This is a genomic window from Parvibaculum sp. (genome assembly GCF_030651915.1).
Lineage (GTDB): Bacteria > Pseudomonadota > Alphaproteobacteria > Parvibaculales > Parvibaculaceae > Parvibaculum.
The window spans coordinates 2,501-58,239 of the sequence record NZ_JAUSBV010000011.1; the positions used below are offsets into that span (position 1 = coordinate 2,501).

A 55,739-nucleotide genomic window follows, 5' to 3' on the forward strand; every position below is an offset into this window, starting at 1 on the left:
AGGTCGCGCTGGCCAGCGGCGAAACGCTGACGGAAGTGCTGGCCAAAGCCGGCGCCGACCGCATCGACGCCTATCACGCGGTCGCCGCGATAAGCGCGCATTACAGCCCGCGCAAGCTGCGCGCCGGCCAGGAAATCTCGCTGAGCTTCATGGAGCTCCCGGAAGACGCCGCGGCACTCGACGGCGAGGCGCCCGCAAAATATCTGACCGCGATCACGCTCCAGCCCGACATCGAACGCGCGATCGAGGTAACCCGCGACGCCGATGGCAGCTTCAGCGGCCGCGAGACCATGCGCGAATTCACCGAAGGCTTCGCCCGCGCCGCCGGCACCATCGACAACTCGCTCTTCCTCGATGGCGAGCGCGCCGGCCTGCCGCCCCAGATCATCGTCGAGATGATCCGCATGTATTCCTACAGCGTCGACTTCCAGCGCGAAATCCAGCCCGGCGACAAGTTCGAGGTCTATTTCAGCCGCAAGTTCGACGAAAACAACACCCCCGTGAAAGCCGGCGACGTGCACTTTGCCTCGCTTTCGGTCGGCGGCAAGACGCACAAACTCTGGCGCTTCGATCCGGGCGACGGCGTCTGGGACTATTTCGACGAGAACGGCCAGAGCATGAAGAAGTTCCTGATGAAGACGCCGATCGATGGCGCGCGTCTCTCGTCGGGCTTCGGCATGCGCAAGCATCCGATCCTCGGCTATTCGCGCCTGCATGGCGGCGTCGACTTCGCCGCGCCGACCGGCACGCCGATCTATGCGGCCGGCGACGGCACCGTGACGCGCGCCAACCGCTTCGGCGGATATGGCAACTACATCTCGATTCGTCACGCCAACGGCTACGAAACGGCCTACGCGCATCTCAACGGTTTCGCGCGCGGCGTCCGCGCCGGAACGCGCGTGCGGCAGGGCCAGGTGATCGGCTATGTCGGCTCGACCGGCGCCTCGACCGGCCCGCATCTTCACTACGAAGTGCATCTGAATGGCAAGAAGGCCAATCCGCTGGCGCTGAAGGTGCCGACCGGACGCAAGCTCGAAGGGGCGCAGCTCGCCGCCTTCAAGGCACAGCGCGAGACGCTCGCCACGCAGATGGCCGAAGCCCCGACCACGACCCGCATGGCTCGGGCCGGCGCCGATTCCGACACCGCCAACTGAGCAGACCATCCGGACACGGATGATCCACGGCAGGGCCCTTTTTCCCCGTTTTTGACAGCGGAATCGGCAGCAGACCCCCCTCTGTCACGAAACTGTCATAAAACTGTCACAAAGGTCCGCGCGGCGCATTTATCCCCGCGCGACGGCCGACTTATCCCCGCATCGGCACCGAATTCGGAGACGATCCCGGAGACCTGCGCGTAGATATACGAGGAGACCAATTCGGCGACGCGGAAGGAGACAAATTCGGGGACGGGGACAGAGACAAATTTCGCACGTTTTTTGTCACACCCGCCGCCCTCCCCTCACGCCCGGTTGATCGATACCCCGCCATCGACCGGCATCGCCGCACCGGTGACGAAGCTCGATGCGTCCGAGGCGAGAAAGAGCGCGGCCTGGGCAATCTCCTCCGGCACGGCGATGCGCTTCAGCGCATGCAGGCTCTCGACAAATGCATGGGCTTCCGGCGTCTGAGCGGCCGCGCGTCCCATCGGCGTGTCCGTGCCGCCGACGACCAGCGCATTGGCGCGAATGCGCTGCACGCCATATTCGGCGGCGATGACGCGTGTGAGACCGACCAGACCCGCCTTGCTCGCCGCATAGGCCGCCATGCCGGGAAGCCCGACTTCATGGCCCACGATCGTCGAGGTGAAGACGATCGAGCCGCCGCCGCGCGCCAGCATGGCCGGGAGCTGATATTTGGCGCAGGCGAAAGCCGCGGTCAGGTTGACCTCGACCGTCTCGCGCCAGCCGGCGAGCGAGATGTCGGATGCCGGCGCCGTCTCGCCGAGCTGCCCGGCATTGTTGAGCGCGATATCGAGACCGCCGAAACGCCCGACGGCGGTTTCGGTGAGCGCGCGGGCAAGGCTTTCGTCGGCGATGTCGCCCGGACACGCAACGGCCTGGCCGCCATGCCCTTCTATCTCGGCGACGAGCGCGTCGAGTTCCACCGCGCGCCGCGCGGTGACGACGAGTTTCGCCCCCTGGCATGCAAACAGAAGCGCCGCCGCGCGGCCGATGCCCGAACTTGCACCCGTGACGATGGCAACCTTGCCTTCAAGAGCACTCATGATTTTCTCCTTCGCGTGTCCGTGTGGGGACGGCGAAGGTGAGGCGGCAGCGAGATGTTGTCTGGCCGGAAACGGACGCCGCACCGAACGCAGAAACAAAAAGGCCGCCGGAAATCCGGCGGCCTTTGTTTTGTAGGGGCGTGGGAGCGTCAGTGCACGGCGCGCAATCCCGGTTCGCCGCTGTCGCGCAAGCTGCCGTCGCGGCCGACTTCATGGCCAGCGATGACCAGGCCATCGATACCGGCCGAGACGGTGACGGTCTCGCCATCGGCGATCCGGCCCTGCAGGATCAGCTCGGCGAGCGGGTCCTGCAGCTGACGCTGGATGACGCGCTTCAGCGGCCTAGCGCCATAGACGGGATCGTAGCCGGCATCGGCGAGCCAGGTGCGCGCCTCGGCGTCGAGCCTGACGTCGATCTTGCGATCGGCCAGGAGCTTCCGCAGCCGACCGAGCTGAATGTCGACGATCGCGTCCATCTGTTCGCGCGTCAGGCGGTGGAAGAGCAGGATCTCGTCGAGACGGTTGACGAACTCAGGCCGGAAGCGCGAACGCACCGTATCCATCACCTGTTCGCGCACGGCCTCGACATCGCCGCCCTCGGCCAGATATTCGGCGCCAAGATTGGAGGTCATCACGATCATCACATTCTTGAAATCGACCGTGCGGCCCTGTCCGTCGGTCAGGCGGCCATCGTCGAGCACCTGCAGCAGCACGTTGAAGACATCGGGATGCGCCTTCTCGATCTCGTCGAAAAGAACGACCTGATAGGGCCGCCGCCGGATCGCTTCGGTCAGCGCGCCGCCTTCCTCGTAGCCGACATAACCGGGCGGCGCGCCGATGAGGCGCGCGACCGAGTGCTTTTCCATATATTCCGACATGTCGAGGCGGCAGATCGCCTGATCGTCATCGAAGAGGAAGCCCGCCAGCGCCTTGGTCAGCTCGGTCTTGCCGACGCCGGTGGGCCCCAGAAACAGGAAGGAGCCGATCGGACGGTTGGGATCCTGCAAACCCGCCCGCGCCCGGCGCACCGCGCGCGACACGGCCGAGACCGCTTCTTCCTGCCCGATGACGCGCGCACCCAGCGCCGCTTCCATGTGCAGCAGTTTCTCGCGCTCGCCTTCGAGCATCTTGTCGACCGGAATACCGGTCCAGCGCGACACGACCTGGGCGATATGCGCTTCCGTCACCGCTTCTTCGAGCATCGCGCCCTGCGCCTGCTTTTCGGTTTCGACCAGCTTCTTTTCGAGTTCGGGGATCACGCCATAGGCGAGTTCCGACGCACGCTCGAGACGGCCGGCGCGCTGCGCCTGCGCCAACTCGTGACGCGCGCCCTCCAGCTCTTCCTTGATCTTCTGCGCGCTGGCGAGCTTCGACTTCTCGGCCTGCCATGAAGAAGCGAGATCGGCCGACTTCCCTTCGAGATCGGCAAGTTCGGCTTCGATCTTCGCCAAGCGGTCCTGCGAGGCCGCATCCTTTTCCTTTTTCAGCGCCTCACGCTCGATCTTGAGCTGGATGACGCGGCGATCGATCTCGTCGAGCTCTTCGGGCTTCGAATCGACCTGCATGCGCAGGCGCGACGCCGCTTCGTCCATCAGGTCGATCGCCTTGTCGGGCAGGAAGCGATCGGCGATATAGCGATCCGACAGCGTTGCCGAAGCAACCAGCGCCGCATCGGATATGCGCACGCCGTGATGCAGCTCGTATTTTTCCTTGAGGCCGCGCAGGATCGAGATCGTGTCCTCGACCGTGGGTTCGTCGACGAAGATCGGCTGGAAGCGCCGCGCGAGTGCGGCGTCCTTCTCGACATATTTGCGGTATTCATCGAGCGTGGTGGCGCCGACGCAGTGAAGATCGCCGCGCGCCAGCGCCGGCTTCAACAGGTTCGAGGCATCCATCGCGCCGTCGGTCTTGCCGGCACCGACAAGCTGATGCATTTCGTCGATGAAGAGCACGATGCCGCCGTCGGAGGCCGAGATTTCCTGCAGCACGGCCTTCAGGCGCTCCTCGAACTCGCCACGATATTTGGCGCCGGCGATCAAGGCACCGAGATCGAGCGCCATCAGCTGCTTCTGCTTGAGGCTTTCGGGCACGTCACCATTGACGATGCGCAGCGCCAGGCCCTCGGCAATCGCCGTCTTGCCGACGCCCGGCTCGCCGATCAGCACCGGATTGTTCTTGGTGCGGCGCGACAGCACCTGGATGGTGCGGCGGATTTCCTCATCGCGGCCGATCACCGGATCGAGCTTGCCCGCACGTGCCTCCGCCGTGAGGTCGCGCGCATATTTTTTCAGGGCGTCATAGGAATCCTCGGCCGAGGCGCTGTCGGCGCTGCGGCCCTTGCGCACCTGCTCGATGGCGGCGTTGAGCGCCTGCGCGGTGAGGCCGGCGGTCTTCAGGATTTTCTCGGCTTCCGAGCCGGGCGTCAGCGCGATCGCCAGCAACAGGCGCTCGGCGGTGACGAAACTGTCGCCCGATTTCTTCGCAAGCTGCTCGGCCTGCTCGAAGAGGCGTGCCGTTTCGGGCGCGAGATAGAGCTGGCCGGCGCCCGAGCCTTCAACCTTGGGCATCTTCGCCAGCGCCGTCTCGACGCCGGTCAGCGCCTGGTCGGGGCGGCCGCCAGCGGAACGAATGAGACCGGCCGCAAGGCCCTCCTCGTCGTCGAGCAACACTTTCAGGACATGTTCGGGGGTGAAACGCTGATGGCCCGAGCGCAGCGCGAGCCCTTGTGCGGACTGAATGAAGCCGCGGCTCCGGTCCGTGTATTTTTCGAGATCCATGTGTCGTCCTTTCAAGCACGCCCCGGACGAAATCCGTGCGCCTTATCCCAATCCCGGCCCGGCCCTCGAAAGGCACCGGCCCCAACCGGATATTGGTGTTGCTTATCGGTCACACAAGAGGCAATCTCCTGCCAGTTTGTCGCAGAAACCTGCCGAATTCGTGAACAAAGGCAGCGGAAAAACAGGGCGGGCGAGGCATGGGAGACGGTGCGGCGATCGTGAACCTCTATCGCTACCCGGTCAAAGGGCTTTCGCCGGAGCCGCTCGACCGGGTCCGGCTCGAAAAAGGCGAGACCTTCCCGTTCGACCGCGCCTTCGCCATCGAGAACGGCTCGGCCGACTTCGATCCCGCGGCGCCGAAGCACTTCCCGAAGATCAAGTTCCTGATGCTGATGAAAAACGAGCGGTTGGCGAAGCTGAAGACCCGTTTCGACGACGCCACGACGACGCTGCATGTGACGCTGGAGGGCCGCGAACGCCTGGCCGCCAATCTGATGACGGCGGAGGGCCGCGCGGCGCTGGAGGCTTTCATGGCCGACTATATGGCGGACGAATTGCGCGGACCGCCGCGCCTTGCCCATGCACCGGGTTTTTCGCATTCCGACGCACCGGCGAAACTGGTCTCGATCATCAATCTCGCCAGCGTGCGGGCGCTGGAGGAGAAAATCGGCCGCAAGATCGATCCGCTGCGTTTTCGCGGCAATGTCTATCTGGAGGGGCTCGCCCCCTTCGAGGATCACGACTGGGTGGAGCGGCGCTTCCGGATCGGCGAGGCGGGCTTCAAGGGCGTTCACAAGACGGTGCGCTGCGCGGCGACCAATGTCGATCCGGTGAGCGGCGCCCGCGACATGGAAATCCCGGCCGCGCTGATGCGCCACTGGGGCCATGCCGATCTCGGCCTTTATGCCCATGTGAAATCGCCGGGCACGATCCGGCCCGGCGACAAACTCATGTTGGAAGACGCATAGCCCGAAAGTCAGTCGCCCGGTGCGACCTCGGGCGTCGTGACGGGTGCATCGCTGCCACCGCCTTCGGCCCGCGCTTCGTCGTTGCGGGGCTCGCCCTGCCCTTCGCCACGCGGACGGCGGCGGCGGCCCTGACGGCGGCGCGGCTGCTGGCCTTCGCCCTGCTCGCCTTGCGGCTGCTCGCCCTGCCGGTCCGCCAGCTGACGATCCGGCTGCCGGTCGTCACCCTCGTCGTCATCGCCGATGTCGGGATTCTGCCGGTGCTGACCGCCATTCACCTGACCGCCACCCTGCTGCCCATTGCCGTTGCCAGCCGGCTGGTGCCAAGGCTGGCCCGGATGACGCGGTTGCGGCTGATTGTCGGCCGTGAAATCGGTCTCTTCCTCCTCGTCCTCCGGCGGACGATAGGCCAGACTGCTCGGCGACCGGGTCTGCCCCTCCTGCCCCGTCTGGGCAGCCATCAGCAGCCGGTAATAGTGCTCTGCATGCTGAAAGTAGTTTTCGGCCATCACGCGGTCGCCGGCCGAGATCGCATCGCGCGCAAGCTGCTGATACTTCTCACAGACCGTCGCGGCCGTACCGCGGACCTTCACATCCGGCCCGTTGCTGTCATAGGCGCGGTTGGCCGAATGTTGCGGCCTGCCATTATTGCTGCGTCCACCGCGTCCGCGCGAGCGCTTGGCGTTGTTTTGCCCTTGCCTCATATGATCTGATTTCTCGTCATTGGTTACGCCGGAATCCTGTTCAAAGCCCGTCCGCCACTCCGGCCGCAGGGTCCGTTTCCGAACCGCGCGCCCGCGCGAGTGGACTTCCCCAGCACACACAGACTTCCGGCCTGATCGGCGCGGCCCGTTTGGATGCTAAGAAGTTCTGGCCCGGTATCCTTGCCCAGCCCCTGGGCACCGACGGATACGTTCGGGCGACTACCTTGTCCGGGCCACCTCAAGCGCCACCGAACCCTGCCCGATCAACGGATTTTCCGCCCCGGGCATATCCCTCTTCTCGGAAGACGGTCTTCATATCGGAGGAGGGGGTTCGAAGAGCGAGGCGATACCGGCTCGGCTCATTGTCCCTGTAACAAACCTAGCCGCTGAGACGCCGGATTCCAAACGATTTCTTTCCGTCCCGATAAAGGAAATTTCAGCCTTTGCGCCGTTTTGCGGGCGCCAACCCTGCGACAAGGACGCGCGGCACACCGGCCAGGTCCGCAACGGTGCGCGTTGTCGCGAATCCGGCCGCTTCGAAAAGCGCCGCCACTGCCGCCGCTTGGCCGATGCCGAGCTCGATTACGGCATGACCGCCCGGTTTCAGAACCGGCGGCAGGGCAAGGGCGAGCGCGCGATAGGCATCGAGCCCGTCGGCGCCGCCATCGAGCGCGCGACGCGGATCGTGGTCGCGCACATCCCGGTCGAGCGCGGCGATGTCGGCGCTGGCGATATAAGGCGGATTGGAAATCACCAGATCGAACAGACCCGCGACGCCGGCCGTCCAGTCGGCCTGCAGAAATTCGGCGCGCGGCACCAGACCGAGATCCACCGCATTGCGCTGTGCGACGGCGAGCGCATCGGCCGAAATATCGACGCCGAGACCGCGCGCATCGGCGCGCTCGTGAAGCACGGCCAGCAGCAGGCAACCCGAGCCCGTGCCGAGATCGAGGATGCGCGGCGCCTCGATCCCGCGCAGCAGATCGAGCGCGGCGGCAACCAGCGTTTCGCTGTCGGGGCGCGGATCGAGCACGGCGGGCGTGACCGCAAATTCGAGACCCCAGAATTCGCGCCGGCCCAGAATGCGCGCGACCGGCTCGCCGGCGAGACGCCGCGCCTCGAAGGAGGCAAGTACCGCCTCTTCCGCCGCGGTGATGAAGGCGCCGGGTTCGCGGATCATCTCGATTTCGCTCGCCCCCGTTACGCCGCGCATCAGCAGCCGCGCATCGAGCTCAGGCGTCGGAAGCCCCGCCTGCTTCAACCGCCAACCCAGCATCCGGGCCGCATGGTCGCGCGTATTCACGCCTCGTCACCAAGCGCGGCCAGACGTGCGGCCTGGTCCTCGGCCACCAGCGCCGAGATGAGTTCGTCCAGCGCGTCGCCGGCGACGATCTGGTCGAGCTTGTGCAGCGTCAGATTGATGCGGTGATCGGTGACCCGGCTTTGCGGAAAATTGTAGGTGCGGATGCGCTCCGAGCGGTCGCCGGAACCGACCTGGCCCTTGCGCTGCGCCGCCCGTTCGCGGTCGAGACGTTCGCGCGCGGCATCATAAATACGGGCCCGCAGGATCTGCATCGCCCGCGCCTTGTTCTTGTGCTGCGACTTCTCGTCCTGCTGCGCAACGACAATGCCGGTGGGCAAGTGAGTGATGCGCACGGCGCTTTCGGTCTTGTTGACATGCTGACCGCCGGCTCCGGAAGCGCGGAACACGTCGATGCGCAAATCCTTGTCCTCGATCTCGACATCGACCTCCTCGGCCTCCGGCAGCACCGCAACGGTGGCCGCCGATGTGTGGATGCGTCCGCTACCCTCGGTCGCCGGTACGCGCTGGACGCGGTGAACACCGGATTCGAATTTCAGCTTCGCATAGACGCCACGTCCCGAAATGCCGGCGATGATTTCCTTGTAGCCGCCCATTTCGCCCTCCGAGACTGAAATGATCTCGACCTTCCAGCCCTGCAGCTGCGCATAACGCTCATACATGCGGAAGAGATCGCCGGCGAAAAGCGCCGCCTCATCGCCGCCGGTCCCGGCACGCACTTCGAGAATGACGTTGCGTTCGTCGGCGGCGTCCTTCGGCAGCAGCATCAGATGCAATTCATGCTCCAGGCGCGGCAGCTCCTCATTGAGACGCATGACTTCCTCACGCGCCATCTCGGCCATGTCGCGCACGCGCAGAAGTGCCTCGGCATCTTCATATTCGCGCTGCGCGGCGTTGAGTTTGCCGATCGCCGCCGCGATGGGCGCCAGCTCCGCAAACTCTTTCGACAGCGCGACGAAGCGGTCGCGCGGCAGATCGGAATTCATTTCCGACTGCACCGCCTCGAAACGGGCAATGACGCTCTGGAGTTTTTCTTCGGGAATCATGTCGGACAAGGAACCTGGCGAATGAGGAGGCAAAAGACGGGAACGAAAACCGGCCTCGCTAGGCGCCGGCCAGCGCCTTCGGCTCGGCGGCCGCTTCGGCCGCTTCGCGCTCGGCGTCTATTTCCTTCGCCTTGGCCTCAACCAGTTCGACGAGATGTTCGACGATCTCCTCGTTGCGAATCTTGTGGTCGGTGAGGCCTGCGAGATAGACCATGCCCGCGCCCGCGCCGCCGCCGGTGAAACCGATATCGGTCTGCTCGGCCTCGCCGGGCCCGTTGACGACGCAGCCGATCACCGACAGCGTCATCGGCGTCGCGATATGGGCAAGACGCTCCTCGAGCACCTTGACCGTGCCGATAACGTCGAAGCCCTGCCGCGCGCAGGAGGGGCAGGAAATGATGGTGACGCCGCGATGGCGCAGGCCAAGCGATTTCAGAATGTCGAAGCCGACCTTGACCTCCTCGACCGGATCGGCCGAGAGCGAAACGCGGATCGTGTCGCCGATGCCGCTCCAGAGCAGCATGCCGAGGCCGATGGCGGATTTGACCGTGCCGGTCATCAGCCCGCCCGCCTCGGTGACGCCGATATGGAGCGGGCAGTCGATGGCCTCGGCCAATTGCTGATAGGCGGCGACCGTCAGGAACGGATCGGAGGCTTTGACGCTGATCTTGAATTCGTGGAAATCGTGATCCTGCAGGATGCGCGCGTGGTCGAGCGCGCTTTCGACCATCGCCTCGGGACAAGGCTCGCCATACTTCTCCAGCAGGTCACGTTCCAGCGAACCGGCATTGACGCCGATGCGCATGGAGCAGCCATGATCCTTGGCCGCCTGGATGACATCGCGCACCCGCGCTTCCGAACCGATATTGCCCGGATTGATGCGCAGGCAGGCGGCACCCGCCTGCGCCGCCTCGATGGCGCGGCGGTAGTGGAAATGAATATCGGCGACGATCGGGATTTTGGTGGCGCGGACGATTTCGCCAAGCGCCGCGGTCGAGGCCTCGTCGGGACAGGAAACACGCACGATGTCGCAGCCCGCTTCCTCGATGCGGCGGATCTGTTCGATCGTCGCCTTTGCATCCGAGGTCAGCGTGTTGGTCATGGTCTGGACGGAAATCGGCGCATCGCCCCCCACCGGCACCGATCCCACATGGATCTGCCGGCTGGGACGGCGCGCGATGTCGCGCCAGGGTCTGATGCTGCTCATGACTTCACGATCCGTCCGTTCACTGGACGTTATGCCGAAAAAAACCTGCAAGGCGCCGCGCATGACGCCGCCTTGCTCATCCTCATATCAGAATATCAGAAATGCGGCGTTTCCGTGAAAGCCGTCTATTCGACCGCCGTATCACCCGTAACGGTGTCCGCGACCGCGGGTTTCGGCATCCCCGCCAGCAGATCGGCCACATAGAGCGACTTGCCGGTCAGGACCAGTGTCGGCGGGCCGGCAAGGCCCAGCGACTGGCCATCGACCATCAGTTCGAAGGCGCTGGCATCGCGCGCCACGAGAATGACGCCCGGCTGGCTCGGCGCGCGATAGCTGTCGCCGGCCTGGAAAACCCGCTCGATCAGCACCTTGCCCGCCGCATCCTCGACCCGAATCCACGCGCCGCTGCGCCGCGCACGCACGACGACACGGCCATCGACATTCTCGGCGCCATAAGGCGTGCCGTCCGGCAAGGGCGGCAACACGGTCGAAATTTCCTCGGAAAGCGCCGCCAGTTCCATCTCCTCGACCGCCGCTTCGGCGGCCTCGGCCTCGGCTTCCTCGCCGCTGATGCGCGCCGGCTCGTATACGCTTTCAGGCGCAAGCACCGCATCGGCGGACGGCGCCGGCGCAATGCCTGAAACACGCACCGCCGGCACATCGCCCACGCCCGGCGTCGATGCCGAAGCGCTGTCGCCGCGCGGTGAAACGGCACTGCCCGGACCGGCCGGCACGGTTTCCGCGACCGGGCGCTCAAGCGTCGCCGGTCCACGCACGGCCATCATTTCGTCGGTCGATTTCGTCAACAGCCAGCCGCCATAGGCACCGGCCGTGACGACGGCCAGCACGATCAGGAACATGCCTTTCGGCAGACGCCGCTCTTCGGCCATGTCGGGGAATCCCGGATCGGCGATGATCGCCGCCACATCGTCCAGTTCAGCCTTGTAGCGTTCGACGACAAGGCGGCTGTCGAGACCGAGATATTCCGCATAGGAACGAACGAAGCCGATGGCATAGGCGCGCGCCGGCAAATCCGCGTTGCGGCCTTCCTCGATGGCCTCAAGCTGGCTGCGGCTGATGCGAAGGAATTGTGAGATCGAGCGCAGATCCTCACCGCGGCGCAAGCGCACATTGCGCAGTTCGGCACCCACCGTGTCGGCCGTGTCCGGCAATTCATTGGTGATGTCGCGCAGATGCAATCTGCGTCGTGCGTCCGGCCGCTCTTCGGTGGGCAGCATCGTGACCTTGTTCATCTGTTTAGGCTCTTCTTCCCCGAACGGAGCCATCCCGAACCGCAATTTTCTCGTCAAAGGGTACTGCGAATGACCGTCGGCGCTTGAAAACGACACACCGGCCCCCGAGCCGGTCCGACAACATCCACCCAATGCGTCTGATAGCCCAGAATAGAACAAAACTGTTGACAAACTGCAACCACGGAATGCGCCAAACCCCTTTTCCGGCCTTGGATTTCGGCCTTCGAGCCCGGACCGGGGCGCCCGCGGGCGCCCGCGCGCCTCAGATGGTCACGCCATGCGCTTCGGCAAAGCCGGCAAGCCGCTCGCGGACGCTCCGGTCGGGCAGATCGAAAAGCCCGTCCATAAAGGTCTCGAGCAGGCCGGTATCGAGCGAGCGGACCATCATCTTGACCGGGCCGACGGCGGCCGGCGACATCGAAATACGGCGAAAACCGAGGCCCAGAAGGGCCATGGCCTCGAGCGGCTTGCCGGACATTTCGCCACACAGCGTCAGCGGCGTCCCATGCTGCCGGCATTTGACGACAATGTGCCTGAGGAAGCTCAGCACGGCCGGGCTCAGAAAATCGTACCGGCTGGCAACGCGGGCGTTGCCCCGGTCGGAGGCAAAGAGGAACTGCAGCAGATCGTTCGAGCCGACCGAGACAAAATCGACCAGCGGCAGCAGCGAGTCGAGCTGCCAGGCCAGCGACGGCACTTCAAGCATGGTGCCGATTTCGAGCAGCGCCGGCCTTTCCTTGCCGAATTTGTCGAGCCGGGCCAGCTCCTTGTCGACAAGCGCCCGGGCGCGCTGGAACTCGCCCACCTCGGCGATCATCGGAAACATGATCCGGAGCGAGCGCCCGGCCGCCGCCGTCAGCAGCGCCCTGACCTGATGGCGCAACAGGCCCGGCCGGTCGAGGCTGATGCGGATCGCGCGCCAGCCCAGCGCCGGGTTCTCTTCCTTCAGCGCCGCGAAATTCATGTAAGGCAGCATCTTGTCGCCGCCAATGTCGAGCGTGCGGAAGACGACCGGACTGTCGCCGGCCGTATCGAGCACGGCGCTGTAGAGCTCGATCTGGTCGCGCAGGGAGGGCAGCGTCGAGGCGATCATGAACTGGAGCTCGGTGCGGAAGAGACCGATGCCCTCCGCCCCGGACTCATCGAGATGCGGCAGATCGACCTGCAGGCCGGCATTGACGTAGAGCGCGACATGCGCGCCGTCGCGCGTGATCGCCGGCTCGTTGCGGATCGCCTTGTATTGTTCCTGCTTGCGGGCGCGGAACCGCGCCTTCTCGGAGTAGGAAGCGATGATTTCCTGCGACGGGCGCAGATAGACCTCGCCGGTGTCGCCGTCGACGATGATCGCGTCGCCCGGCTCGATATGATCGAGGATGTCGGCGGCACGGCCGACGGTGGCGATGCCGAAGGCGCGCGCGACGATGGAGACATGGGCATTGGCCGCGCCCTCTTCGAGCACGAGGCCCCGAAGCCGCGTCTTGTCATAGTCGAGAAGCTCGGCCGGGCCCATGTTGCGGGCGATGATGATGGCATCGTTGGGCAGATTGGCCGACAGCGAGGCCAGCGTCACGCCGGTGAGCTGGCGCAGCAGCCGGTTGGCCAGATCGTCGAAATCATGCAGCCGGTCGCGGATGTAGGGATCGGCGGCGCGCTGCAGCCGCGCCCGCGTGTCGTTCTGCACGCGCTCGACCGCGGCCTCGGCCGTCAGGCCCGTGCGCACCGCCTCGAGCATCCGCGTCAGCCAGCCGCGGTCGTTGGCGAACATCCGATAGGCCTGCAGCACCTCGCGATGCTCGCCCGCATGGCTGAGATCGGCCGTTTCAAGCATGTCGTCGATCGAACCGCGCAGCGCATAGACGGCCTGCTCGAGCCGCTTCAATTCGAGCTCGGTGTCTTCGGCGATCAGCTTCGTCACATGGACGCGCGGCTCGTGCAGCACCGCATGGCCGAGCGCGATGCCTTCGCAAAAGGCCGTCGCCTGGATGTGGTACGGCACCTGGCGCGCCTGTTCCGGCGTCTCGAAGGCCTGCGGGTCGACCATTTCGCCGGCCGCGACGACTTCGGCCAGCACCATCGCCACCGTTTGCAGCGCTTCGACTTCTTCTTCGGTGTAGTGACGCTTGGTGCGGTTCTGCACCGCCAGCACGCCGACCACCTTGCCGCTCCTGAGGATCGGCACGCCCATCAGCGACTTGTAGATTTCTTCGCCCGTTTCCGGCCGGTAGGCGAAACCCGGATGCGATTGCGCGTCGGCCAGATTGAGCGGCCGGGCATGCTGGGCAATGTCGCCGATCAGGCCTTCGCCGGATTTCAGCCGCGTGCTGTGAACGGCGGTCGGCTTCAGACCTTCGGTCGCCGACAATTCGAGTTCGCGCGTCTTGTTGACCAGATAGACCGAGCACACCTCGGCGACCATGTTGGAGGCGATCAGGACGACGATCTTGTCCAACCGCTTTTGCGCGCTTTCCGGCTCGGCCATGACTTCACGCAGCCGGCGGAGCAGAATGCGCGGACCGCCGACGGAACCCGGCATCAGTCCGGATCCCGTTCGCTGCGGATGTGAGCGCGCAAAAGCGTCAACTTTCTGGCCTCCGTTAGCCGGCGTCGAGATCATAGGCCGTGTGCAGGGCGCGCACGGCAAGCTCGGTATATTCCGACGAGATCAGCACACTGACCTTGATCTCCGAGGTGGTGATCGCAAGGATGTTGATGCCCTTTTCGGCCAGCGTCTGGAACATCGTCTTGGCAACGCCGGCATGGCTGCGCATGCCGATGCCGATGATCGACACCTTGACGACATTGAGGTCGGTCTTGATTTCCCGGCAGCCGATACCGGCCTGCAGCTTGCGGATCACATCTTCGGCGCGCGTCAACTCGGCCTGCGGCACCGTGAAGGTGATGTCGGTGCTGCGGCCGTCATCCGAGACGTTCTGAATGATCATGTCGACATTGATGGCGGCATCCGCCAGCGGTCCGAACACGCGCGCGGCAACGCCCGGCTTGTCCTCGACCTTGACGAGTGTGACCTTGGCTTCGTCCTTCGAATAGGCGATGCCGCTTACGACCTGCTGTTCCAAGATTTCATCCTCGTCGCAAACAAGAGTCCCCGGTCCGGTGGCCTCGGGCCCATTGCCCTGTGCTGCATCGGGCGCATCGAAGCTCGAGCGAACCTGAAGGCGGACGCGATGGACCATAGCGAGTTCGACGGAGCGGGTCTGGAGAACCTTGGCGCCGAGCGACGCCATCTCCAGCATTTCCTCATAACTGATCTTATCAAGCTTTCGCGCCTTCGCAACGATGCGCGGATCGGTCGTGTAGACACCGTCGACATCGGTGTAGATGTCGCAGCGGTCGGCATGGATCGCCGCCGCAATGGCGACCGCGCTGGTGTCGGAACCGCCGCGCCCGAGCGTCGTGATTCGGTTGTCGGGTGCCAGTCCCTGAAAGCCGGCAATGACCGCGACTTCCTGGCGCGCGAGGCGCTCGATCAGCGCCGTGCCGTCGATTTCCTGAATGCGGGCCGCGCCATGGGCGTTGTCGGTGCGAATCGGAATCTGCCAGCCGAGCCAGGAGCGCGCCGACACACCGATGCGCTGCAGTTCGATCGACAGCAAGCCGACCGTCACCTGCTCGCCGGTTGCAACAATAGCGTCATATTCGCGCGCGTCATGCAGCGGCGCCATCTCGCGCGCCCAGGCAACCAGCTGGTTGGTGGTGCCCGCCATCGCCGAGACGACGACGGCAACCTCGTGGCCGGCATCGATCTCGCGCTTGACGTGTTGCGCCACGTTGCGAATGCGTTCGATATCGCCAACGGACGTGCCGCCGAATTTCATGACCAGTCTGGCCATTTTCGCTTCCATAATTCCGCGCCGCCGAGCCATGCCGGCGGCTGTCACCGTTCGCCGGCCCGACGGTCCACTGGACCGATCCGGCCGGAACGCCCTATATCATATCCAGAGGGAAGGCAGACCCGTGCCCGCCGGGCGCGGCCATACATACAAGCCTCGCCCGAACCCCGCAACCGGCGGAAACGGCCGGAAATGCCACAGCGACGCAAGGGAATGAGCCATATGGCCGAGCCGGCCGCCGACAAGACCCCGAAGGATGCGGCAAGCAGCGTCGATCCGGCGGAGATTGCCCGCTTTTCGGCCATGGCCGCCGAATGGTGGGACCCGGCCGGCAAGTTCCGCCCGCTGCACAAGTTCAATCCGGTGCGCCTCGCCTATATCCGCGCGCAGGTGAGCGCCCATTTCGGCCTCGACGCCCGGGCGCGGCGTCCTTTCGAGGGGTTGCGTTTTCTCGACATCGGCTGCGGCGGCGGCTTGCTCGCCGAGCCGATGGCGCGGCTGGGCGCCGAGGTGACCGCCGCCGACGCCGCGGAGAAGAACATCAAGACGGCGTCTGTCCATGCCCAGGAACAGGGCCTCGCCATCGACTATCGCTGCACCACGGCCGAAGCGCTGGCCGCGCAAGGCGAGAGCTTCGACGTCATCCTCAACATGGAGGTGATCGAGCATGTGGCCGACCGCGACATGTTCCTGAAGGATTGCGGGCGGATGGTGAAACCCGGCGGGCTGATGTTCGTCGCCACGCTCAACCGCACGCTGAAGGCGCATGCCTTCGCCATCATCGGCGCGGAATATGTGCTGGGCTGGCTGCCGCGCGGCACCCATGACTGGAAGAAATTCGTGACCGTCAATGAAATGGAAGCGGGCCTCGCCGCCGCCGGGCTCGATGTCAGGGAAATTGCCGGCGTCAGCTACAACCCGCTCTTCGACAGCTGGTCGCTGTCGGAAGACACCGATGTCAACTACATGGTGCTGGCAGCGCGGGCACAGAACAAGACGTGAAGCAGGGCCAGGGGGCAATATGACATATCGAACGGGGCGGTTCGCGGCCGCGTTTGCGGGACTGGCGCTGCTTGCGCTGGCAGGTTGCGACCGGAACGAGGAAGCGGTAGCGCCCGTGACCCTCAACGCCCATGAAGCAACGCTCTACGCGCATAGCTGCAGCACCTGCCACGAAGACCCGGCGACCGGCGCACCGCGGACGCACGATATCGAGGCCTGGACACCCCGCATCGCCAAGGGCGACGCGCAATTGCTCGCCAACATCATCGATGGCTTCAACGGCATGCCGCCGCTCGGCCAGTGCATCGAATGCACGGCCGAGGAATTCATCCGGCTGACACATTTCATGGCCGCGCCCGCCGGCGGGGAGACGAACGAATGAAAATCTCGCGCCGCAACATGCTCCAATTCGCGGCCAGCGCTTCGGCGCTGGCGGTGACCGGTCATATCCCGCCCCTGTTGACCCGTGCCTTCGCGGAAGAACCCCGCCGCGTCATCCCCTGGAAGAACTGGTCCGGCGGGCAGAGTTGCACGCCCGCTATCCGCATCGCACCCGCAAGCGAGGCGGAGCTTGCCGACATCGTTCAAAAAAGCGCGGCGCCCATCCGCGCGGTCGGCGCCGGACATTCCTTTTCGCCGCTCGTGCCGACAGAAGGAACGCTCGTTTCCCTCGATCGCCTGAGCGGCTTCGTCTCTCACGACGCGGCAGCGCATCGCGCAACCTTCAAGGCCGGCACCCGGCTCGGCGCCATGGCCTCGGCGCTTGCCGAACGCGACCTTGCGCTCGACAACATGCCGGACATCAACAAGCAGACGATTGCCGGCGCGATCGCAACGGCGACACATGGCACGGGCATCGAGCTCGGCTCGCTCTCGACCTTCGTGACCGGCCTGAAACTGATGACGGCGTCGGGCGAACTTGTCACGGGCGACGAGACGACAAGTTCCGTCCTCTTCAACGCCGCGCGGGTTTCACTCGGCGCCCTGGGCATCGTGACGGAAACGACGATGCAGGCCCGACCGCTCTACAAGCTGAAGCGCCGCACCTGGATTGCGCCCGTGGAGGAGATGCTGGAACAGGCGCCCGAGCTCTGGGCAAAGCACCGCAATTTCGAGTTCTATTACGTGCCCTATTCCGGCATGGCGATCGGCATCACGAATGACGAGACGGACGAAGCCGAAACGCCGGAGCCTGTGAACGAGGACGATGACGGGCTGATGCAACTGAAGCAGTTGCAGGACTGGCTGGGATGGTCGCCTGCGGTGCGGCGCTGGGTCATCCAGACAATCATGGGCGGAATGGACCCCGAGGAGCGCGTCGACTATTCACACAAGACATTGTCGGCCGAGCGCAATGTGCGTTTCAACGAAATGGAGTATCACCTGCCCCGCGAGGCGGGTCCGCAGGCGCTGCGCGAAATCATTGCAGCGATCGAAGACAACAATATCGAAGTCTTCTTTCCGATCGAGCTCCGGACCACCGCGCCGGACGATATCTGGCTGAGCCCGTTCTACCGGCGCGACAGCTGTTCGATCGCCGTGCATCGCTTTCATGAAGCGGACTACGAACCCTATTTCAGCGCCATAGAGCCGATCTTCCGCCGGCATGACGGCCGTCCGCATTGGGGCAAACTCAACACGCTGACCGCGAAGGACTTCGCAGCGCTCTATCCGAAGTGGCAGGAATTTCTCGAGTTGCGCGAGGACATCGACCCGGAAGGAAAATTTCTCAATCCCTATTTGAGGACGGTGTTCGGGATCGACGCTTAGGCCCCGCGCTCAATTCGCCCGACGCGGCGGTCCAACAGGCAACGGTGCCACCTCGACGCCTTCTTCGATCAACTCAAGCGCTTCGTCCGGCGTCGCCTCGCCATAAATGTCGTGTTGCTCGGTCTCGCCGTAATGGATGCGACGCGCTTCCTCGGCGAATTTGTCGCCGACATAGTCGCAGTTTTCTTCGACATGCTTTCTGAGCGCCAGCATCATCATGCTCATCTTCTGCGCGGCGTCGGGCACAGTGGAAATATCGCTGCGCTTCGCGCCCTTTTTTGTACCGCGTCCGAGCCCGGGCGCCATCAGCGCCTTGCGCACCTCGGCACTGCCGCAGACCGGACAGACGACATCGCCGGATGCCGCCTGCGCCTCGAAGCCGGCGGACGAGGGAAACCAGCCGTCGAACTCATGTTGATGTTCACAGAGAAGCGCATAGCGGATCATGATGACTGCCTCGCCGGCTTGATCGCCGGCAGCGCAAAAGCGCGGTCATGGCCGAGGCTTGGCACCCGGCCGCGCGCCTCGGCGATGCGGGTTGTGTCGATTTCGGCCAGCAGAACGCAGGGCGTGTCATGCGCCGCTTCGGCGACGATCTCGCCCCAGGGTGCGACGATGAGGCTGTGGCCGAAGGTTTCGCGGCCGCATTGATGTTTGCCGCCCTGCGCCGGCGCGAAGACATAGCAGCCGGTCTCGATGGCGCGCGCCTGCAGCAGCATATGCCAATGCGCCGCCCCGGTCTGACGCGTGAAGGCGGCAGGCACGGTCAGGAAATCCGCCCCCGCTTTCGCCAGCGCCCGGTAAAGATGCGGGAAGCGCAGATCGTAGCAAATGGTCATGCCGAGACGTCCCCAGGGCAGGTCGGCCACAACCGCCTGCTTGCCGGGTTCGAAATTCCGGCTCTCGCGATAACTCTCGCCGCCGGCCAGATCGACATCGAACATATGGATCTTGTCGTACCGCGCCGCGACGACGCCGTCAGGCGCAATCAGGAACGAGCGGTTGGCAAGCTTCGTTGCCGAAAGCTTAACCGGCAGCGAACCGATCAGCAGCCAGATCTTCCACTCCGCCGCCAGCCCGCGAAGCGCCGCGAGCATCGCGTCGTCCTTTTCGTCATGCGTATTGGCAAACAGCGCCTCGCTCTTCGTTTCGAGCAGCGAGGTCATTTCCGGCGTCATGACCAGATCGGCGCCGCCCGCGGCCGCCTCCGACACCAGCGCCGAGACAGCGGCGATATTGGCCGCAACATCGCATCCGGCGCGCATCTGCACGCAAGCGGCGGTGAATTTTCCGGAAGCGGTCATGACCCTATGCGGCCAGCAGGGCGTCGAGCTTGCCGGCAGCTTCGAGCGCCTGCAGATCGTCGCATCCGCCGACATGGGCATCGCCGATGAAAATCTGCGGCACCGTATGCCGGCCATGGGCACGCGCCATCATTTCGCGGCGCTTGTCGACATCCATGCCGACATCGATCTCGGTGAAGGCAACGCCCTTCCGCCCGAGCAATTCCTTGGCCCGGTAGCAATAGGGGCACATCATGGTCGTGTAGATCGTCACATCCGCCATCGCGGCACTCCGAAAACGGGGCCCGAACAAGGGCGGCCCGAAAAACGACTATATATCATATAGATATGCCACCGCCCGGGACAACCCGAGCCACGCAGAGCACCGAGACCTCGGCCGCCCCGCCGCGCTTCAGGGCCCGCGCACAGGCCTCCGCCGTGGCGCCGGTCGTCATCACATCGTCGACCAGCAGCACCTTGCGGCCCCGGACCTGCGCCGCCGCACCTTCGGCGAGTTGGAAGGCGCCAGCGACATTGCGCCGCCTGGCATCAGCCGTAAGCCCGACCTGCGGTCGCGTCGCCCGCACGCGCTGCAGCAGTTCCGGCATGTGCAGCAGACCGGTCAGCGCCGCCAGCCGCCGCGAAAGTTCGGCCGACTGATTGAAGCGGCGCAAAAAGAGCCGCCGTCGGTGCAGCGGCACAGGCACCAGCAGGTCGGCGTCGGCCAGCAACTCCGCCCCGCTGCGCGCCAGCCAGCGCGCAAAGGCGGGACCGACCTCCATGCGGTCGCCATATTTGAAACGATGGAGAAGCGCGGCACTGCGATCATTGTAGCGCATCACGGCACGTGCCCGTGCATAAGCGGGCGGCTGCGCCAGCGCCACCGCACTGACCGTCTCCGGGCCGGTGTCGAAAGCAAACGGCAGCCCCGTCACCGCACAAAAGGGCCGTTCGATAAAATCGGCCTCGCTCCAGCACCGCGCACAAAGGGCGCCATGCGCATCGACGCCACGCCCGCAGCCCAGGCAAAGCGGCGGCAAGGCGATGTCGGTGAACCGCAAGGCGCGCCGCAATCCCGCCGACCAGCCCGCTGAAATATCCGCTGCGATCCCCATGACGCCCCCGGTTTGACGCCAGCCTATCACGGCGCAGGCCTTGCGGGCGAAGGCGGCGCCCACCATGATGCCGCCATGTCAGCCCCCGCCCCCATGCGCATCTTCGACCGCAAGATCCATACGAGACACCGCGCCCGCGCCGCCGCCGGTTTCGCGAACCACGACTTTCTGGTGCGCCGCGCCGCCGCCGACATCGCCGAACGCATCGCCGGCATCAATCGCGACTTTGCGCTGGCGCTCGATCTTGGCTGCCACCAGGGTGCGCTGGCTGCGGCGCTGGCCGAGGCGAGGATGGAAGGAAAGCCTGGCAGACTCATATCGGCCGACCTCGCACCGGCCATGCTCGCGCATGCACCGGGCCTGCGCGTCGCCGCCGACGAGGAAGCATTGCCCTTTCGCGACGCGAGCCTCGACCTCGTGGTCAGCCTGCTTTCGCTGCATTGGGTCAACGACCTGCCGGGTGCCTTGATCCAGATCCGCCGGGCGCTGACGCCGGACGGACTTTTCATGGCGGCCCTTTTCGGCGGCGACACGCTGACAGAGTTGCGCCAGTCACTGGCAGAGGCCGAAATAGAATGCGAAGGCGGGCTCAGCCCCCGCGTTTCGCCCTTTGCCGACATACGCGACATGGGCAGCCTGTTGCAGCGAGCCGGCTTTGCACTGCCGGTCGTCGACACCGACCGCGTGGTGGTGCGCTACGCCGATCCGCTCAGACTGATGGCGGAACTGCGCGGCATGGGTGAGACCAACGCCCTGGCGGAGCGCCGCCGCGTGCCGATGCGTCGCACAACCCTGATGCGAACGGTCAAAATCTATCGCGAAAAATTCGGATTGCCGGATGGGCGCGTGCCAGCCACCTTCGAAATCGTGACGGCGACAGGCTGGGCGCCGCATGAAACCCAACCGAAGCCGCTGCGTCCCGGCAGCGCCGAAACGCGTCTTGCCGAAGCCTTGGGAACGAGCGAACGAAAGGCCGGCGAAAAAGCGGGGCGCTGACGCTTGAGGAAGGCCGGACCTAGCTGCCGGTGAACATCGCAACGACCGGACCGAACAGGAAATCGCGGATCGAATCGCCTACCAGCGTCACAGCAGCGACAACGACCATCGAGAGGCCGCCCGCGATGAGGCCGTACTCGATGGCGGTCGCACCGCTGTCGTCTGCTGCAAACGATCTTGCCATGTTCATCAGCTTGCCGATCATCGCCTTCGTCCTTCTCACCGTTCGCGAGGGGCGCGCTGGCGCATCCCTCACAGCAAATCGCGCAACACCGCCACCAGCGGTTCGTCCGCGGGTGGCATCGGATAGGCTCGCAAGCCGACGGGCCTGACCCATTCGAGCGCCTGGCCCTCGATGGGCTGGACCTGTCCCTCCCAGCGCCGGCACACATAAAGCGGCATCAGGAGGTGGAAGTCCTCATAGGCATGGCTCGCAAAACTCAGTGGCGCGAGACACGCCTTCGCAACGTCGATGCCAAGTTCCTCGTGAAGTTCCCGGATCAGCGTATCCTCGGGCGTCTCGCCCGGCTCCACCTTGCCACCCGGAAATTCCCAAAGTCCCGCGAGCGGTTTGCCCTCGGGACGGCGGGCAATCAGCACCCGCCCGTCGGCATCGACAAGCGCGCAGGCCGCGACGAGCACAAGCCGCTTGAGCTCGCTCGTCCTGCTTTCGCGCTCTTCCACCATGCTGGGCCTGTTGGGTTAATGTTTCGTAGTCCGACGCGTGCCGGAACAACCGATCGCTCGAATTTTAGTTAAAATCGCGTAAGGCGCCCGGCGCTCAGCTTCGGTAGTCGGCGTTGATGCGGATGTAGTCATAGGTGAGATCGCAGGTCCACACGACGGCCGACGACTTGCCGACGCCGACATCGACCTCGATATCGATCTCCTGGCCCTTCATGTGTTTCGCCACCGGTGTTTCGTCATAGCCGCGCACCGCCATGCCATTCTTCGCCACATCGACGCCGCCAATGCGGATCGCGAGCCGATCGCGATCGGCCGCTTCGCCGGACTTCCCGACCGCCATGACGATGCGGCCCCAGTTCGCGTCCTCGCCGGCAATCGCCGTCTTGACCAGCGGCGAATTGGCGATCGTCATGGCGATGCGCCGCGCCGCCTGATGGCTCTGCGCGCCCGACACGGCCACGCGCACAAATTTGGTCGCGCCTTCGCCATCCTTCACCACCTGATGCGCAAGATCGAGCATCAGCGCGTCGAACGCCTGGCGAAATTCGCGCAATCGCGGATCGCTGGCCCGCGTCACCGGCGCCTCATCCACCATTGCCGCCCCGGTTGCGAACACCATCACTGTGTCGCTGGTCGACGTGTCGCTGTCGACCGTGATGGCATTGAAGCTGTCCCGCGCACCAAGCATCAGCAGCGTTTGCAGGATTTTCGACGGGATGGCCGCATCGGTAAAAATGAAAACCAGCATGGTCGCGAGATCCGGCGCGATCATGCCCGATCCCTTGGCAATGCCATTGATCCTCACCTCCGCGCCGCCGATCCGCACGCGCCGCGTCGCAAGTTTGGGGTAGGTATCGGTGGTCATGATCGCGCGCGCCGCCTCGTCCCACCTGTCAGGCGCGGCGGTGGCAAGGGCCGTCGTGATGCCGGCGACGACAGGAACCGGGTCCATCGGCTGACCGATGACACCGGTCGACGCGACAAAAACATCGCGTTGACGGCAATTTCCGGCCGCAGCCGCAGCCGACGCGGTCGCCTTGACCGTGGCGACGCCAGCCTTGCCAGTGAAGGCGTTGGAGTTGCCCGAATTGACGACCAGCATGCGTCCCTCACCGCCATCGGTGAGATTGGCACGGCACCAGTCGACGGGCGCAGACGCGGTCTTCGAGGTGGTGAAAATACCGGCGGCCTGCGTACCTTCGATCATCTTCGCAACCAGAAGATCGGTGCGGCCCTTGTACTTGATGCCGGCCGCGGCAACACCCAGCGTGACGCCGCCAACGGCCGGCAATTCGGGAAAGCTTTTTGGCGCCAGCGGCGAGACTTTCGGTGCTGCTTTGGTCTTGGCTTTGGCCTTGGGCTTGAGACGCGCCGGCTTCTTCGGCCGCGCCAGTTTACGTTGGGCACGCGGCTGCCTGGCCTTGCTGCGCGGGCCTGCCTTGGTCTTGGCCTTGCTCTTTGCCTTACCGCTCACCTTGCGCTTCGGTTTTGCCGATGCCCGAACGCTCGCGCGCGCACTCTTTTTGACCGCCATAGCCGCCTGCCCCGAAACTGAGATCCGAACCCGCTCTTACTGTGCCTGCGGCACGATCTGCGGCCGCCCGGCGGGCGGCGCCGATTCGGCGCCAACAACGTCTATCTTCGCATCGGCGCGCAATTTCGCCATGAGCTTTTGTCCTTCCTCGCGCACGATCGTGCGGACAATTTCCTCATGCGCCTCCTCAAGGCTCGGCTTCGGCACGTCGCGCGTGTCGGCCAGCTGGATCACATGCCAGCCGAAGTCGGTCTGGACAGGCGGCGAAACCTCGCCCGGCTGCAACGCGAACACGGCATCGCCGAAAGCCGGCACCATTTCGTCGCGGCGAAACCAGCCGAGATCGCTGTCTTCAGGCGTTCCGGCCTTGCCGCCATATTGCGTGACGGCATCGTCAAAACTCAGACCGCCCGCGATCTCAGCGGCGATTTTTTCGGCTTCGGCCTTTGTCTGCACCAGAATATGCCGGGCATTCGCTTCCTTTTCGGCCGGCGCCTTGACGATGTTGGCCTCGTACCAAGCCGCGATCGTGGCATCGGTGACCTTGTCCTGCATCAGTTGCGACCAGTAGAAGTCACGCAATGCCTTCTCGGCCAAATAGACCTGGCGGCGCCGGACTTCGGGGTGATCCTCGACCTGGGCGGCCCGGGCAGCCTCAGCCACAACGCGCCGGTCGATCAGCATGCCAAGCAGATACTGGAACCGCATCTCGGGTTCGAGCCGCGCCAGCGCCGCGCCCATTTCCTCATCCGCCATTGCGACATCCGAATAGCGGATCGGCGTGCCTTGGACCGTCACGATGATTGCATCCTGCGCGTCTTCCTGGGCACGCGCCGGCGTCGCAAGACCCCCGGCGGCGAAGGGGGCGGCAAGAAGCGGGACGGCAAGCGCAAAAGCGGCCAAACGGCGCGAAAACAGCATCAGAGAACCTTCCTGTGACGTGATCTGGACTTTCCCGGTCATTTGTCCGGCCGCGACGGCGGTGCCGACGAGGCAACCGTCGGTCGAATACCATAAGCCGGGCCTTCGAGGCGGAATTTTGGTGCGCCATAATGGGCCCGCCTCCCAACCCGCACAAGGACCGCTCCATTACAGTAAATTAAAGAAAATCCGCCGCTTTCCGCCCTCAACCGGGTGGCGGGCGGGACCCCGGTTTCATTGACAAGGCATCGGCTGCCCCTTACATCGAGAGCGCACCGCAAGAGGATTTTGACCTGATGGCAAGCTTTGGCGCGTTCGCCAAGCGTCTTTTCGGCTCGTCCAGCGACCGAAGGATCAAGGCTTACAAGACCCGGGTCGAGGCGATCAACGCACTCGAACCGGAACTGGCCCAACTGGACGACGCAACCCTGCGTGGCAAGACGGCCGAATTCCGCGCCCGTCTCGAAGCCGGCGAGGCGTTGGACAACCTCTTGCCCGAAGCCTTCGCCACAGTACGCGAGGCAGCAAAGCGCACCCTCGGCGAGCGCCACTACGACGTGCAGCTGATCGGCGGCATGGTGCTGCACGAAGGCAATATTTCGGAAATGAAGACCGGCGAAGGCAAGACACTTGTCTCGACGCTGGCGGCCTATCTGAACGCGCTGCCGGCTAAAGGCGTCCACCTTGTCACCGTCAACGACTACCTGGCCAAACGCGACTCCGAATGGATGGGCAAGGTTTACCGCTTCCTGGGCCTCGACGTCGGCGTCATCCTGCACGGTCTCGACGACAACCAGCGCCGCGAAGCCTATGCCGCCGACATCACCTACGGCACCAACAACGAATATGGCTTCGACTATCTCCGCGACAACATGAAGTACCAGCTCGCGTCGATGGTTCAGCGCGGACATCATTTTGCGATCGTCGACGAAGTGGACTCGATCCTGATCGACGAAGCGCGCACGCCGCTGATCATTTCAGGACCGCTCGACGACAAGTCAGATCTCTATCTTTCCGTCGACGAGATCATTCCGGAAATCGCCGAAGCCGACTACGAGATGGACGAGAAGGCGCGCACCGTCAATCTCACAGACGACGGCAACGAGCATGTCGAGGAGCTGCTGCGCGCCCGCAACATCTTGACCGACGGCAATCTCTACGACATCGAAAACATCACCATCGTCCACCACATCAACAATGCCCTGCGCGCGCACAAACTGTTCCAGAAGGACAAGGACTACATCGTCAAGGCCGGCAAGGTTGTCATCATCGACGAGTTCACCGGCCGCATGATGGAGGGCAGGCGTTATTCCGACGGTCTGCATCAGGCGCTTGAAGCAAAAGAGCGCGTGCAGATCCAACCCGAAAACCAGACACTGGCCTCGATCACCTTCCAGAACTACTTCCGGATGTACAAGAAGCTGGCCGGCATGACGGGTACGGCGCTGACGGAAGCCTCGGAATTCGGCGATATCTACAACCTTGATGTGCTCGAGATCCCAACCAACAGGAATCTCGCCCGCGTCGACGAAGATGACGAGGTTTATCGCAGCGCGCGCGAGAAATACGACGCGATCATTCTGCAGATCGAGGATTGCGCTGCACGTGACCAACCGGTGCTTGTCGGCACGACGTCGATCGAGAAGTCGGAACAACTCGCCGAGCTTCTGAAAAAGAAAAAGGTCAAGCACAACGTTCTCAACGCACGCTATCACGAACAGGAAGCGCACATCATCGCGCAAGCCGGCGTTCCCGGTGCCGTCACCATCGCCACCAACATGGCCGGCCGCGGCACGGACATCCAGCTCGGCGGCAATCTCGACATGCGCATCGCCGACGAAACGGCGGGCATTGAGGACGAAGCTGCACGCGACCGCAAGATCGACGAAGTGAGAGCCGATGTCACGGCCAAGAAGAACCGCGCGCTCGAGGCCGGCGGTCTATACGTCATTGGCACCGAGCGCCATGAGAGCCGCCGCATCGACAACCAGCTGCGCGGCCGCTCCGGTCGTCAGGGCGATCCCGGCCGTTCGAAATTCTATCTCTCGCTCGAAGACGACCTGATGCGCATTTTTGGCACCGATCGTATGGACGGAATGCTGCAGAAGCTGGGGCTCCAGGAGGGCGAAGCGATCGTCCATCCATGGATCAACAAAGCGCTGGAAAAGGCACAGCAGAAGGTCGAAGCGCGCAATTTCGATATCCGCAAGAACCTGCTGAAGTTCGACAACGTCATGAACGATCAGCGCCGTGCGATTTTCGAGCAGCGCATCGAGCTGATGAAAGCCGAGGATGTTTCCGAGACCGTGGGCGACATGCGCCGTCAGGTCATCGACGACATGGTCACGCTGCATGTGCCGGAAAAGGCCTATGCCGAGCAATGGAACATGGCGGAACTCAAGGTTGAAGTCGAAAAGACGCTCGGCCTCGACCTGCCGGTCGAAGCATGGGCCGAAGAAGAAGGCATTGCAGAGGAAGAGATCCGCGAACGCCTCTATGCGGCGACCGACCGTCACATGGCGGCAAAGTCCGCGCAGATCGGGCCCGACCTGATGCGCCAGGTCGAGAAGGCCGTGCTGCTTCAGACGCTCGACATGCATTGGCGCGAGCACTTGATGATGCTCGATCATCTGCGTCAGGCGGTGGGCTTGCGCGGCTACGGCCAGCGCGACCCGCTGAACGAATACAAGTCGGAAGCCTTTGAACTTTTCGAAAGCCTGCTGCGTCGCCTGCGCGAGGATGTAACGCGGCAGCTCGCCGTCGCACAATTCGTGACCGAAGCGCAAGCACCGCGCATCGAGGATGCGCCGCTACCCGAGATGCATGCGCATCATGCAGATCCAACGACCGGCGAAGACGAGTTGGGTGGCGGCGACACCGCAACCCTGCAGCGACCCGTCCGCAACGATCCGGGTGTCGCGCTCAACCCCAACGACCCGGCGACATGGGGCAAGACGTCGCGCAACGCGCCCTGTCCCTGCGGCTCGGGCAAGAAGTACAAGCACTGCCACGGCGCCATCTGACCCGAGATCGGCGACCCGCGAATTGAAAGAGCCGCCCCCGAAGGGGCGGCTCTTTGTTTTGAAAGACTGGACGTCCTAAGCGCGGATGCCCGCCTTGCTCGAGGCTTTCAGGGCATGCCCGGCAAGGAAGTAATGCGCGGCGGCCCAGAGGTTGAGCATCGCCGTACCGAACAATGCCCAGCGCAAAGACTCATTGCCGAAGTCGAAATTGACCCGCAACACGTCCGACACGATGCCGACGAATTGCGGACCGAAGCCAAGACCGATGATGTTGATGATGAAAAGCATCACGGCCGAGGCAAGGGCGCGCTTGGCCGGCGGCGTCAGCGTCTGGATCATCGCAAAGCTCGGCCCCAGATAGAACGCGCCCAGAAAGGCGATGGGCACATAGACCACCCAGAGGATCGAAACCGGATAGCCGAAGGCATAAAAGGCCGGCCAGTTATCCATGAGGTAGAAGACGATGATGAAGGGCACGACGGCGACCTTGGCCCAGGCAACGACCCAGCTGTTCCAGCGCACGTCCTTCTTGGCGAGGCGGTCTGTCAGCCGGCCGCCGACATAGGCGCCGAGACCGCCGACAATGCCGACCAGCGGCGCAAGAAACGACGACACCTCGCCGATCGACATGCCGTGGGTGCGGATCAGGAAGGCGGGGCCCCAGATAACGCCGCCATAGCCGACGAACGAAGTGAGCGTGACGCCGGCCACCACATGCCGCGTCGGCGCGGTGTGCCAGAGATGGGAGAAGCCATCCTTGACGACCGCAACAGCCGCCTTGAAATCGGCGATCTCGACCTGAGCCGGCGCCATGCCGTCGGCCTGTCCCCTCGGCGGCTCGACCAGTGTGTAGCGCACGATCAGCGCCAGCAGAATGCCCGGCAGGCCGACAACGAAAAAGGCCGCGCGCCAGCCATACCACTCGGCGACCCAGCCACCGACCAGAAAGCCAATCATCACGCCGAAATAGACGCCCAGCGAATAGACCGCCATGGCGCTGGCGCGCTCTTCGGGCGGATACATGTCGGCGATCATCGAGTGAGAGGGCGGCGTCGATCCCGCTTCGCCGATGCCGACGCCGATACGCGCCGCGGCCATCTGCCAGAAGTTCTGCGCAAATCCGCAAAGCGCGGTCATGCCGCTCCAGATCGCAATGGCATAGGCAATGATGTTGCGCCGATTGCCGCGATCGGCCCAGAGAGCGATCGGGATGCCAAGCGTCGCATAGAAGACGGCGAAGGCGATCCCCGAGAGAAAACCGATCTGCGTGTCGGACAGAAGCAGATCGCGTTTGATCGGCTCCACGAGAATGCCGACAATGTTGCGGTCGACATGGCTCGACGTATAGCCGAGCACCAGAACAAACAGCGCATAGCGCCTGTAGGCGGGCGAAAAGGCGGCGGGCGCCGCCCCCTTCGCCGTTGCAGCTTCGGCCATCCTCCGGGTCCCCCTTCGTGTTTTTGTGACATCACACTACGTTTGTCCGTCGCGTCCGGCAATCGCTTGCGGCCGCGCGCGCCCCTGCCATAATCGCCTCAAATCAGAAACGAGACGCCGAGGAGGCCGAGCCCGATGCCATCGCCCACACCCTTCACCATCAATGTTCCTCAGGAAAAGATTGAGGCGATCCTGAAAAAGGTCCGCGCCTATGAGTGGCACGAAATGCCCGAAATCGCTCCCGGCGCCGACCGCTGGGCCTACGGCACCGACATCGATTATATGAAGGAGCTGTGTGGCTACTGGGTCGACAAGTTCGACTGGCGCGCGGCCGAGAAAAATCTCAACCGCTTTCCGCAGTTCCGTGCCGACGTCGACGGCCACAATATCCATTTCATCCATGTGAAAGGGTCGGGCGCCAATCCCGAAACCGTGTTGCTAACCCATGGTTGGCCGGGCTCGGTGTTCGAATTCCTCGATGTGATCGAACGGCTGGCCCATCCCGAGACATGCGGCGGCAAGGCGGATGACGGTGTCAATCTGGTCATTCCGTCGCTTCCCGGCTACGCCTTCGGCGGCAAACTGAAAACGCCCATCGGTCCGCGCGGCACCGCCGCGCTCTGGGACAAACTGATGCGGGACGTGCTGGGCTACCAGAGCTATATCGCACAGGGCGGTGACTGGGGCGCCGTCGTTTCGGGCTGGCTCGCCTATGATCACGGCGTGCCGAAGGGCGGCTGCAAGGCCGTACATCTCAACATGTTCGGCCTGCGGCCCGCAGTCCTTCCCGAGACCGACGAGGAAAAGCAGTGGGCGCAAGGCGCGGCCATGGTTTTCGAGCTCGAGAGCGCCTATCTGCGCCTGCAGATGACAAAGCCCCAGACACTCTCCTACGGCATGATGGACAGTCCGGTGGGCACCGCTGCATGGATTGTCGAAAAATTTCATGGCTGGTCCGACCGGCGCGGCAAGGACGGAAGCGAGCACATCGAGAACGCATTCTCGAAAGACCAGATCCTTACCAACCTGATGATCTATCTGGTCACGGGGACCTTCAACACCGCGACCTGGTTCTATCGCGGCCTGTTCGAGGAGGGTGGAAACACCATGGCGCCGGGAACGAAAGTCGAAGTGCCCACCGGCATCGCCAACTTCCCGAAGGAATTTCTCCGGTTCCCGCCACGCAGCATGATCGAGAAGGGCTACAATGTCGTCCACTGGACCGACTTCGAGCATGGTGGCCATTTCGCGGCGCTCGAGACCGGCCCGGTCTTTGCCGACGACGTTCGCGCCTTCGTGCAGCTGGTCAAAGGCTGAGGACGCCATGACCCATCGCATCGTACCGGCGGACCCTTTCACGATCCGTATCCCCGAAGCGGAAATCGCGGATTTGAAACGGCGCCTGCGCGCCACCCGCTTTCCAAACGAACCGCTCGGCAACGAAAGTTGGGAGTACGGAACGAACCTCGACTACATGGAACGCCTGGTCGAATACTGGCGCGACGATTTCGACTGGCGGAAGGCGGAGGAAAATCTCAACCGCTTTCCGCAGTTTCTTGCGACGCTCACCGACGCCGACGATGAGGACCACACGATCCATTTCCTCTATGAGCGCGGCTCGGGCGATAACGCGATTCCGCTGATCCTGACGCATGGCTGGCCCTCGACCTTTCGCGAATTTCTCGACGTGGTCGATCCGCTGGCGCACCCGGAAAAATACGGTCGCAAAGGTCCCGCCTTCGACGTCGTCGTGCCGTCGCTGATCGGTTATGGCTTCTCCTCGCTGCCGCGCAGGCCGGTCGGTCCCGCCGCTATTGCCGATCTCTGGCACCGGCTGATGACCGAGGTGCTGGGTTACGACCGTTATGCGGCGCAGGCCGGCGACTGGGGCAGCTTCGTCACCTCGCGTCTGGCACTTCAGCACGCCGATGCGCTTCTCGGCATCCATCTGACCATGCTGCCGCTCCGGCCGGCGTTGAAACATCAAAGCCAACCGCCCGTCAGCGAAGACGAAGGCCGCTGGATCGCCGACATGCAGAAATGGTGGCGACGCGAGGAAGGCTATCGTTCGATCCAGTCAACAAAGCCGATGGCGCTCGCTTTCGCCCTGACCGACAGCCCGGCCGGCCTGGCCGGCTGGCTCGCCGACAAATATTATCGCCTCGGCGACACCGACAAACGCACGCCAATGGACGGCATGGTGGCGCGTTTCCCCTTCGACGACATCCTGACCCAGTTCTCGATCTACTGGTTCACCGGCACCATCAATTCGGCCAACACGCTCTATAAGGCGGGGCCCGCCGAGGGCTCGGCAATGCTGAGGCCGGGTGAAAAGGTGACGGTGCCAACCGCCTATTCCGAATATCCGATCGACGTGCTGCCCGACACACCACGCTCATGGGCCGAACGTGGCTACAATATCGTCCGCTGGCGGATCATGAAAAAGGGCGGTCACTTCGCGGCGATGGAGGAACCGGAACTGTTTGCCGACGATGTCCGCGCGGCCTTTGCCGAGATGGGTGTCGAACGCTGATCAGGCCGGATCGGGGGCACCGGCACCGAGATCGATCCACTGCGTGTTCTCGTATGCGAGTATCTCGTAAGGCCCGTGCTCATAGGCCACGGTCTCAATCGAACCGAAATACGACAGGATCATCCAATGCCCGGAGCGGCCGTGACGCATCGGCAGCGTCAGCGCTTCGGCCCGTTCGACCAGATTTTCGCGGCGAACGCGCAGCATATTCCAGCGGCCGCAGGGTATACCCGTCTGCACACGAAGAAGATCGAGATAGTGCGGACGCGCTTCCGGCGCAACGAGATCGAGCGCGTTGCCCCCGGTCGGATCGAAGCCCATCGCGCGACAAACCGCCGTGCCCGCCAGCCGCTGCATGATGAGGTCGTCCGACACGATCTCGAGAATGGTGATGGCCGGCATCAGTGGTGCGATCGGCACCGGGCTGAAATCCTTGCGGTCTGGCGCAAATCCATCCTTGGGAAGACTATCCCAATAGGAGAAGAAGCGCCGGGCGCCTGCGGTGCGCAGAAAGTCCGGAAATGCCAGCATCCAGATAGCTCCGTCCGATCAGGCAGCGACAATCGCTCCCCGTCCACAAGGGTGCAATGATGCTAGCAATCAGGAAAGATTAAATGAAGGTGGGGGGCAAAGGTTACGAAAGTCCTAAACGTCCCATTGCGAGAAACTTTTCCCGCCTGACGCGCCGGATCGAGTCGGCATCGAGCTTTTCGAGACCGCGCAACTCCTCGGCGATGGCATCGCCCGTTTCCTTGATCGTCTGGTTGCGTTCGCGATGCGCGCCGCCGATGGGTTCCGGCAGCACCCGGTCGATCACGCCAAGCTCGTGAAGGTTCTGCGCCGTGATCTTCATCGCCGTTGCCGCTTCCTTCGCCTTGTCGGAGCTACGCCACAGGATCGACGAGGCACCTTCGGGCGAAATGACGCTGTAGACCGAATGCTCAAGCATCAGTACGCGGTTGCCGCAGGCAATGCCGATGGCACCACCCGACATGCCTTCACCGATAATGACCGAGATGAGCGGCACACCGAGCGACAGGCAGCGGTCAGTCGAACGGGCGATCGCCTCGGCGACGCTGCGCTCCTCGCTTTCCATGCCCGGATAGGCGCCCGACGTATCGGCAAGCGTCACCACCGGAATGCCGAACCGCTCGGCCAGCGACATCAGCCGGATCGCCTTGCGATAGCCTTCCGGACGCGCCATGCCGAAATTGTGCTTGATGCGGCCTTGCGTATCCGAGCCCTTTTCATGGCCGATAAACATCACCGTGCGGCCACGAAAGCGCCCGAGCCCGCCAACAATAGCGGCATCCTCGCCATAGACCCGGTCGCCCGCCAGAGGCGTGAAGTCCTCGACCAGACGTTCAATGTAATCCAGAAAATGCGGCCGCGCCGGATGCCGCGCCACCTGCACCTTTTGCCAGGGGGTCAGCGAGGCGTAAATATCCTGCAGCAGTTGCGAGGCCTTCTGCTCAAGCTTCGCCACTTCGTCTGAGATGCTGACGGACGGGTCGTCCTGCGCGAGGAGCTTCAGCTCCTGCACCTTGCCTTCCAGTTCCGCGATCGGTTTCTCGAAGTCGAGGTAGGTGTGCATCGCGCTCCGGCAACTCCCGCCCATCCGCGGCCCCGACAAAGGCGCCGGGAGAACCCGGGCGCGGGCCCTCTCTTTTGCAAGTGCGCGGCACACTGGCCCGCGCCCGCGCCCTTGTCAACCGCAGCCGCATATGAGGGTAAATGGCGGAATCCTGCGCCTCTCCGCTGCCAGCGAACCCGCCTGTCACAAGTCCCCACGCTGCCCCGTCTTGATGATGACACACCCCCCTATCGGAGCACCGCCATGACCGCCCTCAAGACCCCGCACCCCGCCGCACGGATTCCGAAGCCTGCCTTCCTTGCCCTTTGGGGCGGGCTCTGGCTTGGCAACGCCCTCTGGATGCTGGCAGATCCGGCCGGCTGGTACGCAGGCGTCGACGGCGTCGCCAATACCGGTCCCTACAACCCGCATTTTGTCCGCGACATCGGCATGGCCTATCTGACGCTCGCCTTGCTCGCCTTCGCGGCGATCCGCTGGACAGCACAGGCGACGCCGCTCATCGGCGCCGGCACCCTCTTCCTCGGGCTGCATGCGATCCTGCACGTCTGGGATATCGCCGCCGGCCGCCTGCCGGCCGAACACATCCTGATGGACATACCGGGTGTGTTCCTCCCGGCCCTTGTCGGTGCATTGCTCACATGGTGGTGCGCACCGCAGCACAACTGACCCCTCACGCCAAGGAGACAATCATGTTTGGATTTCTTGCCCGCCGCCTCATCGATACGCAAGAGCGGTTGACCGGATCGAGCGCCGATTATGCGCGTGACCTCTATGCCGGCTCGCCCGGCGCTTTCTGGCGCTTTACAATTTCCATGATGTCGTCCCGCTACGTGAAGACATTGCCTCCGGAAGCCTACTGCGCCGCGGGATTCGGTGCCCTGCGCGCCGAGGATTGTGGCCCATGCGTCCAGATCGGCGTCAACCTCGCCCTCGCGCAAGGCATCGCAACCGCCGTCGTGCGCGCCGCCGCAACGGGCGATGTCGCATCGCTCAGCGAGGAAAACCGGCTGGCCTACGAATTTGCCTATGCAGTCGCAACGCGCGACCTCCGCGCGGAGGAGTTGCGGCCCATGGTCGAAAGAAACTGGGGCAAGGCCGGCCTTGCCGAACTGGCTCTGGAAATCGCAAGCGTGCGGGCCTATCCGGCAATGAAGCGCGCTTTGGGCTATGCTCAAACCTGCCAGCGCGTCGTCATTGAAGGCGAGGTGGCCGACGCGCGGCCAAGGGAGGCAGCGGCATGACCGCTACGGCAAAATCGGTGCGAAGCGACGAGATGTTCGAGCGCCATCGCGCCCGCGCCTTCTCGGTCGCTTATCGAATTGTCGGGTCGGTCAGCGACGCCGAGGATGTGGTGCAGGAAGCGTGGCTCCGTTGGCGTGGCATCGATCCCGCGACGATCCGCAACCCCGATGCCTGGCTCGTTACCACCACGGCGCGCCTCGGCATCGACGCCTTGCGCGCCGCACGGGCACGCCGCGAAACCTATGTCGGACCATGGCTGCCCGAGCCAATGGTCGAGGCCGCCGCTGACGCCGAGCCGACGCCGGAGGACCGCCTTGCGCTCGCCGACGACGTGTCGATGGCGCTGCTTCATGTGCTGGAGCGTCTCGCGCCGGAGGAGCGCGCGGCGTTTCTTCTGCATGATGCATTTGACTATGACTATGGCGAGCTGGCAGCCCTTCTCGGCAAGTCGGAAGCGGCCTGCCGCCAGACGGTGAGCCGCGCGCGCCGCCGCGTGCATGACGAGCATCCCCGTTTCGACACCAGCGCCCGCGAACATGCGCGCCTCGCCGCCGCATTCGGCAATGCAATCGCCGCCGCCGATCCAAAGGCCTTGCTCGAATGCTTCACGGAAGACGTCGTGTTCTATTCGGATGGCGGCGGCAAGGCCATCGCAGCGCTCAATCCGATCCATGGAGCGGACAGCGTCAGACGGTTCTTCTTCGGGATATTGAAGAAAGCACAAGGCGCGATAGAAGCGCGTGCGGTTACGGTCAATGGTCGACCGGGCTTCGTTCTGGAAACGGGCGGAAAGCTGGACACGGTCCTGACCTTCGGCATCGCCGACGGCCGCATAGCGGCGGTCTATGCAATGCGCAATCCAGACAAGCTGGCGCGGGTCAGGGTCTAGCAGGAAGCGTCAGGACGCCTTGCCCTTCTTGGCGAGCGGGTGGTGCGTCTGCACCAGCTCCTTCAGCCGCTCGTCCAGCACATGCGTGTAAATCTGCGTGGTCGAGATGTCGGCATGGCCCAGCATCTGCTGCACGGCACGCAAATCGGCGCCATTGGCCAGAAGATGGCTGGCAAAGGCATGCCGCAGCGTATGCGGCGACACCCGCGTCGGGTCCAGACCGGCGGAGGTGGCGAGATCTTTCAGCAATTGCGCGAAGCGATGCCGCGTCAGATGACCTTGCCGGCCACGCGATGGAAAGAGCCAAGGCGAGGACTTGTCGCCGAGCCGCAGCGCGCGCAAGGGCAGATAGGTGTCGATGGCAGTGCGCGCCGTCTCCGACAGCGGCACCAGCCGCTCGCGGCCACCCTTGCCGCTCACCGAAAGAAATCGCTCGTCGCCTCTGACCGCCGAAAGCGGCAGTCCCACCAACTCCGAAACACGCAGGCCCGTCGCATAAAGAACTTCCATCAGACCAACGATCCGCGCGCGCTTGTAGGCCAGAACCGCCTCCTCATGCGTGCGCCCGTCCTCGGCGCGCCGGGCTGCGGCCAACAATCCGTCCACTTCCTCGACAGTCAGTGTTTTCGGCAGCGGCCGCGCCCGGCGCGGCCCTTCGATCGAGCCGCAAGGGTCGTCCTTGCGTACGCCGTCGGCAAAGAGAAAGCCGTGGAACTGACGAATGGCGGAAAGCCGTCGTGCCGCTGTGGATGCCGACAAGCCTTGTGCAGCGACGTGCTCCAGATAGTCGCGAATGTCCTTGGCCGTCGCCTCGGTCGGTGACTTTCCAGATGTCGCGAGAAAGCTGGAAAAATCCTTCAGATCGCGTTCATAGGCGTCAAGCGTGTTGCGCGCCGCGCCACGCTCGGCACTCAGCATTTCGAGAAAGGCTTCGAGATGAAGTCCGCGCTCCACGGATACTTTCGGCATTCCAACCACCCGATGTTACTCAACCACGTCCGGCGTAACTGCGCGCAAAAAGCGCTTCGAGAGCAAGGCGCCGGGCCTCACTTTCAAGTTCGACCGCCCTGAGACTGGCTGTCGCCTGCGCCACCGCTCTGGGATGCACGGCGCCAGGCCCACCCAGGCCCAGCACGTCGAGCGACAGCAAAACCGTTTCACCAATGGCCTTCTTGTGGCCTGCCATCTGCAATTGGCTGAGCAGCACTTCGGAAGACGCATCGCCCGAGAGAGCGCTACGCGCGTCGAGCAGAGCTTCCCACACGGCAGACGTCGGCGAGTGGCCAAGGGCATCGAGGAGCATGGCTTCACAGGCGGCAAAAGCCTGTGCCGCGCGTTCGCCGGAGCGCAGGTCGGCGATGATCTCGGCCGACACACTTTCGCTGTCGAAGCCTGCTGCGGTGCCACCTGCAATTCGCATCAACGCTGCGAGTTCGCGTCCGTCGCGGCCAAGGCCCGGCGTCGATTGCGTCAGTGCAAACCATTCAGCCGCTCTGGTCCGCTCACCGAGAGCAAGGAAGGCGCGCGTGGCGCTGGCCGCCATCGGACGCAAGGCATCGGATGGCGTCATACTGCTGAGTTCTTCGTGCAATGCTTCGACCGTCGGATAATAGAGCCCGGCCGATTCCGACGTCGCGAAAGCAAGCTTGAAGAGCCGCATCCGGTCGTCGGCGGCAACCGCTGCATCAATCGCCTGATGGATCATCGCGCGCCGCAGTGGCGACGCCTCCGGAATATCGGAGGTCAGCAGGCCCGCCATCTGCTCTTCGGTAAAGGTCGGCATCTTGTAGTAGGTCGCGAGCTCACGCCCGTCGATCAGATCGTACCGCGCTGCGCGTTCGGCAACCGCCATGCGAATTTCGTCACTCAATGCACCGTTGCGCAGCAAGCCCGGCAACAGCGCCGGGTCGGCAATCTCTGCAACATTGTCCGGCAGGTCGCGGCCGGCGAGCCGGTAGAAGGCGGCATCGACGATGCTGAGCTTGTTGGGCTCCGGCGCGCGCAGGAAAATCCCGGCGGCCGCTTCGCTCGCCAGCGAAAAAAACAACGCGTCGTTCAGCCCTTCCTCGCGCGCAAGGTCGAGCGTCAAATTGGCAATCTCGGGATTTCCGGCAACAATCTGGCAATAAGCGCTGAGTTTGACCGCAAAGGCCGCCATGTCATTCCGCGCCGGATCGTTGCCGGGTGGAATATCGGCCAGCGCCGCGCAAGCCCGATTGTCGTCACCCGCCGCCAGTGCCGCGCGCGCCAACTCGACCGCAATCTGCGGCGATCGGGCGGCGCCACCCGCAAGCGCCAGTTGCAGTGCGGCATCCGTCTGCCCGGCCGCCAGCAGCCTGTTCAGTCGTGCCGCCAGCAGCGGCACGCCGCTGCCCGCCCCTTCCGGAGGTTGGGCACCCGTCAACAGCAGCCGTCGAGCCAGATCGGCCATCACCGGCGAGCCGGTTGCGACGGGAAGCCGCACCAAATAAATCTCGATATCGGTACGTGAAGCGCCCCGCCACATGGCCGGTCCAAAGCCGCCGTCCTGCATCCCGAGCAAGCCGACACTCGACGTATCGACGCCGGACAAGGAGCCGATCTGGACATCCGTCCGCGCCGCGCCGGGCACGGCACTGAGCATACGAACCGCTGGCTCGCTGGACTGGAGACCGGCCGGAAAAAGTTGCGAAGGCGCGCTGCGTGACGCAGCCGGCAAATCGGGCGAAGACAGGCCCGAAGCAGGCGTCGTCGCGCCATAGCCTGGCGGCACGATGCTCTGCGGCCCGGCAGGCGACGAGGCCGGCGCGGGCTCCATACCCCCAGGGGCCTGCAGGACATTCGTCCCTTGGGCAAACACCAATGTGGCGGGCATCGCGACGGCAATGAGAAACGCGAGGCCGACGGCGCGACACCCTTGCCTAGCGCGGAAACTGACCATCTGGGAGAACCTTCTCCACTGTCTGAACCTCGGGCACGACAGCCCGATCAAGATAAAAGAGACCGCCGGCGAATACCGCCGCGAGCACGGCGACGACGACAAGGAGGCCGGTTGCGCGGCTCATCGTTTGTTCCTTCTCAAGGCCCGTGGCGGACCGTTGCTGTCATATCGCCATAACGGGAGAAAAAGCCTTAGGCCCCGCTTGCGGCGAAAATGGGGCGCGACGGGAGCACCCCCTTACCTTATCTACAACCCCGCCTTCGCTGGAACCGTGCTAACAATCCGGTAGGATAGCTGCTTTTCGCCACCCTGCTGGGCCGGCTCGGCTAGGGAATCGGCGGGAGAATAGAACAGCAAGGTTAAGGCCGCTATATCGGGCAAGCATGGCCCATATTGAAAGCCGCCGCCTGACGGACAGGAATAATGGCAAGGAACGAACAGCTTAGCGCGGCAGACACGGACATGGGCGAGACCCTCGCACCGGTGCCCCGCAACGAGCGTTCGATTGTCTTGGTCGGCCTGATGGGTGCCGGCAAGACGACGGTCGGTCGCCGTCTTGCCCGCCGGCTCGATCTCGACTTTGTAGATGCCGACGCCGAAATCGAGCAGGCAGCCGGGGAGACCGTTCCCGAGATCTTCGCCCGCCATGGCGAGGCCGCTTTCCGCGCCGGCGAACGCCGCGTCATCACCCGGCTGCTGGCGGGCCCGCCGCATGTGCTGGCGACGGGCGGCGGCGCCTTCATGGACCCGGTGACGCGTGCCAATATCGCCGCGCGCGGTATTTCGATCTGGCTGAAGGCCGATCTCGATGTGCTGATGAAGCGCGTCGCCAAGCGCGGCGACAGGCCGTTGCTGGACAATGGCAACCCGCGCGCCACCATGAGACGCCTGATCGACGAGCGCTACCCGGTCTATGCCGAGGCCGATATTGCGATCGAAAGTGTCGAAGGTCCGCATGAAGCGGTCGTCGAAACCATCATCGGCAAGTTGAAGGAATTCCGCAGTCGGAGTGGCGGAGAAGACAATGACTGACACCATTCGAAGAGTCGCCGTCGATCTCGGCAGCCGCACCTACGACATTCTGGTCGGGCCCGGGCTTATCGCCGATGCGGGCATACATCTGAAGCCGCTGCTGCGCCGTGCGCGCCTTGCCGTCGTCACCGACGAGACGGTGGCGCGCCTCCACTTGCCCACCTTGCAAAAGAGCCTCGATGCGGCGGGCATCCGCCACGACACGATCGTCTTGCCGGCAGGCGAAAGCACCAAGTCGTTCGCGCAACTCGAAAAACTGACCGAATGGCTCCTTGAGACCGGCATCGAACGCGGAGACCTCGTCGTCGCGCTGGGCGGCGGCGTGATCGGCGACCTGACCGGCTTTGCCGCCGCGATCCTGCGCCGTGGCGTCGATTTCGCACAAATTCCGACGACGCTGCTCTCGCAGGTCGACAGCTCCGTCGGCGGCAAAACCGGCATCAACACGCGGCAAGGCAAGAACCTCGCCGGCGCCTTCCACCAGCCACGCCTGGTACTAGCCGACGTCGCCGCGCTCGAAACCCTGCCGATGCGCGAATTTCTGGCCGGTTACGCCGAGGTGGTCAAATACGGGCTGATTGGCGACCGCGCCTTTTTCGATTGGCTGGAGACAAATCTCGACCGCCTGACCCAAGGCGACCGCGACACGCGTATCCACGCCATCGTCAAAAGCTGCGAAGCGAAAGCGGCAACCGTCGCCGCCGACGAACGTGAAAGCGGGGTCCGGGCACTGCTTAATCTCGGCCACACCTTCGGCCACGCGCTGGAAGCTGCCACCGGTTTCTCGCAACGCCTCATCCACGGCGAGGGCGTTGCCATCGGCATGGCGCTGGCTTTCGATCTGTCGGCGCGTCTCGGTCTCTGTCCTGGACAGGACGCCCTGCGTGTCCGTCGCCACCTCATGCACGCCGGCTTGCCGGCCCGGCTTGCTGACGTGCCAGGCACGCTGCCAGATGCCGATGGCCTGATTGCGCTGATGGCGCAGGACAAGAAGGTTGTCGACGGCAAGCTCACTTTCATTCTGGCCCGCAGCATCGGCGAGGCATTTATCACGCGCGACGTGGAACTATCCTCCTTGCGCGATCTGCTGCGGGAACGGGAGCCCGCCTGACATGGTATCCCTCGGCCTTAGTGCCATTCTCGGCGCCATTCTCTTGCTGTTGCTGTTCTCGGCCTTCTTCTCGGGCTCTGAAACGGCGCTCACCGCCGCGTCGCGCGCGCGCATGCACCGCCTCGCCGAAGATGGAAGCAAGCGCGCACGCACGGTCCTTACCCTCACCGAGGATCGCGAGCGTCTGATCGGTGCGGTGCTGCTCGGCAACAATCTTGTCAACATTCTGGCCTCGGCACTTGCGACCAGTTTGTTTCTCGCGCTGTTCGGAGACGCCGGCGTCGTTTATGCGACATTGGTCATGACGGCCGTCGTCCTGGTTTTTGCGGAAGTCGCGCCCAAGACAGTGGCCATCACCAACACCGATCGCGTCGCGCTGGCCGTCGCGCCGATCTTGCGTGTCGTTACCTTTGTATTCGGGCCGATCACGGCTGCCGTGCAATTCATCGTCCGCATTGCGTTGCGCCCCTTCGGCCTCAATGTCGGTCAGAACCAGCAGGTTCTTTCTGCGCATGAGGAATTGCGCGGCGCGATCAACCTGCATCACCACGAAGGCAGCGTCGTCAAGATCGACCGGGACATGCTGGGCGGCATCCTCGATCTGCGCGATCTCGAGGTCAGTGACGTCATGGTTCACCGCAAGAACATCGTGATGATCGACACGTCACAGCCCAACAGCGAGATCATCTCCCAGGCGCTAGCAAGCCCGCACACGCGCTTTCCGCTTTGGCGTGACGATCCGGAAAATATCGTCGGCGTCCTGCACGCCAAGGATCTGCTGCGCGCGCTCGCAGGCGCGGGCTGGACGGCGGACAGCATCGACATTCTTTCCGTCGCCACCAAACCCTGGTTCGTACCCGACACGACCGCGTTGCAGGACCAGCTCAACGCGTTCCTTCGCCGCAAGACGCATTTCGCGCTTGTCGTCGACGAGTATGGCGCACTGATGGGCCTGATCACGCTGGAAGACATTCTCGAGGAAATCGTCGGCGACATTCGCGATGAGCACGATATCGAGGTCGCTGGCGTCCGCCTCCAGCCCGACGGCTCGGTCGTCGTCAACGGCGTCGTGCCGATCCGCGACCTCAATCGCGCCTTCGACTGGTCGCTGCCCGACGAGGAAGCAACCACTGTTGCCGGTCTCGTCATCCACGAGGCGCGCACCATTCCGGAAGTCGGCCAGACCTTCACCTTCCACGGTTTCCGCTTCGAGATCCTGCGTCGCCAGCGCAACCAGATTGCTCAACTCCGCATCGCGCCTGTCCGCAGCCTCAAGGCCGCCGCTAGCGGCTAGCGCGGATCGGTGGCCGCTTCTTCCGGCGTCATCGCCTTGATGCTGAGGGCATGGATCGGATGGCCCATCTCTTCTTTCAGCGCCGCCGTTACCGCACGCTGACGCTCCACCCGCGACTTTCCTGCAAAGCCCGTGGCCACGACGATGACGCGGAAATGGCTTTCACCGCCCGGCCGGTGCCCGGCATGGCCTTTATGGAGATGCGACTGGTCCTCGATCTCGAGCCTGGTCGGTGCGAGCGCCGCTTCGAGCTTGCGGCGCATGGTCTCGGCGACAGTCATACGGATTTCCGGTTAACCTGTTTGTTAATGCATGGATGGTCAACGTAACGGCACAGCACGACATGCTTCCTTGTTTTAGGTCCAGCGCCAACCCATAATTTGAACTGTGAAACTGAGCTCAAAATATTTTGATTCGATCCGGATCGCACCGCGCAAGATGCGCGGTCTGGAGCAGCCTCCGCATGTCCGTACCGCCGCCCGCGAAGCATCCAGGCGTTGCGAATGGGCCGGCTGCCGCGAGCCCGGTCTCCATCGAGCACCTCGCGCCCACGCGACGATTGGTGTCGACGCTGACGGCGACGCACAATATGCGTGGTTCTGCGAAACCCATATCCGCGAATTCAACGGCAACTATGACTTCTTCAGGGGCATGAGCGACGCCGATGTCGCTGCTTTTCAGCGCGAGGCACTGACCGGCCACCGGCCGACCTGGAATTTGGGTGTCAATGCCGCAAATACGGCTTTCGGACCCCGCTTCGGCCCCCGCATGGGCCGGGCAGCACCTTTTCGCGATGCCTTTGGCTTTTTTGAGGATACCGCAGGGTCAACCGGCCCTGAGGAACCGCAAACGCGGCGCAAGCCCCGGGCGCTGGAGCAACAGGCGCTTGAGACGCTGGACCTCGACGGGACCGCCTCCTTGAACGAGATCAAGGCACGGTATAAGGAACTGGTCAAAAGGCACCATCCCGACGCCAATGGCGGCGACAGGTCGGCCGAGGAGCGTCTCCGCAAGGTCATTCAGGCCTACGATTACCTCCGCAAGAGCGGCTACCGCTGATCGGCGGCGGGCGGCGACGGGCTAGGAAATGCCCTGCACCGGGCGGCGCCCCGGTTTGGGCAAGAATGATCGGGTTTTGAACGACACGTAGGGAAGTAGGCCAGGAATGAGCTTCGAAGCACGAAACGGCATGACCGAGAATCTTCCGGACAAGAAGGTCTCCGTCCGCGAGACTTTCAAGATCGACTTCGACATGGAGGTTCCGGCTTTCTCGGAGCCCAACGAATATGTGCCGGATTTCGATCCCGACTACCTGTTTGATCGGGACACAACGATTGCGCTGCTGGCGGGCTTCGCCTTCAACCGCCGCGTCATCGTTCAGGGCTATCACGGCACCGGCAAGTCGACCCATATCGAACAGGTTGCGGCGCGCCTCAATTGGCCCTGCGTCCGTATCAATCTCGACAGCCATATCAGCCGCATCGATCTTGTCGGCAAGGATGCCATCGTCCTGAAGGACGGCAAACAAGTGACCGAATTCCGCGAGGGTATCCTGCCCTGGGCGCTACAGCACCCGGTGGCGCTGGTCTTTGACGAGTACGACGCCGGCCGGCCGGACGTGATGTTCGTGATCCAGCGCATTCTCGAAGCCTCGGGCAAGCTGACGCTGCTCGACCAGAACCGCGTCATCCGTCCGCACCCGGCTTTCCGACTCTTCGCAACAGCCAACACCGTCGGTCTCGGCGACACCTCAGGCCTCTATCACGGCACTCAGCAGATCAATCAGGGCCAGATGGACCGCTGGAACATCGTCACCACGTTGAACTATCTGCCGCATGCCGAAGAAGTGAATATTATGCTCTCCAAGCTGAAGAGCTACGACACGGAAGAAGGCCGCAAACAGATTGCGGCAATGGTCCGCGTTGCCGATCTCACGCGTTCGGCCTTCATCAATGGCGACATCTCGACCGTGATGAGCCCGCGTACCGTGCTGACATGGGCCGAAAACGCCAAGATTTTCGGCGGCGATATCGGCTTCGCTTTCCGTGTGACCTTCCTCAACAAATGCGACGAGCTTGAGCGGGCAACGGTGGCCGAGTTCTACCAACGCTCCTTCGGAGAGGATCTCCCGGATTCGGCGGCGAACATCAAAGTCGCCTGAAAACGCAAAAAGCGACACGGCCCATGAAATCGAAAGAAGGCCCCGTCGAACCGTTCAAGCGTGCGCTGGCGCAAACCATGCGCACGATTGCGGCCGAGCCGGAGCTCAACGTCACCTTCGGCACCGAAGCGCCGGGCCTGCGTGGCCTGCGCGCCCGGCTGCCCCTGCCGAGCCGCACCCTGCCACCGGAAGAAGTGGCGCAGGTGCGTGGCGTCTCCGATGCCTATGCGCTCCGTCTCGCCCATCACGACGAAAAGATCAATGCGACGTTGCAGCCCGAAGGCGGCAATGCGCTTGCCGTCTTCGATGCGGTGGAACAGGCACGCGTCGAGGCGATCGGTGCCAACCAGATGGCCGGCATGTCGCAAAACCTGACCGCCGCACTGGAACAGCGCTGCGCGTCACGCGGCTATGATCGTATCACCTCGCGCGAAGAGGCGCCGCTCGCCGAGGCCGTCGCCATGATGGTGCGCGAAAAACTGACCGGACAAGCGCCGCCGCCCTCGGCCCGCAAGCTGGTCGATCAGTGGCGTCCATGGATCGAGGAAAAAGCCGGTAGCGATCTCGACCGTCTGCACGAGGTGATTGAAGACCAGAAGGCTTTTGCGCGCGCCACACGCGATATTCTGGTCGATCTCGACATGGGCGACGAGCTCGGTGAAGCACCCGACCAGTCCTCCGACGATGCCGACGATCAGGATGGCGACAGCCAGGACAGCGCCGAGCAGAGCCAGTCGGGCGAGGCCGAACAGCCCGAAGGCTCGTCAGCCGACCAGGTCGAATTCACCGACGGCGAGGGCGAGGAAGGCGACGAGCAGACCGTCGAGGTCGACGCCGACGACATGCCGTCCGACGGCGATACGGACGAAACGAGTGAGGGCAACCAACCATGGCGCCCGAACCAGCAGGGCGACGACAAGAACCGCGCCGCCTACAAAGTCTTCACCCCGCAATATGACGAGGTGATCGCGGCCGAGGACCTTTGCGATCTCGAAGAGCTGTCGCGCCTGCGCCAGTATCTCGACCAGCAGCTGCAGCAAATGCAGGGCGTCGTCTCGCGTCTTGCCAACCGTCTTCAGCGCCGCCTGCTCGCGCAACAGAACCGCACCTGGGAATTCGATCTCGAGGAAGGCATACTCGACGCCGCGCGCCTGACCCGCGCCGTAATCGATCCCATGCAGCCGCTCGCCTTCAAGGTCGAGCACGACATGAACTTCCGCGACACAATCGTGACGCTGCTGCTCGACAATTCGGGCTCGATGCGCGGCCGGCCGATCACGGTTGCGGCGATGTGCGCCGACATTCTGGCGCGTACGCTTGAGCGTTGCGGCGTCAAAGTCGAAATATTGGGCTTCACGACGCGCGCATGGAAAGGCGGCCAATCGCGCGAGCGTTGGCTCGCGGAAGGCAAACCCGCGCAGCCCGGGCGTCTCAACGATCTGCGCCACATCGTCTACAAGTCGGCCGACAGCCCGTGGCGCCGCGCGCGGCGCAATCTCGGCTTGATGATGCGGGAAGGTTTGCTAAAGGAGAACATCGACGGCGAGGCCCTGATCTGGGCCTACAACCGGCTGCTGGCACGACCGGAGCAGCGCCGAATCATGATGGTGATCTCTGACGGCGCGCCGGTCGACGATTCGACGCTGTCGGTCAACGCCGGCAACTATCTCGAAAAGCACCTGCGCTCCGTCATTGAACAAATAGAAACCCGCTCGCCGGTTGAGCTGATCGCCATCGGCATCGGTCACGATGTCACGCGCTACTACCGTCGTGCCGTCACCATCGTCGATGCCGAACAGCTTGGCGGCGCGATGACCGAAAAGCTCGCAGAGCTTTTCGACGATGAAACGACGCTCCGCCGCGGCCAGTTGAAGGCGCGCGGTCAAGACGTCAAGAAGCGCCCCAAGCCCGCCGCCGTGCGCTAGGCTCTCATTCCGCCTTGCGGATCCGGTAGGTGCAGCGCCGCCCGCCCTCGAGCAGATATTCCTCGCGCTCGATGCATGCGCCCTCGCCCAGCATCATCCGGAACATCGCCAGCTCTGAACGACAGAAGCCCTGACACACTGTCGCCGCCGCGCAGATCGGGCAATGGTCCTCGATCAGGAGGAAATCCGCGCCATCGCGCTCGACCCGCGCCATGTAGCCCTCGGCCGCGCGGATCGCCGCCAGTGCCTCGACGCGCTCGGAAAGCTGCGCCCTGCCCTGCAGCGCCCTTTCATAGGTCAGGCGCATGTCGCGCTCGCGCTCGGCGATCAAGCGTCCGAGGCCCTCTTCGCCGAACAGGCGGCGAATGTCGCCGATCATTTTCGTGGTGAGTTCGGCATGGGCATCAGGGAAGCGGGCATGGCCCTTGTCGGTCAGCTTCCAGAATTTTTTCGGGCGGCCGACGCCTTCCACGAGGTCGTATTTCTCGACCAGCCCCTCGCGCAGCAACATATCGAGATGTCGCCGCGCGCCCATGCCCGTCATCGACAGCGCCGCGCCGAGCTGGTCCGCCGTCCGGGCGCCGTGGCGTTTCAGCAGGTTGAGAATGCGGTCCGCGGTCTCATGCATGCCTGTATCTTGCCAGAACCGGAGAATTTAGCAACTCCTTCGTATTTAAAATAGATTATTGAAATCAATAGGTTAAGTAAAAATTCAGGTACATCTTCTTTTTATAAACTAAATAGATTACAAATTTGCGTGCTGGGCCCCGCCCGGCGAAGCGTCCTTCACAGAGACCGCCAAATGTCGCGCTTCATTCCCACCCAGCCCCGCCGCAAGCGCAGCCTTGCCGCTGCGATCGTCTCCATGGGCATGGTCAATCTTTCGATGGGCATTGCCTTCCCGCTCGCGGCGCTGATCATGGCCCGGCAGGGCGCGGAACCCGGCCTGATCGGGCTTTCGGCCGCCGCGCAGGCCGCACCGGTGTTTCTGATCTCGCCGATCGCGCCCTGGATCATGCGTCGCTTTGGCCCGGCCAATGTGATGATCGGCGGCCTGTTGCTGGCCGGTGTCTCCTTCCTGCTGATCGGCTACTACGCCAATTTCTTTGCCTGGTTTCCGCTCCGCTTCCTGCTCGGCGTCGCAGGCACCCTATTGTGGGCAACCAGCGAAGCCTGGATTAACGCGCTTGCCGAGGACGCCAAGCGCGGAAAGATCATCGGCATCTATGGCGCCTCAGCAGCGGCCGGCTTCGCGCTCGGTCCGACAACGCTGGTGGTGCTTGGAACGGGCGTCGAGCCCTTCTATCTGGGTGGCGCATTGATGATTGCAGCCGCCATTCTGGTCACCACCGCCGACAAGAGCCGCAATCACTTCGAAAAGACCGAAAAATCGTCACCCATGTGGCGCCTGGTCTTCGTCGCGCCGGCGGCGCTGCTGGTCAATGTGTTTTATGCCGCCGCCGAGGAGTCACTGGTCACATTCTTCCCGCTTTACGCCATCCGTTCCGGCATGGCCGAAAGCGGCAGCCTTGCGCTGCTGACCGTCGCCGCGATCGGCGCCATCGTCATGCAACCGATTGTCGGCGTGGCCGCCGACCGGATGAACCGGCTCGGCCTTTTGATCGGCCTGGTGCTGGCGACAATGGCCGGCTATGCGCTACTGCCTTTCGCGGTGCCCATGTTGATTGCGACCGGCATCGTCCTCTTTCTGGTCGTTGGCCTTGCCAACGGCATTTTCACGCTCGGCATGGTGCTGGTCGGCGAGCGCTTTCGTGGTGCCGAGCTTGCGGGCGCCAGCGCCTTCACAACCGCCATGTGGGGCACAGGCGCGCTGATCGGAACGCCGCTTTCGGGCTTCGCAATGCAACTTTGGGACCCGCACGGCCTTGTGCTGGCCGTCATCCTGATCTTCGCGGCCTATCTGCCGTTCCCGTTCATCGCCTGGGTGCGGCAACAAAAATCGCGCGCCGCCTGAAATCTGCGCTTGAGCTTCCGACGGATACGGATAATCTGCGCGGCTTTTCTCCGTTCAGGGCTTTTGACGCCATGCGCGCCGCGCTCGCCACATTCCGCTCGGACCACCGTCTCTGGATCGACGAGGCAAAGGCGACGCTTGCCTTGTCGTGGCCGCTGATCTTCACCAATCTGGCGCAGGTCGCAATCAATGCCACCGACGTGCTGATGATGGGTTGGCTCGGCCCCGACACGCTCGCCGCCGGCACGCTCGGCTCCAACCTTTATTTCGCCGTTTTCATCTTCGGCATCGGCCTGATGACCGCCGCCTCGCCGATGATCGCCGCCGAGCTTGGCCGCCGAAAGCATTCCGTGCGCGACGTGCGACGCACCGTACGCCAGTCATTCTGGGCAGGGCTCACGATCGTCGTTCCGTTCTGGATGTTGCTCTGGAATGCCGAGTGGATACTGGTCGCACTCGGTCAGCAACCGGCATTGGCCGCGGAAGGCGCATCCTACGTTCGCGCCATGCAGTGGTCGTTGCTGCCAATGCTTTTCTATATCGTGTTGCGGGCCTTCATCGCGGCGCTCGAACGGCCGCGCTGGGCCTTCGTCATCAGTGGCATCGCCGTTCCGTTCAACGCTTTCGCCAACTACTGCCTGATGTTCGGCAATTTCGGATTTCCGGCGCTGGGGCTGGTCGGCGCGGGTATCGGCAGCGTACTTTCCTGCAGCTTCATGTTCGCCGCACTGAGCCTCGTCGTGCTCTTCGACCGGCAGTTCCGCCGCTATCATTTGTTTGGCCGTTTCTGGCGCGCGGACTGGACGCGCTACCGGGAAATCTGGCGACTCGGTCTGCCGATTGCCGTGACGCTCGGCCTTGAAGTGTCGGTCTTCAACGCCGCCGTCTTCGTGATTGGGCTTTTCGGTGCCGCGTCGCTGGCCGCTCACGCCATCGCCCTGCAAATCGCGGCCATTTCCTTCATGGTGCCGCTCGGCTTCTCGCAAGCCGTCACGGTGCGTGTCGGCCGCGCCTACGGCGCCGGCGACCGCGGTGCAATCCGCCGCGCCGGCTGGACCCCATTCGTCATGGGCGTCGTTTTTATGGGACTTATGGCGCTGGTGATGATCCTCTTCCCCTATCCACTGATCGGCGCCTTTCTCGACCGGACCGCGCCGGAAAACGCTCACGTGATCGAGCTTGCGGTCACTTTCCTCGCCGTCGCCGCGCTATTCCAGGTTTTCGATGGCGCGCAATCGATCGGCGTCGGCATGTTGCGCGGCCTGCACGACACGCGCGTTCCGATGATCTATGCCGGTGTCAGTTATTGGCTGATCGGCCTGACGTCTGGCGTCGTGCTGGCTTTTCCGCTGGGATTGGAGGGGCTCGGGATTTGGCTCGGCCTGGCGACGGGACTGGCTGCCGCCTCTTCGCTGATGCTCTACCGCTGGTTTCACCGCGCCACACTGCGTCTGGACGAAGCGTCATGGGCACGTCGCACCTGAATCGCTTGTGTGCAGATCGCACACCGATATGATGCGGTCCGGCCGGAGTCACATTGTGAAATCGCGATGACCCGGAACGGGGGGTTGAGTCAATTGCGTTGTTCGAACCTGACGACCGGTGTGTTGGTTTTTCTCGCCCTCGTTATCATCGGCGCGCCGGCCCATGCCGATGTGCAGCGCATTGAACTGAAGACAAACCCGCTTGTCTGGAACCCGGAGGACCGCAGCGAAACGCGCGCCGGCGAGCTGGAGTGGGCCGGCGGCATCGAAATAAAGTCACCAACAAAGGAGTTCGGCGGGTGGTCGGGCCTCGCCATCAATCCGGATGGAACCGCAATGCTCGCCGTTTCCGACGAGGGACACTGGTTGAGCGCAAAGATTCTATATGACGAAAGAGGCCGATTGTCGGGGATCGCCGAAGGTCGCATGGCGCCGATGTTGGGCCTCGACGGCGAACCGGTCGCCGGGAAGATGCTCGGCGATGCGGAAGGCCTGGTGGTCGACACAGATGAACCCTTGGCTGGCCAGGCCTATGTCAGCTTCGAACGCGCGCACCGTATTTGGCGTTACGATCTCGGTGCAGACGGTTTCATGGCGCGGCCCGAACAGCTCCTGACCCAGCGTCATTTTGGCCGCCTCAATTCCAATGGCGGCATCGAATCGATTGAATTGCTTCCTCCAGCAGACGCCGACGGAGAGCCGCGCATCCTCGCATTCACTGAAGACACGTTAGACCCGCGCGGAAACATCAAAGCCTTCGTGGCCGACGGTCATGATATTTCATGGTTTGCCCTGCGCCCGCGTGCACCATACAAACCGACCGATATAGCGCGACTGCCAAACGGCGATCTGCTCGTTCTGGAACGGCGTTTCTCGATGCTCGCCGGTGTCGGCATGCAACTGCGTCTGATCGACAAGGATGACATCATCCCCGGAGCGGTCGTTGACGGCGAGGTGCTTATCGATGTCGGGCAGCGCTATTCGATCGACAACATGGAGGGCTTGGCAGTTCGTGAGGACAAGAACGGCGATCTGCTGATCTACATGCTCTCGGACGACAACTTCAATATGTTGCAACGAACGCTGCTGTTGATGTTCCGCCTGAAGGGGGACATATCGGCGGCGGTTGGCCCAGTCAGGCTCCCCCGAAACCCGACAGCGGGCGAATTGTCCGGCGCAACATTCCGGTCGGAACAAGCTGAAGCAGCGCCCAACTGAAATACAATCCAGCCTCGACAATGAGGCGAGCGATCAATGCACTGTCCCACGGCGCGGTCGGCCGCATACTGAATGTAACAACGAACGCAATTCCGCCCATCAGTGCCGCAAGAAAAGGCGCTTTCCACCAGGGAATGCCGCGCAACCAATCGAAGGTCAATATGTTGACGAGCTGCGCCAGCGCCATCGCGCCCGCAAAGGCGGCAGCCTCGGGATAGGGTACAACTTCCTCGCTGAAGTCGACGATGAGGCCTTCGTATAAGACCAGGATCAGCGCTCCGCCGATCAGGAGCCATGCGACAAAGGCAGCTGTGAGCGTCAACGCAGGCCCGTAACGGCGACTGGTGATGTTAAGAATGAAGAAAACAGCCGGCAGAACGACAAGACCCCACGTCATCCACTCCGCAGCGTCGAGCCGCGGATCGAGAGAGGCGAGATAACGGGCTTCCGCGACAGGCACCTCACGCAGGAGAAAAGCAGCAGCAAGAGTGGCGCACAAGGCGGCAACCGGCACGATCAGCCGCAACAACGCCGTAACCAGCCGCGCAAGAAAACCCGGCCGGCTGACCGGCACACGATCAACCCCGCTATCCAGCATCCGCACACCCCCAAAACATCGGGGTGAAGTCTAGCGGCGCGGGCCGCAGTCTGAAAAGACCGCGACCTGATTTTCGATAAACTGGGTAAAATTTATTGGAAAAAGGTGGCTGAGAGCCACTTGTTTTTAATTGTAGCAGTTGCAGACACCCGTCAGGCGGCAGCAACCTGTGCCTTCTCGACCGCACGCTTCAGCTTGAGCGCGCGCGAGGAGAGCTGCGCATCGGCAGCCTTCAACAGGAAGGGGTCAAGCCCACCATTATGTTCCACCGAACGCAGCGCATGCGCCGATATACGCAGGCTGACCTGCCGGCCCAACGCATCGCTAATGAGCGTTACCTGGCAGAGATTCGGCAGGAACCGGCGTCGGGTCTTGCGATTGGCGTGGCTCACATTGTTGCCGGACATCACGGCCTTGCCGGACAGTTCGCAGCGGCGGGACATGGGGACTTCCTTTGTAAATTCGTCAGGCTGCCGCAGTTTCCCGCGCAGCCCTTGCAGGCGGGCACGTATAAAAGGCCCGCAAGGACCAGTCAAGGCCCGTTCAGGCTTCTTCTGCGCGCCCGAGCACCAAACCCAGCAGCCGCCGTGCAGCCGCTGTAGGGGTCGTCCCACCCTCCCCCACCTCTCGCTCCAGTTGGGGCACCAGCGCCGCCGCCTTCGGATCGGTCTTGAGGCTCGCAATCAGGCCTTCCCGCAACTCGGTCCAGAACCAGGCTTTCGCTTGATTGGCCCGCAGCCGGTCCAGATCGCCAGATTTCGTCAGCGCCGTTCGGTAGGCCTCCGCAGCCTCCCAGACCTTGTCGAGCCCTTCTCCCTTGAGGGCGGACGCCAAAAGCACGTGTGGTGTCCATGCCGCGGTTTTAGGCCGCATCAGGTGAAGCGCCGCCTGATATTCCGTCTGCGCACGCCGTGCAGCCGGGGCAAGGTCGCCATCGGCCTTGTTAACCACAATAAGGTCAGCAAGCTCCATAATACCCCGCTTGATCCCCTGCAATTCATCACCGCCGCCCGGCGCGAGCAGGAGTACGAACATATCGACCATATCGGCCACCGACGTTTCGGATTGGCCGACGCCTACCGTCTCGACAAGGATAACGTCGTAGCCGGCAGCCTCGGCGAGCAACATGGCCTCGCGCGTCCGCCGGGCGACGCCGCCAAGTGTGCCGCCTGAGGGCGATGGCCGGATAAAGGCGCGGGGGTCACGCGCCAGCAATTCCATGCGTGTCTTGTCGCCAAGGATCGAACCACCCGTCCGTGCCGATGACGGATCGACGGCCAGAACGGCAACGCGCAAGCCTTTGCCGGTCAAAAGCCGGCCGAAGGCCTCGATAAAGGTCGATTTACCCACGCCCGGCGTCCCGGACAGGCCCAACCTGACGGCTTTGCCCGTCTCGGGAAGCAACGCGGCCAGCAGCGCCTGAGCAATCTTCTGATGATCAGCGCGCGATGATTCGACAAGTGTTATGCCGCGCGCCAACGCAACGCGGCTCCCGGCGCGAATATCGGCAGCCAGTACCGATGGATCGGGCAGAGCGCGATTCAGGGCTTGTCGTTGCCGCTGCTTTTTTTCGCCACCAATCGTCATTCCAGTTGCATACTTGGTCAAATGGGGCTCCGTCCAGCCCCCGGGGCAGCCAGCAGGGGCCCGTTCACCTCCGGTTCATGCAGTTTTGGCGACCATAAGTCCCACGAGGCGATCCGCCCGGTAAAACCGGGCCTGACCGAGCGAGGAGAAAAATGGCGCGATCCAAATACGCAATCAGGCGAACAGTTCCGGCATGGACGGCGCTCGCGGCAGCCATATTTGCGCTCGCACCCATGCCGGTTCATGTTGCAGCGGCGCCCGTTCCGCCAGAGTTGGAAACGGAGCAGCCCAGCATTCAGGCTGACTACACAGTGTATATCGGCGGTTTCATGGCCGCGGAAGGCACGGTCAGTGCAACCTTGCACGATGATACATATGTGATGAGGAGCTTCCTCGGTGTCGCCGGTGTGCCGAAGAACTTTTTCGATGCGAAATGGACCATGGAAAGCAGCGGCCGCATTAACGAGGCGGTGCCGCGCCCTGACTGGTTTGCATTCCATTCAAGCGAAAAAGGGAAAATCAAGTATCGAGAGATGAGCTACGACGCTGCCGGACGTCCGGAAATGACTTTCGAACCGCCGCTACGGCCTCACGAAGAGATTCGCGTGTTGCCGTTTGAGCGCCAGAATACGCTTGATCCGATCAGCGCCCTGCTGTTGCCGGTCACGACGAACGGGAATCCGTGCACGCGCCGCTTGGCAGTCTTCGATGGCAAGCACCGCTACGACCTCCAACTTGCCTTCGACAGCGAGGGCACGGTGACGACGCGCGACAAGGGCTATAGCGGCAAGGCAATCCGCTGTTCGGTTCAGATGACGCCACGCAGCGGGATGCGCCAAACGAGCTTTACCCGAATGCTTCAACAGCGCGACAATGCACATATCTGGCTCGCCCCGATGAACGGCGGGAACATCTATATCCCCGTGCGCATTCAGGTAAGAACACCGATCGGCGGCGCTGTCATGGATGTCGTGAGACTTCGCCAGTATGCGGCGAAAGAACCGACTGCAACAGCTGCAGCGGCGAAATAGGCGGGCGTCAGCGGTCGTCCGTCTTTCCAGTTTCAGACGAACGAGTGACTTCGGAATAAAGCGCCCGCAGGCGCTTCACCAGGTCATCTTCAGGCGAAGTTCCCGCTTGTTCGATTTCCTTCAACAGTCCCTCAAGTCTTGTCGACAGCATGTCGTAATAGGCGCGCTGCTGCTCATCCGGATTCTTCATCCGGGGATCGCTCAAATCGACAAGACGACGCCGCTTTGGGCGTGCAAAGCCTTCTCCGGTGCTCATCACACCTCCAGGGATCTCGCATATTTGAAACCTGTCGGCGGTCATGTTTTCCCGAGGTTTCCGGACCCGGGAGGGCACAACTCACCTGGCATGGCCCATTGGCGGCAGCTCTGAGATCGTTCGAGCCGCACGCGTACCATCGCCTGCCCGAATCTTTGTCCGGGCGTTCAGCGCTGAGATAACGACGCGTGTGAGCAGTTGCAATATCGAAAAAGCGCGTCGTGCGCTTTTGACGCAGACCGAGCCTTATTCCTAGGCAGGCAAAAAAATGCCGTATCTGTTGGCACTATTATGCCGCATGCCGTCGCTTTTCGCGAATAAGTGTCAGGATTTCGAGCGCCGCTGAGGGAATATTCGTACCCGGACCGAAAATCGCCGACGCCCCAGCCTCTTTCAGGAAGTTGTAATCCTGTGCCGGAATGACACCACCACAGATAATGAGGATGTCATCGGCGCCTTCATCCTTGAGCGCTTTGGCGAGCGCTGGCACCAGCGTCTTGTGACCGGCTGCGAGGCTCGAAATTCCAATAACGTGAACGTCGTTCTCGATCGCATCGCGCGCCGCCTCTTCGGGTGTCTGGAAAAGCGGTCCCACATCGACATCAAAGCCGAGATCGGCAAAGGCGGTCGCAATCACTTTCGCACCGCGATCATGACCATCCTGACCCATCTTCACGACCAGCATCCGCGGGCGCCGGCCCTCGGCCTCGGCGAACGCTTCGATTTCCTTTGAAATCTTCATGAAGCCCTCATCCCCTTCGTAAGCCTGCGCATAGACGCCCGATATCGACTTGATCTCGGCACGGTGACGGCCAAACACCTCTTCCATCGCGTCCGAAATCTCGCCGACGGTCGCGCGCGCGCGCGCTGCATCGACAGCAAGCGCGAGCAGATTCCCTTTGGCCCGCGCACCTTCCGTGAGCGCCGTGAGCGCCGCCCCGCACGTCGCCTCATCGCGCTCCGCACGCACTTTCTTCAAACGTGCGACTTGCGCCTCACGCACCATGGCGTTGTCGATGTCGAGAATCTCGAGCGGATCCTCTTTCGACAAACGATACTTGTTGACGCCCACGATAACTTCCTGGCCACGATCGATGCGTGCCTGCTTGCGCGCCGCCGCTTCTTCGATCCGCAGCTTCGGCATACCGGTGGCAACGGCCTTGGTCATACCGCCAAGCTCTTCGACTTCTTCGATCAGCTTCCAAGCTTCGCTGACGAGAGAATGCGTGAGGCTCTCCATGTAGTAGGAGCCGCCCATCGGATCGATCACATTGGTGATGCCGGTCTCGTGCTGGATGACGAGCTGCGTGTTGCGCGCGATGCGGGCCGAAAAATCGGTCGGCAGGGCAATCGCCTCATCGAGCGCATTCGTGTGCAGCGACTGCGTACCGCCAAGCACCGCCGCCATCGCCTCGATCGTGGTGCGAATGACATTGTTGTAGGGATCCTGCTCGGTGAGCGAGACACCCGAAGTCTGGCAATGCGTCCGCAGCATCGACGACTTGACGTCTTTCGGATTGAACTCGGCCATGATTTTCGACCAGAGAAGCCGTGCCGCGCGAAGCTTGGCAATCTCCATGAAGAAATTCATGCCGATGGCAAAGAAGAATGAGAGCCGGGGCGCAAACTCATCGACATCCAGCCCGGCCGCCAGTGCCGCGCGGACATATTCGCGCCCGTCGGCCAGCGTGAAGGCAAGTTCCTGAACCTGTGTCGCACCCGCTTCCTGCATATGATAGCCGGAAATCGAGATCGTGTTGAACTTCGGCATGT

The 55,739-nt window shown here is 63.4% G+C and carries 52 protein-coding genes (2 of these 52 running past the window's edge); 22 read left to right on the forward strand and 30 right to left on the reverse strand.

All coding sequences use genetic code 11. From position 1 onward, the window contains the following. Positions 1–1,154, forward strand: the 3' portion of a protein-coding gene (locus Q7V31_RS16960) for a peptidoglycan DD-metalloendopeptidase family protein (protein WP_304736055.1). The gene continues 355 nt to the left of window position 1, outside the view; 1,154 of the gene's 1,509 nt are visible here — the last part of the coding sequence; the start codon falls outside the window, past its left edge; the stop codon is at positions 1,152–1,154. Positions 1,155–1,459: 305 nt separating this feature from the next. On the opposite strand, the gene Q7V31_RS16965 is transcribed toward Q7V31_RS16960, so the two are convergent. Beyond that, positions 1,460–2,224: an SDR family oxidoreductase gene (locus tag Q7V31_RS16965; RefSeq protein WP_304736056.1), complete on the reverse strand. Its 765-nt coding sequence runs from the start codon at positions 2,222–2,224 to the stop codon at positions 1,460–1,462. 149 nt (positions 2,225–2,373) lie between these two features. Beyond that, the gene (gene clpB, locus Q7V31_RS16970) at positions 2,374–5,001 is read right to left on the reverse strand and encodes an ATP-dependent chaperone ClpB (RefSeq protein ID WP_304736057.1); all 2,628 of its coding nucleotides are present in this window, start codon (positions 4,999–5,001) and stop codon (positions 2,374–2,376) included. Positions 5,002–5,198: 197 nt separating this feature from the next. Here clpB and Q7V31_RS16975 point away from each other — a divergent pair, with 197 nt between their 5' ends. Continuing rightward, the gene (locus tag Q7V31_RS16975) at positions 5,199–5,969 is read left to right on the forward strand and encodes an MOSC domain-containing protein (RefSeq protein ID WP_304736059.1); all 771 of its coding nucleotides are present in this window, start codon (positions 5,199–5,201) and stop codon (positions 5,967–5,969) included. 8 nt (positions 5,970–5,977) lie between these two features. Here the strand turns inward: Q7V31_RS16975 and Q7V31_RS16980 are convergent, their stop codons facing one another. The 7 genes from Q7V31_RS16980 to Q7V31_RS17010 all read right to left on the reverse strand — a co-directional run bounded on the left by Q7V31_RS16980 (position 5,978) and on the right by Q7V31_RS17010 (position 15,348). Beyond that, a complete protein-coding gene (locus tag Q7V31_RS16980) occupies positions 5,978–6,670 on the reverse strand; it encodes a DUF4167 domain-containing protein (RefSeq protein WP_304736061.1) in 693 nt (230 codons plus the stop codon). A 436-nt stretch (positions 6,671–7,106) separates the two neighbouring features. Beyond that, positions 7,107–7,973, reverse strand: a complete 867-nt coding sequence (prmC, locus tag Q7V31_RS16985; protein WP_304736063.1) for a peptide chain release factor N(5)-glutamine methyltransferase — start codon at positions 7,971–7,973, stop codon at positions 7,107–7,109. Next, positions 7,970–9,037 (reverse strand): peptide chain release factor 1, encoded by a 1,068-nt coding sequence (gene prfA, locus Q7V31_RS16990; RefSeq protein WP_304736154.1) that lies wholly within the window; start codon positions 9,035–9,037, stop codon positions 7,970–7,972. The genes prmC and prfA overlap by 4 nt, the downstream gene beginning before the upstream one ends. Before the next feature lie 58 nt (positions 9,038–9,095). Continuing rightward, positions 9,096–10,244, reverse strand: coding sequence for a flavodoxin-dependent (E)-4-hydroxy-3-methylbut-2-enyl-diphosphate synthase (gene ispG, locus Q7V31_RS16995; RefSeq protein WP_304736064.1), 1,149 nt, complete (start codon positions 10,242–10,244; stop codon positions 9,096–9,098). 125 nt (positions 10,245–10,369) lie between these two features. Then, positions 10,370–11,497 carry a helix-turn-helix domain-containing protein gene (locus Q7V31_RS17000; RefSeq protein ID WP_304736066.1) on the reverse strand — a complete coding sequence of 376 codons (1,128 nt, stop codon included), beginning with the start codon at positions 11,495–11,497 and terminating at the stop codon, positions 10,370–10,372. Positions 11,498–11,759: 262 nt separating this feature from the next. Then, entirely contained in the window at positions 11,760–14,030 is a 2,271-nt protein-coding gene (gene ptsP, locus Q7V31_RS17005) for a phosphoenolpyruvate--protein phosphotransferase (RefSeq protein ID WP_304736067.1), read from the reverse strand. A 61-nt stretch (positions 14,031–14,091) separates the two neighbouring features. Next, positions 14,092–15,348 (reverse strand): aspartate kinase, encoded by a 1,257-nt coding sequence (locus tag Q7V31_RS17010; RefSeq protein ID WP_304736068.1) that lies wholly within the window; start codon positions 15,346–15,348, stop codon positions 14,092–14,094. A gap of 222 nt (positions 15,349–15,570) precedes the next feature. On the opposite strand from Q7V31_RS17010, the gene ubiG reads away from it, so the two are divergent. From ubiG to Q7V31_RS17025, 3 genes are read left to right on the forward strand one after another with little or no spacing between them, the layout of a single operon-like run. Further along, the gene (gene ubiG / locus Q7V31_RS17015; RefSeq protein WP_304736069.1) at positions 15,571–16,350 is read left to right on the forward strand and encodes a bifunctional 2-polyprenyl-6-hydroxyphenol methylase/3-demethylubiquinol 3-O-methyltransferase UbiG; all 780 of its coding nucleotides are present in this window, start codon (positions 15,571–15,573) and stop codon (positions 16,348–16,350) included. A 19-nt stretch (positions 16,351–16,369) separates the two neighbouring features. Next, positions 16,370–16,732, forward strand: a complete 363-nt coding sequence (locus Q7V31_RS17020; RefSeq protein WP_304736071.1) for a cytochrome c5 family protein — start codon at positions 16,370–16,372, stop codon at positions 16,730–16,732. Next, the gene (locus Q7V31_RS17025; RefSeq protein WP_304736073.1) at positions 16,729–18,120 is read left to right on the forward strand and encodes a D-arabinono-1,4-lactone oxidase; all 1,392 of its coding nucleotides are present in this window, start codon (positions 16,729–16,731) and stop codon (positions 18,118–18,120) included. Before Q7V31_RS17020 ends, Q7V31_RS17025 begins: the two co-directional genes overlap by 4 nt. 9 nt (positions 18,121–18,129) lie before the next feature. On the opposite strand, the gene Q7V31_RS17030 is transcribed toward Q7V31_RS17025, so the two are convergent. From Q7V31_RS17030 to Q7V31_RS17045, 4 genes are read right to left on the reverse strand one after another with little or no spacing between them, the layout of a single operon-like run. Next, the gene (locus Q7V31_RS17030; RefSeq protein WP_304736075.1) at positions 18,130–18,567 is read right to left on the reverse strand and encodes a DUF1178 family protein; all 438 of its coding nucleotides are present in this window, start codon (positions 18,565–18,567) and stop codon (positions 18,130–18,132) included. Next, the gene (locus Q7V31_RS17035; protein WP_304736077.1) at positions 18,564–19,424 is read right to left on the reverse strand and encodes a carbon-nitrogen hydrolase family protein; all 861 of its coding nucleotides are present in this window, start codon (positions 19,422–19,424) and stop codon (positions 18,564–18,566) included. The genes Q7V31_RS17030 and Q7V31_RS17035 overlap by 4 nt, the downstream gene beginning before the upstream one ends. Positions 19,425–19,428: 4 nt before the next feature. Continuing rightward, entirely contained in the window at positions 19,429–19,686 is a 258-nt protein-coding gene (gene grxC, locus Q7V31_RS17040) for a glutaredoxin 3 (RefSeq protein WP_304736079.1), read from the reverse strand. A gap of 55 nt (positions 19,687–19,741) precedes the next feature. After that, on the reverse strand, positions 19,742–20,518 hold the full coding sequence (locus Q7V31_RS17045; RefSeq protein WP_304736080.1) for a ComF family protein: 777 nt from the start codon (positions 20,516–20,518) through the stop codon (positions 19,742–19,744). Positions 20,519–20,593: 75 nt separating this feature from the next. On the opposite strand from Q7V31_RS17045, the gene Q7V31_RS17050 reads away from it, so the two are divergent. Next, positions 20,594–21,514 (forward strand): methyltransferase domain-containing protein, encoded by a 921-nt coding sequence (locus Q7V31_RS17050; protein ID WP_304736082.1) that lies wholly within the window; start codon positions 20,594–20,596, stop codon positions 21,512–21,514. Between the two features lie 19 nt (positions 21,515–21,533). Here the strand turns inward: Q7V31_RS17050 and Q7V31_RS17055 are convergent, their stop codons facing one another. The 4 genes from Q7V31_RS17055 to Q7V31_RS17070 all read right to left on the reverse strand — a co-directional run bounded on the left by Q7V31_RS17055 (position 21,534) and on the right by Q7V31_RS17070 (position 24,656). Continuing rightward, complete coding sequence (locus Q7V31_RS17055) at positions 21,534–21,719, reverse strand: Flp family type IVb pilin (RefSeq protein WP_304736083.1); 186 nt, start codon at positions 21,717–21,719, stop codon at positions 21,534–21,536. Positions 21,720–21,766: 47 nt separating this feature from the next. Continuing rightward, positions 21,767–22,201 carry an 8-oxo-dGTP diphosphatase MutT gene (gene mutT, locus Q7V31_RS17060; protein ID WP_304736085.1) on the reverse strand — a complete coding sequence of 145 codons (435 nt, stop codon included), beginning with the start codon at positions 22,199–22,201 and terminating at the stop codon, positions 21,767–21,769. 94 nt (positions 22,202–22,295) lie between these two features. Next, positions 22,296–23,735, reverse strand: coding sequence for a bifunctional glutamate N-acetyltransferase/amino-acid acetyltransferase ArgJ (gene argJ, locus Q7V31_RS17065; RefSeq protein ID WP_304736086.1), 1,440 nt, complete (start codon positions 23,733–23,735; stop codon positions 22,296–22,298). A 36-nt stretch (positions 23,736–23,771) separates the two neighbouring features. Next, entirely contained in the window at positions 23,772–24,656 is an 885-nt protein-coding gene (locus Q7V31_RS17070; protein ID WP_304736088.1) for a peptidyl-prolyl cis-trans isomerase, read from the reverse strand. 296 nt (positions 24,657–24,952) lie between these two features. On the opposite strand from Q7V31_RS17070, the gene secA reads away from it, so the two are divergent. Then, complete coding sequence (secA, locus tag Q7V31_RS17075; protein ID WP_304736089.1) at positions 24,953–27,679, forward strand: preprotein translocase subunit SecA; 2,727 nt, start codon at positions 24,953–24,955, stop codon at positions 27,677–27,679. A 75-nt stretch (positions 27,680–27,754) separates the two neighbouring features. On the opposite strand, the gene Q7V31_RS17080 is transcribed toward secA, so the two are convergent. Then, the gene (locus Q7V31_RS17080; protein WP_304736091.1) at positions 27,755–29,116 is read right to left on the reverse strand and encodes an MFS transporter; all 1,362 of its coding nucleotides are present in this window, start codon (positions 29,114–29,116) and stop codon (positions 27,755–27,757) included. 135 nt (positions 29,117–29,251) lie between these two features. Here Q7V31_RS17080 and Q7V31_RS17085 point away from each other — a divergent pair, with 135 nt between their 5' ends. Then, positions 29,252–30,433, forward strand: a complete 1,182-nt coding sequence (locus tag Q7V31_RS17085) for an epoxide hydrolase family protein (protein WP_304736092.1) — start codon at positions 29,252–29,254, stop codon at positions 30,431–30,433. A gap of 7 nt (positions 30,434–30,440) precedes the next feature. Then, positions 30,441–31,649, forward strand: a complete 1,209-nt coding sequence (locus tag Q7V31_RS17090; protein ID WP_304736093.1) for an epoxide hydrolase family protein — start codon at positions 30,441–30,443, stop codon at positions 31,647–31,649. Here the strand turns inward: Q7V31_RS17090 and Q7V31_RS17095 are convergent, their stop codons facing one another. Together Q7V31_RS17095 and Q7V31_RS17100 are read right to left on the reverse strand one after the other, a co-directional pair. Continuing rightward, a complete protein-coding gene (locus Q7V31_RS17095) occupies positions 31,650–32,180 on the reverse strand; it encodes a PAS domain-containing protein (RefSeq protein ID WP_304736095.1) in 531 nt (176 codons plus the stop codon). It abuts the gene before it with no gap. A gap of 103 nt (positions 32,181–32,283) precedes the next feature. Beyond that, on the reverse strand, positions 32,284–33,243 hold the full coding sequence (locus Q7V31_RS17100) for an acetyl-CoA carboxylase carboxyltransferase subunit alpha (protein ID WP_304736096.1): 960 nt from the start codon (positions 33,241–33,243) through the stop codon (positions 32,284–32,286). Between the two features lie 243 nt (positions 33,244–33,486). Here Q7V31_RS17100 and Q7V31_RS17105 point away from each other — a divergent pair, with 243 nt between their 5' ends. The 3 genes from Q7V31_RS17105 to sigJ are packed head-to-tail and all read left to right on the forward strand — an operon-like array spanning position 33,487 to position 35,374. Then, entirely contained in the window at positions 33,487–33,909 is a 423-nt protein-coding gene (locus tag Q7V31_RS17105; RefSeq protein WP_304736098.1) for a hypothetical protein, read from the forward strand. 23 nt (positions 33,910–33,932) lie between these two features. Further along, the gene (locus Q7V31_RS17110) at positions 33,933–34,484 is read left to right on the forward strand and encodes a hypothetical protein (RefSeq protein WP_304736099.1); all 552 of its coding nucleotides are present in this window, start codon (positions 33,933–33,935) and stop codon (positions 34,482–34,484) included. Then, complete coding sequence (gene sigJ, locus Q7V31_RS17115; protein WP_304736101.1) at positions 34,481–35,374, forward strand: RNA polymerase sigma factor SigJ; 894 nt, start codon at positions 34,481–34,483, stop codon at positions 35,372–35,374. The genes Q7V31_RS17110 and sigJ overlap by 4 nt, the downstream gene beginning before the upstream one ends. A gap of 9 nt (positions 35,375–35,383) precedes the next feature. Here the strand turns inward: sigJ and xerD are convergent, their stop codons facing one another. The 3 genes from xerD to Q7V31_RS17130 form a co-directional block, all read right to left on the reverse strand. Next, positions 35,384–36,343, reverse strand: a complete 960-nt coding sequence (xerD, locus tag Q7V31_RS17120) for a site-specific tyrosine recombinase XerD (protein ID WP_304736103.1) — start codon at positions 36,341–36,343, stop codon at positions 35,384–35,386. A 19-nt stretch (positions 36,344–36,362) separates the two neighbouring features. Beyond that, a complete protein-coding gene (locus tag Q7V31_RS17125) occupies positions 36,363–38,171 on the reverse strand; it encodes a hypothetical protein (protein ID WP_304736104.1) in 1,809 nt (602 codons plus the stop codon). 103 nt (positions 38,172–38,274) lie between these two features. Beyond that, a complete protein-coding gene (locus Q7V31_RS17130; protein ID WP_304736106.1) occupies positions 38,275–38,418 on the reverse strand; it encodes a hypothetical protein in 144 nt (47 codons plus the stop codon). Between the two features lie 338 nt (positions 38,419–38,756). Between Q7V31_RS17130 and Q7V31_RS17135 the strand changes: the two genes are divergently transcribed. From Q7V31_RS17135 to Q7V31_RS17145, 3 genes are read left to right on the forward strand one after another with little or no spacing between them, the layout of a single operon-like run. Beyond that, positions 38,757–39,326: a shikimate kinase gene (locus Q7V31_RS17135; RefSeq protein ID WP_304736107.1), complete on the forward strand. Its 570-nt coding sequence runs from the start codon at positions 38,757–38,759 to the stop codon at positions 39,324–39,326. Next, positions 39,319–40,437, forward strand: coding sequence for a 3-dehydroquinate synthase (gene aroB, locus Q7V31_RS17140; protein ID WP_304736108.1), 1,119 nt, complete (start codon positions 39,319–39,321; stop codon positions 40,435–40,437). The genes Q7V31_RS17135 and aroB overlap by 8 nt, the downstream gene beginning before the upstream one ends. Before the next feature lies 1 nt (position 40,438). Further along, positions 40,439–41,731: an HlyC/CorC family transporter gene (locus Q7V31_RS17145; RefSeq protein ID WP_304736109.1), complete on the forward strand. Its 1,293-nt coding sequence runs from the start codon at positions 40,439–40,441 to the stop codon at positions 41,729–41,731. Here Q7V31_RS17145 and Q7V31_RS17150 read toward each other — a convergent pair. Then, positions 41,728–42,012, reverse strand: a complete 285-nt coding sequence (locus tag Q7V31_RS17150) for a BolA family transcriptional regulator (RefSeq protein WP_304736110.1) — start codon at positions 42,010–42,012, stop codon at positions 41,728–41,730. The genes Q7V31_RS17145 and Q7V31_RS17150 overlap by 4 nt on opposite strands. A 157-nt stretch (positions 42,013–42,169) precedes the next feature. On the opposite strand from Q7V31_RS17150, the gene Q7V31_RS17155 reads away from it, so the two are divergent. From Q7V31_RS17155 to cobT, 3 genes are all read left to right on the forward strand, one after another. Beyond that, the gene (locus tag Q7V31_RS17155; RefSeq protein WP_304736112.1) at positions 42,170–42,790 is read left to right on the forward strand and encodes a DnaJ domain-containing protein; all 621 of its coding nucleotides are present in this window, start codon (positions 42,170–42,172) and stop codon (positions 42,788–42,790) included. Between the two features lie 130 nt (positions 42,791–42,920). Next, positions 42,921–43,892 carry a cobaltochelatase subunit CobS gene (cobS, locus tag Q7V31_RS17160; protein ID WP_304736113.1) on the forward strand — a complete coding sequence of 324 codons (972 nt, stop codon included), beginning with the start codon at positions 42,921–42,923 and terminating at the stop codon, positions 43,890–43,892. Between the two features lie 23 nt (positions 43,893–43,915). Continuing rightward, positions 43,916–45,817 carry a cobaltochelatase subunit CobT gene (gene cobT, locus Q7V31_RS17165; protein WP_304736114.1) on the forward strand — a complete coding sequence of 634 codons (1,902 nt, stop codon included), beginning with the start codon at positions 43,916–43,918 and terminating at the stop codon, positions 45,815–45,817. 4 nt (positions 45,818–45,821) lie between these two features. On the opposite strand, the gene Q7V31_RS17170 is transcribed toward cobT, so the two are convergent. Beyond that, the gene (locus Q7V31_RS17170; RefSeq protein ID WP_304736115.1) at positions 45,822–46,445 is read right to left on the reverse strand and encodes a metalloregulator ArsR/SmtB family transcription factor; all 624 of its coding nucleotides are present in this window, start codon (positions 46,443–46,445) and stop codon (positions 45,822–45,824) included. A gap of 174 nt (positions 46,446–46,619) precedes the next feature. Here Q7V31_RS17170 and Q7V31_RS17175 point away from each other — a divergent pair, with 174 nt between their 5' ends. The 3 genes from Q7V31_RS17175 to Q7V31_RS17185 all read left to right on the forward strand — a co-directional run bounded on the left by Q7V31_RS17175 (position 46,620) and on the right by Q7V31_RS17185 (position 50,494). Beyond that, the gene (locus Q7V31_RS17175; RefSeq protein ID WP_304736116.1) at positions 46,620–47,792 is read left to right on the forward strand and encodes an MFS transporter; all 1,173 of its coding nucleotides are present in this window, start codon (positions 46,620–46,622) and stop codon (positions 47,790–47,792) included. A gap of 71 nt (positions 47,793–47,863) precedes the next feature. After that, positions 47,864–49,276, forward strand: a complete 1,413-nt coding sequence (locus Q7V31_RS17180; RefSeq protein WP_304736118.1) for an MATE family efflux transporter — start codon at positions 47,864–47,866, stop codon at positions 49,274–49,276. A 9-nt stretch (positions 49,277–49,285) separates the two neighbouring features. Next, entirely contained in the window at positions 49,286–50,494 is a 1,209-nt protein-coding gene (locus Q7V31_RS17185; protein WP_304736119.1) for an esterase-like activity of phytase family protein, read from the forward strand. On the opposite strand, the gene Q7V31_RS17190 is transcribed toward Q7V31_RS17185, so the two are convergent. The 3 genes from Q7V31_RS17190 to meaB form a co-directional block, all read right to left on the reverse strand. Then, a complete protein-coding gene (locus Q7V31_RS17190) occupies positions 50,412–51,098 on the reverse strand; it encodes a hypothetical protein (RefSeq protein WP_304736120.1) in 687 nt (228 codons plus the stop codon). The genes Q7V31_RS17185 and Q7V31_RS17190 overlap by 83 nt on opposite strands. 146 nt (positions 51,099–51,244) lie before the next feature. Then, positions 51,245–51,535 carry a 50S ribosomal protein L28 gene (gene rpmB, locus Q7V31_RS17195; protein WP_304736121.1) on the reverse strand — a complete coding sequence of 97 codons (291 nt, stop codon included), beginning with the start codon at positions 51,533–51,535 and terminating at the stop codon, positions 51,245–51,247. A gap of 100 nt (positions 51,536–51,635) precedes the next feature. Continuing rightward, entirely contained in the window at positions 51,636–52,679 is a 1,044-nt protein-coding gene (gene meaB / locus Q7V31_RS17200) for a methylmalonyl Co-A mutase-associated GTPase MeaB (RefSeq protein ID WP_304736155.1), read from the reverse strand. A gap of 152 nt (positions 52,680–52,831) precedes the next feature. On the opposite strand from meaB, the gene Q7V31_RS17205 reads away from it, so the two are divergent. After that, a complete protein-coding gene (locus Q7V31_RS17205; protein ID WP_304736123.1) occupies positions 52,832–53,710 on the forward strand; it encodes a DUF3108 domain-containing protein in 879 nt (292 codons plus the stop codon). A gap of 7 nt (positions 53,711–53,717) precedes the next feature. On the opposite strand, the gene Q7V31_RS17210 is transcribed toward Q7V31_RS17205, so the two are convergent. Together Q7V31_RS17210 and scpA are read right to left on the reverse strand one after the other, a co-directional pair. Next, the gene (locus Q7V31_RS17210; protein ID WP_304736124.1) at positions 53,718–54,011 is read right to left on the reverse strand and encodes a hypothetical protein; all 294 of its coding nucleotides are present in this window, start codon (positions 54,009–54,011) and stop codon (positions 53,718–53,720) included. A 244-nt stretch (positions 54,012–54,255) separates the two neighbouring features. Further along, positions 54,256–55,739 carry the 3' portion of a methylmalonyl-CoA mutase gene (gene scpA, locus Q7V31_RS17215; RefSeq protein WP_304736125.1) on the reverse strand. 673 nt of this gene lie beyond the right edge of the window, so the window shows 1,484 of its 2,157 coding nt (coding positions 674–2,157); its start codon lies beyond the right edge, outside the window; its stop codon occupies positions 54,256–54,258.

What these genes read in the sequence shown, in the direction of transcription:
- Q7V31_RS17180 (WP_304736118.1), top strand. Translation starts at nt 47,864, where the DNA reads ATGCGCGCCGCGCTCGCCACATTCCGCTCGGACCACCGTCTCTGGATC.
- Q7V31_RS17100 (WP_304736096.1), bottom strand. Translation starts at nt 33,243, where the DNA reads ATGCACACCTACCTCGACTTCGAGAAACCGATCGCGGAACTGGAAGGC.
- clpB (WP_304736057.1), bottom strand. Translation starts at nt 5,001, where the DNA reads ATGGATCTCGAAAAATACACGGACCGGAGCCGCGGCTTCATTCAGTCC.
- Q7V31_RS17010 (WP_304736068.1), bottom strand. Translation starts at nt 15,348, where the DNA reads ATGGCCAGACTGGTCATGAAATTCGGCGGCACGTCCGTTGGCGATATC.
- Q7V31_RS16975 (WP_304736059.1), top strand. Translation starts at nt 5,199, where the DNA reads ATGGGAGACGGTGCGGCGATCGTGAACCTCTATCGCTACCCGGTCAAA.
- Q7V31_RS17000 (WP_304736066.1), bottom strand. Translation starts at nt 11,497, where the DNA reads ATGAACAAGGTCACGATGCTGCCCACCGAAGAGCGGCCGGACGCACGA.
- Q7V31_RS16965 (WP_304736056.1), bottom strand. Translation starts at nt 2,224, where the DNA reads ATGAGTGCTCTTGAAGGCAAGGTTGCCATCGTCACGGGTGCAAGTTCG.
- Q7V31_RS17045 (WP_304736080.1), bottom strand. Translation starts at nt 20,518, where the DNA reads ATGGGGATCGCAGCGGATATTTCAGCGGGCTGGTCGGCGGGATTGCGG.
- Q7V31_RS17210 (WP_304736124.1), bottom strand. Translation starts at nt 54,011, where the DNA reads ATGACCGCCGACAGGTTTCAAATATGCGAGATCCCTGGAGGTGTGATG.
- Q7V31_RS17155 (WP_304736112.1), top strand. Translation starts at nt 42,170, where the DNA reads ATGCGCGGTCTGGAGCAGCCTCCGCATGTCCGTACCGCCGCCCGCGAA.
- Q7V31_RS17205 (WP_304736123.1), top strand. Translation starts at nt 52,832, where the DNA reads ATGGCGCGATCCAAATACGCAATCAGGCGAACAGTTCCGGCATGGACG.
- ispG (WP_304736064.1), bottom strand. Translation starts at nt 10,244, where the DNA reads ATGAGCAGCATCAGACCCTGGCGCGACATCGCGCGCCGTCCCAGCCGG.
- Q7V31_RS17125 (WP_304736104.1), bottom strand. Translation starts at nt 38,171, where the DNA reads ATGGAGCCCGCGCCGGCCTCGTCGCCTGCCGGGCCGCAGAGCATCGTG.
- Q7V31_RS17130 (WP_304736106.1), bottom strand. Translation starts at nt 38,418, where the DNA reads ATGAGCCGCGCAACCGGCCTCCTTGTCGTCGTCGCCGTGCTCGCGGCG.
- aroB (WP_304736108.1), top strand. Translation starts at nt 39,319, where the DNA reads ATGACTGACACCATTCGAAGAGTCGCCGTCGATCTCGGCAGCCGCACC.
- mutT (WP_304736085.1), bottom strand. Translation starts at nt 22,201, where the DNA reads ATGGTGGAAGAGCGCGAAAGCAGGACGAGCGAGCTCAAGCGGCTTGTG.
- Q7V31_RS17110 (WP_304736099.1), top strand. Translation starts at nt 33,933, where the DNA reads ATGTTTGGATTTCTTGCCCGCCGCCTCATCGATACGCAAGAGCGGTTG.
- Q7V31_RS17070 (WP_304736088.1), bottom strand. Translation starts at nt 24,656, where the DNA reads ATGCTGTTTTCGCGCCGTTTGGCCGCTTTTGCGCTTGCCGTCCCGCTT.
- Q7V31_RS17020 (WP_304736071.1), top strand. Translation starts at nt 16,370, where the DNA reads ATGACATATCGAACGGGGCGGTTCGCGGCCGCGTTTGCGGGACTGGCG.
- Q7V31_RS17055 (WP_304736083.1), bottom strand. Translation starts at nt 21,719, where the DNA reads ATGATCGGCAAGCTGATGAACATGGCAAGATCGTTTGCAGCAGACGAC.
- argJ (WP_304736086.1), bottom strand. Translation starts at nt 23,735, where the DNA reads ATGGCGGTCAAAAAGAGTGCGCGCGCGAGCGTTCGGGCATCGGCAAAA.
- Q7V31_RS17150 (WP_304736110.1), bottom strand. Translation starts at nt 42,012, where the DNA reads ATGACTGTCGCCGAGACCATGCGCCGCAAGCTCGAAGCGGCGCTCGCA.
- grxC (WP_304736079.1), bottom strand. Translation starts at nt 19,686, where the DNA reads ATGGCGGATGTGACGATCTACACGACCATGATGTGCCCCTATTGCTAC.
- Q7V31_RS17090 (WP_304736093.1), top strand. Translation starts at nt 30,441, where the DNA reads ATGACCCATCGCATCGTACCGGCGGACCCTTTCACGATCCGTATCCCC.
- Q7V31_RS17095 (WP_304736095.1), bottom strand. Translation starts at nt 32,180, where the DNA reads ATGCTGGCATTTCCGGACTTTCTGCGCACCGCAGGCGCCCGGCGCTTC.
- sigJ (WP_304736101.1), top strand. Translation starts at nt 34,481, where the DNA reads ATGACCGCTACGGCAAAATCGGTGCGAAGCGACGAGATGTTCGAGCGC.
- secA (WP_304736089.1), top strand. Translation starts at nt 24,953, where the DNA reads ATGGCAAGCTTTGGCGCGTTCGCCAAGCGTCTTTTCGGCTCGTCCAGC.
- ptsP (WP_304736067.1), bottom strand. Translation starts at nt 14,030, where the DNA reads ATGCCGGGTTCCGTCGGCGGTCCGCGCATTCTGCTCCGCCGGCTGCGT.
- Q7V31_RS17030 (WP_304736075.1), bottom strand. Translation starts at nt 18,567, where the DNA reads ATGATCCGCTATGCGCTTCTCTGTGAACATCAACATGAGTTCGACGGC.
- Q7V31_RS17025 (WP_304736073.1), top strand. Translation starts at nt 16,729, where the DNA reads ATGAAAATCTCGCGCCGCAACATGCTCCAATTCGCGGCCAGCGCTTCG.
- Q7V31_RS17085 (WP_304736092.1), top strand. Translation starts at nt 29,252, where the DNA reads ATGCCATCGCCCACACCCTTCACCATCAATGTTCCTCAGGAAAAGATT.
- Q7V31_RS17080 (WP_304736091.1), bottom strand. Translation starts at nt 29,116, where the DNA reads ATGGCCGAAGCTGCAACGGCGAAGGGGGCGGCGCCCGCCGCCTTTTCG.
- ubiG (WP_304736069.1), top strand. Translation starts at nt 15,571, where the DNA reads ATGGCCGAGCCGGCCGCCGACAAGACCCCGAAGGATGCGGCAAGCAGC.
- Q7V31_RS16980 (WP_304736061.1), bottom strand. Translation starts at nt 6,670, where the DNA reads ATGAGGCAAGGGCAAAACAACGCCAAGCGCTCGCGCGGACGCGGTGGA.
- meaB (WP_304736155.1), bottom strand. Translation starts at nt 52,679, where the DNA reads ATGACGATTGGTGGCGAAAAAAAGCAGCGGCAACGACAAGCCCTGAAT.
- xerD (WP_304736103.1), bottom strand. Translation starts at nt 36,343, where the DNA reads ATGCCGAAAGTATCCGTGGAGCGCGGACTTCATCTCGAAGCCTTTCTC.
- prfA (WP_304736154.1), bottom strand. Translation starts at nt 9,037, where the DNA reads ATGATTCCCGAAGAAAAACTCCAGAGCGTCATTGCCCGTTTCGAGGCG.
- Q7V31_RS17135 (WP_304736107.1), top strand. Translation starts at nt 38,757, where the DNA reads ATGGGCGAGACCCTCGCACCGGTGCCCCGCAACGAGCGTTCGATTGTC.
- cobT (WP_304736114.1), top strand. Translation starts at nt 43,916, where the DNA reads ATGAAATCGAAAGAAGGCCCCGTCGAACCGTTCAAGCGTGCGCTGGCG.
- Q7V31_RS17050 (WP_304736082.1), top strand. Translation starts at nt 20,594, where the DNA reads ATGTCAGCCCCCGCCCCCATGCGCATCTTCGACCGCAAGATCCATACG.
- Q7V31_RS17105 (WP_304736098.1), top strand. Translation starts at nt 33,487, where the DNA reads ATGACCGCCCTCAAGACCCCGCACCCCGCCGCACGGATTCCGAAGCCT.
- Q7V31_RS17175 (WP_304736116.1), top strand. Translation starts at nt 46,620, where the DNA reads ATGTCGCGCTTCATTCCCACCCAGCCCCGCCGCAAGCGCAGCCTTGCC.
- Q7V31_RS17170 (WP_304736115.1), bottom strand. Translation starts at nt 46,445, where the DNA reads ATGCATGAGACCGCGGACCGCATTCTCAACCTGCTGAAACGCCACGGC.
- rpmB (WP_304736121.1), bottom strand. Translation starts at nt 51,535, where the DNA reads ATGTCCCGCCGCTGCGAACTGTCCGGCAAGGCCGTGATGTCCGGCAAC.
- Q7V31_RS17145 (WP_304736109.1), top strand. Translation starts at nt 40,439, where the DNA reads ATGGTATCCCTCGGCCTTAGTGCCATTCTCGGCGCCATTCTCTTGCTG.
- Q7V31_RS17035 (WP_304736077.1), bottom strand. Translation starts at nt 19,424, where the DNA reads ATGACCGCTTCCGGAAAATTCACCGCCGCTTGCGTGCAGATGCGCGCC.
- cobS (WP_304736113.1), top strand. Translation starts at nt 42,921, where the DNA reads ATGACCGAGAATCTTCCGGACAAGAAGGTCTCCGTCCGCGAGACTTTC.